Source organism: Alphaproteobacteria bacterium, assembly GCA_016699305.1.
Classification (GTDB): domain Bacteria; phylum Pseudomonadota; class Alphaproteobacteria.
Window position 1 is genome coordinate 459,807 of sequence record CP064970.1, and the last position, 57,671, is coordinate 517,477.

Below are 57,671 nucleotides of genomic sequence, written 5' to 3' on the forward strand. Positions count from 1 at the left end.
TATCAGCATAATTATTTGTAATATAAGTTCTATTAGAAGAAATTGGCGTCCCCTACGGGATTCGAACCCGTGTTGCCGCCGTGAGAGGGCGGCGTCCTAGGCCTCTAGACGAAGGGGACAGACACGTGTTCGTCTAGCTTAGGATGACGGTGAAAGCAAGAAAAAGCTGTGTGCGGCACTTCTCCCCTGAATTCCCCCCCAAACTGTCCAGTTTTTGGAGGCCAGATGACTTGATCTTGGACATCCGGTTGTCAAGGCCGTACAAAAAGACCATGACCGATATTCGCTTCTATCACCTAACCCGCACGCCGCTTGAACATGCCCTGCCCGATTTACTTACCAAGACATTGGACAAGGGCTGGCGTGCCGTGGTGAGAACATCCTCGCCCGAACGGTGCGAGGCTCTGACCCAGGCTCTATGGACCGCCAGGCCCGATAGCTTCCTGCCTCATGGCAATCGCCAGGACGGCGAGGCGGCGCGTCAGCCCATATGGCTGACCGATCAAGACGACAATCCCAACGGAGCCACCGTGCTGTTCCTGACCGATGGCGCGTCTTTGGCGGATGCAACGGGATATAACCTGATCTGCGATTTATTCGATGGCCGCGACCCCGAGGCCGTTCAAGCCGCGCGGGCAAGGTGGAAGGAAAGACAAACTGCGGGACATAGCCTGACCTATTGGCGGCAGGAAGAACGCGGCTGGCAAGAGGTCAAGAGCGAGCAAGGAAAAGACACCGCATGATCGCCATTCCCATCATCCAATCGACGCTGATCGCTTCGGCCACCGCAAGCTTAGGTGCGCTGGCGGCTATGGCCCTCAGTGGACGTGACCTGACCGCCGATACATCGCCAAACACGGCCCGCAGGCTCGGCCTGACCCTGCCCCCCGTCGCGGCGGCTTTGGGCGCTGTATGGGGCTGGCGTTGCGGACTTCAGGCCGAGCCTTGGGACGTGTTATTGTTGGCCGCCGCCGCCATGGGCGTGCTGGTGACGCTGGCCACCATCGACGCGCGTTGCGGCCTGTTGCCCAACCGGCTGAACTTGACATTGGCTCTCCTGGGCTTGGCGTGGGCCTTCTTGGGTCATGGGCATCTATGGAACCTGGCCAGCGCCTTGTTTCTGGGCGGAACGGGCAGCCTGGTGCTGCTGATCGGGCGAAGATGGCGCGGCGTGGACATGATCGGCATGGGCGATATCAAATTCCTGGCCATGGCTGGGCTGTGGCTGCCGCCTTGGACGGTGGGCTGGTATATGGCCGGGGCGGGGGTCATGGGCGTTTTAACCCATGTCGTTTTGGGGCGACTGGAACGCAACCAGGCAGCACCCTTTGGCCCTGCTCTATGCACCGCTCTAATCCTTGCCCTGCTGGCCCTGCACTGGTAGTCTGGCCGCAAGAACTGTTTCGGGAGCGGATATGGGTATCGAGAGTCACGTCACTTCTTTTGCGCCTGAGGTGGTAGACGCCACGGGGCGGCGCGATCTGGTAGGATTGTCGCGCGAAGAACTGGTGGCGGCAATCGCCGAGCTGGGCATGGAGTCCTTCCGCGCCCGTCAGCTGTGGCATTGGATCTATCAGCGCGGCGTGACGGATTTTGAGTCCATGTCCACTTTGGCCAAGGCCGCGCGGCCCCAGATGGCCGAGCATTTCGTGGTTGGCCGTCCTCAGATCGCCCAAGACATGAAATCGCAGGACGGCACCCGCAAATGGCTGGTGCGCCTGGAGGACAAGCACGAGATCGAGACCGTGCATATCCCACAAGAAGACCGGGGCACCTTATGCATCTCGTCGCAAGTCGGCTGCACCCTGGCTTGCCGATTCTGCCATACCGGCACGCAAAAACTGGTGCGTAACCTGAATGCCAATGAGATTCTGGGCCAGTTCATGCGCGCCCGCGATGTGCTGGATGATTGGTCGGTCAAGCCGGGTGATCGGAAGATCACCAACATCGTCCTGATGGGCATGGGCGAGCCATTGTACAATTACGAGAACGTCGCCAAGGCCATGAAGATCGTCATGGACTGCGACGGGATCGCCTTTTCGCGGCGGCGCATCACTTTGTCTACCTCGGGCGTCGTGCCGATGATGAACCGCGCGGCGTTAGAGCTTGGGGTCAATCTTGCCGTCAGTTTGCATGCCGTGACCGATGAATTGCGCGACCAGCTGGTGCCGCTGAACCGCAAATATCCGATCAAGGAATTGCTGGACGCCTGCCGCAACTACCCTGGCACCCACAACGCGCGACGCATCACGTTCGAATATGTGATGCTCAAAGGCGTGAACGACTCGCCCGCCGAGGCCCGCGCCTTGGTCAAGCTGTTGCGCGGCATTCCTGCCAAGGTCAATCTGATCCCCTTCAACCCCTGGCCCGGCGCGCCTTACGAGCGATCGACCAACAAAGCGATCCAGGCATTCGGCGACATCGTGAACCAGGCCGGTTACGCCAGCCCCGTGCGTACGCCGCGCGGCACGGATATCCTGGCCGCTTGCGGCCAGCTGCGTTCGGAAAGCGTAAGGCAGCGCAAATCGGAGATATCGGGCGCGCCAGGTGCTTGAAATTAAACCTCGAACTTCCTTATAAAATACAATCACCGACACGGGTTAGGTCGATGTTCGATGCAGCCATAACCTGACATAACCCCATCTGGAGATGAATGGCCATGTCCACACAGCCATGTTGGAAAGACAGTTTGATGAAAGTGGTTCTATTGCGTGAGGGCATTCACGATCATTCCGTCCCTTTCGTCTCATGGCATAGATACAATACTGACTGCAGCTCATATGTATTTACCCCCTATGGATTTGTACAGGAGAATTTCCACACAAAGCTCTATTACGCTCGACGAAAACTGCTGAGACAGGGAATGGATATGGTCGTCTGGCTTGCCAGTCTCACTGAGAAACAAAAATTTTGTTTAGCCACAGAATACAATGACCGCGATCCCAACCAGCAGGTGATGTCTCTGGGCAATTTCTATACAGGCCATTTCGCATGTCATGCAGCAGACATCCACTATATGAAACCCGACAACGTGCCTCGTTTCATTCAACTCGTCAGAGACGGAAAGCCAGAACAGTTGGCCCAGTTTATTGAGTTGAATCCGGATGTGTGTCCTCGTGCATTGCCCGATTCATTGAGCCTGCCGCCCGATATATTCTCGCAAGAAGCGCAAAAGATTTGTGACGTTATGACCGCCCATGGGATCAGGATGCACCCCAATTTTCCCTGGCATCATGATCATATTGGCGGCGTTGATCCTCGTTCTCTGATGATCATGACAAGTCTGCCAACTCCTGCCCAGGTCGTGGAAAAGCCTAGCGGAGCGACATATATACTCCGTTCCATATCCTTTCCATCGCCATAAAAACGCCAGGCGGCCTATAAGCCGGGTTCTGTCCGCCCCTCGCCTTGCGACGCGAGGCGGGATGACCATTCCTCTTGGCGGGGCATCGCTGCCTCGCTCACGCGGCCGACCCGGGCGAGAGACGGGGAAGAACCGCCCGGCCATGGTTGCCCATGACCGCCTCGCCCCTATTTGGCCTTGCTTCCGGTGGGGTTTGCCCTGCCGCTGCCGTTGCCGACCGCGCGGTGCGCTCTTACCGCACCCTTGCACCCTTACCCCTGCTGTCCGAAGACCGCAGAGGCGGTATCGTTTCTGTGGCACTTTCCCTGGGGTCGCCCCCGTCGGCCGTTAGCCGACACCGCTCTTCCCTGAAGCCCGGACTTTCCTCCCCCGCGCACCGGCTGCGCCCGCAAGGAGCGCACGGTCTGACACGGCAGCGGTCATCCGGCCGCCTGGCGGTTTTGATGATGTCATGTTTCGCCTGTGAATGAAACATCTTGCATTCGGCCCCCGGCTAGGGGAAGAAATGGAGTTCAGCTTGGAGAGTCCGCAACCGTTGTTAAGCCATCACGTCGATCCCCCGTTAAAGGAACCACCCGCCACAGGCGCGACGGATGGAACGCTGCGCGGCCGCCTATTGCGCTGTCTGCGCGCGGCGTTCGAGGGGATGGGCAAACCGGTTTCGGAAAGCGATCTTCAAATCTCCGGCCCCTCTTTATCCGAGACGCCCGGTTTGGCCGAGATGGCCTTGATCTCGCGCCGTCTGGGCTATCGTGCGCGGGTGACGCCATTCGACCCCGGCCATTTGGACCGCCTGCCCTGTCCCTTTGTGCTGCTGACGCGCGATGGGAAAACATGCCTGACCGTGCTGCGCGCCGATAACGACCGAGTCCTGGTTCATGATCCCGCCACGTCGCGCACGGAAGACACATCGGCGCGTGATCTGCCGCAGGGTAAGGCCGATATTCTACTGCTGAAGACCGGTGGCGAGGAGGTCAGCTGGCGCGAGATGCTCTGGCGACAAATCCGGGGCGTGATGAGGCCGATCATCGCCTCGTCCGTGGCGATCAACATCTTCGCCCTGCTTCTGCCTTTGGTTTCCATCATCGTCTTCAACAAAGTGATCGGCAATCGGGCGCTTTCAACCTTAGACGTCTTAGCCATCGGTGCCAGCGTTGCCTATATCTTCGACACCGCCTTGCGCGCGTTGCGCGGATATCTTTCCGTCCATACCGGGGCGCGTCTGGACGCCCAGATTGGCAGCCAGGCGGTGGCGCATCTGCTGCGCCTGCCATTGACCTATTTCGAGAACACGCCCACCGGTTTGCAGTCCGAGCGTTTGCGTCAACTGGATTTCATTCGCACCTTCCTAACCGGCCAAATGCCCATGGTGGTGGTGGATTTGGTGTTCGGCATTGTGTTGTTCGCCGCGCTGCTGGCCATCGATGTGCGGCTGGGTGCGGTGGTGCTGGGCAGCGTTCCCATATTCCTGTTGCTGTCGGTGTGGGCCGACCGTTCGCAGCGTGCGCTGAGCAACAAGACCTTTGCCGCGCAAGCCGCGCGTGGCAGCTCGCTGAACGAAATCTTGCACAACGCGCATACCGTCAAGGCCTTGGCGTTGGAAAGCGACATGGAGACGCGCCACGGAGAACGTCTGGCCCGCTCGGCGCAAGCCGGGTTCGAGGCCAGCCACCACAGCAATATGGTGCTGGCGCTCAGCAACGGCCTGATGATGTTCATCAGTCTGCTGGTGCTGTATTTGGGGGCGCGTTTCGCCAGCGACAACACCCTGACCCTGGGCGAATTGGTGGCCTTTAACATGCTGACGGTGCGCGCTTTGACGCCCATTCGTCAGGTCGTGACCACTTGGCACAGTCTGCGCGAAACGCAAATGGCGTTCCGCCGTATCGACGAGCTGATGAACGAGGAGCAGGAACCCGGCATCGCTCAAATGGGTTCCTACCCACGCCTGCGCGGCACCTTACGCGCCGATAATCTGGGCTATACCTATCCCGGCACGACGCGGCCGGCCTTACGCGGAGTGAATTTCGCACTGCCCACGGGCACCATGACGGGGATCATCGGGCCATCGGGATGCGGTAAAAGCACCTTGGCCAAGATCATTTTGGGGCTGTATCCCCCCGGCGAAGGGCGTGTGTTGGTGGATGCGTTCGATTTGCGTCAGATATCGCCCTTTACCTTGCGCCGCGAGATTGGTTATGTGCCGCAGGACAATCATCTGTTCGCGGGCAGCGTGCGCGAGAATATCGTGATGGGCGCGCCCGACACCTCGCCCGCCCGCGCCATGATGGCGGCGCAATATGTGGGCGCGCATGACTTCATTCAGCGTCTGCCCCAAGGCTATGACACCATCCTGACCGAGGGTGGCTTTGGCCTTAGCGCCGGTCAAAGACAGCTGTTATGCGTCGCGCGCGCTCTGGCGCGTGAGCCGCGCATCTTAATCTTGGACGAGGCCACATCCGCCCTAGATGTGCAAACGGAAGACCGCTTGCTGCGCGCCTTGCGTCAGGCGACCAAGCCGGTGGGGCTGACGGTTCTGTTCATCACCCATCGTCTACCTACCTTGCGCATCTGCGATCAAATCGTGATGCTGCGCGACGGCATGGTCGAACGTGCGGGACCGGCAGATCATATCTTGAACGCCTTGATGGCACCGCCGCCGTCTGCCGCCCCCACAGAATCGCCCCTGCCCGCCTCGGACAAGAACGGGGGCGCGGCGTGAACGATAAAGCCTTGCAGCCATTTGATCCCTATAAAGACGAAACGCCCGGCAAGAATCTGCCTGCGCGCATCGGCTCGGCCCTGATGGCACCTTGGAAGGCCGGCGAAGAAAGCTACGCCGAGTTTTTACCCGGGGCCTTGGCCGTCACGGAAACCCGCCCATCCCCCGCCGCCGCCATGACCATTTGGATCATCAGCGCCAGCCTGGTGATATTTCTGCTTTGGGCGGCGCTGGCCAAGGTCGACCAATCCGTCGTCGGCCAGGGCAAGGTGCGTCCCTACAGCCATGTGCAGGTTATCAACCACTCGGTAGGTGGGCGCATCAAAGACATTCATGTGCATGCTGGTGATGAAGTGAAAGCGGGTCAAAAGCTGCTGAGCCTAGACCCCGAATTGATCGACACCGAAGTGAGCAAGCTGTCTTCTCAAGTCGCCACCCGGCGAGCCGAAACCGCTCGGCTTGAAGCCGAGGCCGAGGGGAAATCCACCATGGAGGCTCCCGAGGATCTGGTGCGTGCTTACCCCGATGTCGTCGCCAATCAACGCCTGTTGCTTGAGTCGCGACGTCTGGTACGCGAACAGAAATTAGCCAGCGCGCGCAACATCGTCGAGCAACGCGCCAGCGATGTGACCCAGGCCGAATCCGCTCTGCGCAACGCCCGTAAGGGACTCTCCTTGGCGCAAGAGCAAGGCAAGGCGATCGCCGAATTGACGGAAAAAGGCTATTTCCCACGCGTACGCGCCTTACAGGTGGAGCGGGACACCGTGCAACAAAAGGGTGAGTTCGAACGCGCGCAATCAATGCTGGAATCGGCGCAGGCTGCCAAGGCTTCTGCCGATGCCGAATTGGAAAAGGCCGCCAATGACGACCGCAGCCAAGTCTTGAACAGCCTGTCCGAAACCCGCACCGAGCGCGACCGCCTGCAAAACCAGTTAACCCAGGTGATCACGCAGCAAAAGAACCTGGACTTGATCTCGCCGGTGGACGGCTTTGTGGAGAATCTGGCCGCCACCAATATCGGCCAAGTCGTACAGTCGGGCGAGGCCATCATGCGGATCGTGCCCAGCGAAGAAAGACTGGTCGTCGATGCCCGCATCGCCAACCGCGACATAGGCCGCATCAAGCCGGGTCAAGCGGTGCGCCTGAAGATCCACGCTTTCGATTACGCCCGCTATGGCAGCATCAACGGCCATGTCATCCGCGTGGCGCATGACTCGCAGGCCAATGACCGCACCGACAAATCCAGCTCTGAGGCGGGAGCGCAACTGCCGCCCGGCCTATTCTATACGGTCGAAATCGAACCCGAGCATATGTATGTGGGTTCCCACCCCGATTCCACCCACCGCCTGCGCCCCGGCATGACCCTGGACGCCGAGCTGCACACAGGCCGCCGCAGTATCCTAGGCTATCTGCTGGACGCCATGCTACGCACCACCGATGAGGCCATGCGGGAAAATTGATCCCGGTTGCTGTTTTTTACCGATCAATCTCGCCGAACACGATATCCAAGGACCCTAGGATCGCGACGGTATCGGCCAGCATATGCCCCTTGGTCATGGATTCCAGGGCTTGGAGATGCGCAAATCCGGGAGCGCGGATGTGGCAGCGATAGGGTTTGTTGCTGCCATCGGCGATCAGATACACGCCGAATTCACCCTTGGGGGCCTCGACCACCGTATAGGTCTCGCCCGCCGGGACGTGATAGCCTTCGGTGTATAGCTTGAAGTGATGGATCATGGCCTCCATCGAGGCTTTCATCTCGGTCCTTGGAGGCGGCGCGATTTTATGATCATCGACCATCACGGGGCCGCTCGGCATTTCGTTGAGGCATTGGCGGATAATGATCTGGCTTTGACGCATTTCCTCCATCCGCACCAGATAGCGCGCATAGCAATCGCCCGTGCTGGCCACGGGAACGGCGAAGTCCATGCGGCCATACACGTCATAGGGCTGTGACTTACGCAAATCCCAGGCCACGCCAGAGGCACGCAACATAGGCCCAGAAAAGCCCCAGGCCAGCGCCTGTTCGCGCGTCACCACGCCGATATCCACGGTACGCGATTTAAAGATCCGGTTATTGGTCAGCAGCCCATGAAGATCGTCAAGAAAAGCGGGGAATGAGTCGTTATAAGCCGCCATATCCTCCATCAGTCCATCGGGCAGGTCCTGATGCACGCCGCCGGGGCGGAAATAATTGGCATGCATACGCGCGCCGCTGACACGCTCGTAAAACTCCATCATCTTTTCGCGTTGTTCGAAGCCCCACAAAGCGGGAGTGATCGCCCCGACATCAAGAGCGAAAGTCGTGACGTTCAGCAGGTGATTCAGCAGACGCGACACTTCGGCAAACAGCACCCGAATATACTGTCCCCGAGGCGGCGGTTTAATGCCCAGCAGCTTTTCCACAGCCAATGCGAAGGCATGTTCCTGGCACATGGGGGCCACATAATCGAGGCGGTCGAAATAGGGCATCGCCTGAAGATAGGTCTTATGCTCGATCAGTTTTTCCGTGCCACGATGCAGCAGACCAATATGCGGATCGGCGCGGGTGATGACCTCGCCTTCCATCTCTAGAATTAGACGCAGCACACCATGCGAGGCCGGATGCTGCGGCCCCAGATTCAACACGGACGGTTCTATGACCACTTCGTGTCGTTGGTCTTCAGGCTGGTTGGGATCGCTGATGGTGTAGGACATGACGGCAGGGAGGCTCGAAACAAGGGGCATTCATCCACGCCCCTTGTCTAGCACGGACAGCCGGTCAGGGCTACTACAGCCGCTGAGCCAGGCGGAGATCGTAGAAAGGGCTCATCTCGCCGTTCTCTCCACTGACCATCCGTCGTGCCTCTTCCTCGGCCGCCGCAATGGCCGAAACAGCCGCGATAGACGAATGATTGGCTGCCATCGCAGCTGAGATGCTTTCATTGGCAGGGGATTCGCCGCGCGACGTGCCCTTGTCACGCGTTCCGCCGCCTTCATTATCCCCATGGATTCTGATTTGGCGCGCCATCAAGGTCATCAGGCTGGCGCTGATGGTAAACAGGGCCATGGCCTCCTCCGCCGATAATTCGGCCTCGGGCCGCGCCAACATCGGGTCACGATAACGTTCCTTGACATGAGCCAGCATCTGAATAACGCCGCGATCTGGCGTACGGTCATGACCGCGCGCGACGTCTTCTTTCCCAGATGGGCGCGAGGCATCTTCATGCAAGCTCATCAAACGCCGCAGCAGCAAGGCCCAGTCGCGATCCGCGCGTGGCAAGGGGGAGGATTCCAGAAACACCTCGGCATAGCGGATCAACATGGTCTCGGTCGCGCGCACTAGATAGTTCCCCGCCGCCGTGCTCAACCCAACCGCCAGACAGCGACCCGCATCTGTGACGCTCTGACGGACAAAAGACGGGATGGTATCTAACAGCGAATCCGGGAAAACCGCTTGGGCATTTCCTACCAATTCCTCGACCGCAAACAGTCCTTGGCGCTCAAGGGCGTAGCACGGCATATGCTCCAGCTCACCAGCCAGCGATTTGTCAAACGCCTCCAGCAGCCCTTGCATCAGGCCCAATTCATGTGCCTCCAGCTTCTCGTCGCCTGAAGGAAAGCGGAATTTGCGCGTGGCGGAATCAATAAAGAATTGCTGAAACAGCGCGCCGACCTTAGCCAATAGCCGATGACCATCTTGGCGCGCCTGACGAGTCAGGGTGACAGGATCACCTTTTAACAACGCATCCAGCGCCGTTTGAGCCTCCATCATCGGCATGAATAAATCCGTAGTACGGACTGGCGCGCGCAGCGCGCGCAGCGCCGAGAGCTTATTGCCCAGTTCGTAGAATTTGTATGAGTTGACGAGTTTCACGAGAGCAGTCCGATAAAGTTGAGGGAATGGATAAGGATGACAAGCACCCTACGGCGTGTGTCATCAATTTCACCGCCGTTATAAGCGCAGATAGGGAACCTAAGCAACATCGTAAATGCTTTCTTATAGTTAATGTCTCTTAGTTAACATGCGCACAGTCTGCGGGCATTTACGGATGTTCCTTGTATAACTCGGCAGCCAATCCGCACAAGATGGCCCGGCACCCACACCTATGCCGATAAGGTGTGTGCATGAAAGCACGGCCAGGGCACTATGAAACTGCTGTTGCTTCAGCACAACTCCCTAACCTCGGTCCTGCACGATGCCTTTGAGCATTTCTAGGACCACGGACAAACTCCCACACAGAACACTTGCCCGAAAGCCGAGGGCAACCTCTATGATTCGCCAAAGCTCATCACGCCGCTTCCGTGCGCGAAACCGCACCTGAGGCGTCCACAGCCGAAGCTGCCAAGATAGCCATGGTGACAATTTCTGATACGCCAGCCGTCATGGGCACGATCTGCGCCGGGCGTTCCAGTCCGTGCAAGATGGGGCCAATGACTGTGCTGCGTGCGCTGCCTTGGGTTTGGCGCAACAGCTTGGTGGCGATATGTGCGGCGTCCAAGCTTGGCATAATCAGAATATTGGCGGGCCCCGATAAGCGACAGAACGGATACAGCGTGCGCATATGATCAAAGTCCATGGCGACTTCGGCCGTCATCTCTCCATCATATTCAAAATCCGCGCCTGATTGATCCAGTAAGGCCACCGCCTCACGCGAGGTATGCGGTTTTTCAGGACGGATCGACTGGCCGAAATTGGTATGTGAGAGGAAAGCCACACGCGGAGCCGCGCCTTGATGGCGCATTTCCGCCGCCGCCACACGGGCAAATTCAGCCAACTGCTCGGATGTTGGGAAGGCATGCACCGACGTGTCCGCCACAAAAGTCATGCGGCCCCGCAGCAACAGCATGGTCAAGCCAAACGCGCCACAGGGCGAACGCACCGGCAGCACCTTACGCACATCTTGAAAGCACGACATAAAACCACGCGTCGCTCCCGTAACCATAGCATCGACATGGCCAGCCGCAGTCATCAGACCCGCAAAGATGGTTCCATTGGTATGGACCATGCGCGCGCACTCCCGTAGCAGCACTCCACGCCGATGCAATCGCTGATACAGGTGTTGCACATAGTCTTCGTGGTCATGCTCGGGGTCGGCAATCTCGAGTCCGTCAGTGCCTTTGATTCCTAAATCTGCCAATCGTTCGCGGATGATCTTTTCCCGCCCGATAACAACCGGCGTTCCAAAGCCCGACGAACGGAAAGCGATAGCCGCGCGCAAGATACGTTCTTCCTCGCCGCCCGTGAAAGCCACGCGCTTGGGAGCCGCCTTAAGGCGTTCGCAGATCAAATCCAAAGCACCCGAGCTGGGATCCAGACGAGTCCGCAGCTCGGCCTTATACCGCGCCACATTCTCCAAAGGCCGCCGCGCCACGCCCGTTAATACCGCAGATTCCGCCACCGCCATGGGGATGGCCGTGATCAAACGCGGATCAAAAGGCACCGGCAAGATATAATCGGGACCATAGGCCAGACGACGGCCCGGATAAGCCGACTCCACCTCGTGCGGCACGTCCTCGCGCGCCAATTCGGCCAAAGCGCGGGCAGCCGCGATCTTCATGGCCTCATTAATGGTACGCGCACGTACATCCAAAGCGCCGCGGAAGATATAGGGAAAGCCCAGAACATTGTTGATCTGGTTCGGGTAGTCCGAGCGGCCGGTAGCGACGATAGCATCCGGGCGCACCGCGTGGACCTCTTCAGGCAAAATTTCAGGATTGGGATTGGCCAAGGCGAAGATGATCGGACGCGCCGCCATGGTCTTGACCATCTCGGGAGTAAGCGCTCCTTTAACTGACAAACCCAGGAATACATCGGCACCTTTGATCGCATCGGCCAAGGTGCGCGCCTCGGTATCCACGGCATGCGCGGATTTCCACTGATTCATGCCCTTGGCGCGGCCCTGATAGATCACGCCCGTCTGATCGCACACGATAGCATGGTCGGAAGGCAAACCGCTGGCCTTGATCAAGTCGATACAGGCCAAGGCCGCCGCCCCTGCCCCGCTGACCACCACGCGTACATCTTGCAAACGTCGCCCTGTCAGTTCCAGGGCGTTCATCAGCCCGGCCAAGGCCACAATCGCCGTGCCATGTTGATCGTCGTGAAAGACGGGAATGTCCATCAGTTCGCGCAAACGCTGTTCAATGATGAAGCAGTCTGGAGCGCGGATATCCTCAAGGTTAATGCCGCCAAAGGACGGTCCCAGGTAACGCACGCTGTTGATGAATTCCTCGATATCCTCGGTGCCGACTTCAAGATCGATGGCATCGATATCTGCAAAGCGCTTGAACAGAACGGCCTTACCTTCCATCACCGGCTTGCCAGCCAAAGCTCCCAGATTCCCCAGGCCCAGCACCGCCGTGCCATTCGAGATCACCGCGACCATATTGCCGCGCGCGGTGTAGTCATAGGCGCTATCGGGGTTGTCGCGGATACGCAAGCACGGCACGGCCACGCCGGGCGAATATGCCAAAGACAAATCGCGTTGCGTCGCCAACGGCTTGGTCGCCACAACCTCTAACTTACCGGGACGCCCACTGGAATGCAGATCCAAGGCTTCTTCATCGGTAATCCGCTTGTCCTCATGGCTGTCTTGACGTGTCAACGGAACACTCCATATACATGAATGTGAATCGGATGGGAAAGCATAGACCGATGTGGCCTATGACGCAAAGCAACGCTTTAGATGGGCCGCTTGATAGGCCATATTCTCTTGGGTGGATTTCCATTGGCATCTGGAACCAAATCGCACCATTGATCTTGTGGTCCCAGAACCGGCGGCAGTCCTATTGGTAAGAAAGGTCCCCCGCGCGGCAGACATAGCATCATGATCGAGATGATATTTCTGCCCCAAATATTTGTTGGATTCTGACGAATATTGTTAGGGTTGAACAAAGGTGCCAGATGCCAATAGGCGTCATAGCCCAGCTCGGAAATTGTCTCGATCAACTCGGCGGAATTCTCCAGAACATCGTTTTCCACATATAAAACAGGCCGACAGCGCGTGATGGTGTCCTTGCCCGACAGCAGAACCTGGCGGTCCGCACCATCTGTATCCACCTTGATAAAGCGACAATTGGGCAGGCCCATCTCGTCGATGGCAAATCGGCGCAAACGCCCCAGACCATTCAAGGGTACGGAATCCGCCGTCCGAGCCTGGGCCTGAATGGCCTCTACATTTTCAATTTCGTTCAAGGCCATGTTGGCGCATAAGATCCGAAAGTGAAGTGGATCCGGTTCGAAGGCGAAAACCTTGCCCGTCCGTCCAACAATCTGCGCCATTGGCAGTGTCAAGTCACCGATGAAGGCACCGACATCCACGACCGTATCCCCCGGACGCAGATACACGCGCAGCACACTTACTTCGTTTTCGCTATATTCGCCATAAGCAAGAAACGACCCCCCGATGAAGGTATCCGTCAAATGCATCATGGTACCGTAGCGTGCCTTGGTGATCATGCATCGGCGAGGACCCTCGGACATTTCTACACCGTCTTAGAAGCTTCCATAACCGAGTAAGACAGTCTGATGCCCTAAGAATTCGTAAAACTACGAAACGGTCACAACTCAATATCCATGGGTCTACCCGACTCTTGGAAAAAAGCTTTGGATATGCTGATTGTTGCGATGAGAAACATGCGTTTTTGCAACATTGGGGGGGGCAGAGATGTTGCTGTCTGAAGTGGGTAGGACTATCTTCGGCTGTATGAATGGGCCGTGAGCATCTTAACCAAGACTTAGGATGTAACGACTACTCGATGGAAGATGAGAGAGGCCCACGCGGATCGAAAGAACATCCCATTAGCTATGAAGTATGGAGCGAAACTCAGCGTCATGGACGCTCACGCAACAGCGTTCCGCCAATCCGCTTCCCATCCCTTGGGACGACGATCCTACTTGTCTTGGGTCATCATGTTTATTGGGATGCTGTTCGCACTATTACTGTTTTCTCTGCTTCTCAATCAGACCAGCATCTTTCTGACTGAGCGTGTCATCGGCATGCCCGAGCGCTTGGTAAAAGACGCGCAACAGAGCATCGATACCAACGATAATCTGCTGGATGTGCTGGGCAGCATCAACGATATAACGGATGAGGAAATTGCTAATATTCAGCAGCGCATGCGCTTTGTGCCGGGATTGTTGGCATGGGTCTGGTTTAACAACAAAACGGCCTCGAATCAGGATAAGAACGCCGCTTGGCTTCGTCCGCCATCCACGACAGACACCAAAGAAAAAGAATTCCTTGAACAGATGGCACGTCAGCAGTTGGAATTGGCGGATCAACAATACCCCCTGACCGACACGCTAAGGAATTTCCGAAATCGTGCGGTCGTGCGACATCAATACAGTGATGGCCGCGACGAAACGTATTTTATAACCGTCATCCGCACCAAGCACAGCTTTTCGGCGCATCAACCGCAAGACGGAGAAACGCGCACAGGCATCGTCAGTATCTTGCCCTTTTCATCATTGTTTTCCCAAGCCGGAATGCTAATTGCTCAGGGGCGTTTGAAAACCTTCGAAATCCATGACGATGTAGAGGCAGACCGCTCCAGCATGAATCCCCCTATTTGGGGCTTGTCTGCGCCGGTCGAGGCCAGCGCCGTCGCGCGTTCGCCCTGGGCCAAGATGTTGAATGATGCTTGGAAAGGAAGCGATATTCTTTTGATTGATAATCGCATCTGGTTGGCGCGTTATATTCTTTCGATCGGCGCCGCCGATGCCCCGATCTTACTGATTCCGTTTTTGACCTTTGTCGCTTGCTCGGGACTAACCGTGGCCTTGGCCTTATATATCGTGGTGTTCCGTCGGCACGGGAGGGAGATGGCAGAACTGGCTGAGTCTTTGGCAACGGCAAATCGTGAACTGCACGAGCGCATTGTCGAAGGCGAGCATATCCGTGCGGCGCTAGGCGAAAGCGAACGCAATTACCGGAACATTTTTGAAAATGCCATGATTGGAATCTACCAGGTCACGGCCAACGGCAACTGGATCAGCGCCAATCTCTCTATTGCTTCGGTACTTGGCTATGACAGTGCCGAGGCTCTGTTGCTAGCCCAACCTGATCGCATGGGCAAGCTATATGCGGATGAGCAGGATCGCATCCAATGGTTCCGCCTGCTTGATCGCGGTGCGCATCACAACTTTGATACACGCATGATCCGCTACGATGGTCAGGAAATTTGGGTCAGCATGAGCGGTTATGCCGTGCGCGACGACGACAATCGGCTGTTGTTCTACGAGGGAACGCTGATCGATATCACCGAACGGCACAAGGCCGAGCAAGCTTTGATCGCCGCCAAGGAGCAGGCTGATTTCGCCAATCGCAGCAAATCGGAATTTCTGGCCAATATGAGCCATGAACTGCGCACGCCTTTGAACGCCATTATCGGGTTTTCCGAAATTATCAAGGACGAGCTGTTCGGCAAGGTTGGGCAAGCCCAATATGTGGAGTATGCGCGCGATATCTATGACAGCGGCGAATTGCTGCTGTCATTGATCAACGACATTTTGGATATGTCCAAGATCGAAGCGGGTAAGCGCGAATTGGCCGAAGCCCCCGTGGATATAGGCCGTGTGGCCCAGGCCACCATCCGCCTTGTCGCCGCGCGCGCGAAATCGGCACGTTTGCATCTGGTGGCGCGTGTGCCCGAAGGCTTGCCGATGGTCATCGGCGAGGAACGGGCTTTAAAACAAGTGATGACCAATCTTCTGACCAACGCCATCAAATTCACGCCCGAAGGCGGCACGGTCACATTGTCGGTGGACCGCCTGGACGACGGCAGTATCAGCGTATCGATCTCGGACACGGGAATTGGGATCGCGCCCGAGGACATTTCCAAGGCGCTGGCACCTTTCGGCCAAATCGAAAGCGCCCTCAGTCGCAAGCATAAAGGCACGGGGCTTGGCTTGCCCCTGACCAAAGCCTTAATTGAATTACATGGCGGCGAAATGCGTCTGGAAAGCACGATGGGCGTGGGCACGACGGTCCATGTCATTTTGCCTCCAACCCGAATATCGCCCAAGGCGACCTAGACATCAATTACTAAGTCCGATCAGACCCCATTTACCCTAACGGACTGACCCCTTGAGCCTATTTCAATCTCTCTCCCCTGAGACCCAAAACGGTCTCATTTAGCCTCGCCGCACACATGCCGTATAAAGGCTTTGTTTTAGGACAACTATGTGCTACGTTCCGTCACCGAATCTCGCCTAGGGCTTTATGCCTTGGGCTCGTTTCTGCTTGTTCGTTCAACCTTGAGAAAAGAGGGAAGACTGTGCAGGTCCTCGTACGCGATAACAATGTTGACCACGCTTTGCGCGCCCTGAAAAAGAAGCTGCAGCGTGAGGGTGTGTTCCGCGAAATGAAGCTGCGTCGCAGCTATGAGAAGCCATCAGAGCGTCGTGCCCGTGAAAAGGCCGAAGCCGTCAGGCGTCTGCGCAAGATTGAGCGCAAGCGCCGTGAACGCGAAGGCTATTAAGCGCCTCTGCGCTGATAAGCTAAGCTTTCCTGGTGACACCCAACAACAAAGGCGCTACCCCTAGTCGTAGTGCCTTTAGTTGTGTGTTGTTTATTTAATGGACGCTCAGCGGTTCCATCTCGTACTGACGAACAGTGGCAAAAGCCACTTCGCGGTCGTCGAGAACCGTCAAAGGAGTGCCGTCGGCAGCGTGTACCGCATGCACCTTACGGCCGTCCAGCACGATTGATTTTACATAGGCCAAGTTATCCAGTCCGTAGGAACCGAAGTCCGTTGGCAATGGTGCTTGCTGGTGAGTTTCATGCCTGATCATTGAGCCAACTCCCCTTCATTTCTCCGCTTGCATATATCGTAACGCTAATGGCATAAATATCCGTTAATATGACGGGGTGAGCGTTAATTTGTAAGCGTCCACCATCCTAAATCGATTAGAAATCTCTCCGCAACAATGCCCAGCGTGAAGGCTTCAGTGCGTTGTTGAATCACATTAACTCGCGGAAGGCATAGTCAAACACTCATGCCCCTTACGTGAAAGGACTCGGCAAGCGGCGCGGGCCGAAGAGGCGTCCAAACCGAGCCATTGAGCGCGCCAAATGGCACCACGATGTGTGGAAACTTTCTCGATCCTAGGTTCCGCATCCGCCAACAATTTAGGTAACTTGCTACGCGCAACTTTCAGCGCTCGCTGGCCATCTGCACGTTTTCGAAAAGATCCGACCTGGATGCCCCATTCGTTATCCCCGCTGGAAGCTTGCTGGACTTCGCCTTTGTCGCCTTCGCCCCGCTGTTCAGATTGGGCCAGCGCATAATCTTTGGTATTACCCTGCCAAGAAGCTGTTCGCTGTGGCGATTGCGTTTCTTTCTGGCGTGAAGGGGCTTGGATACTCGCAACACGCGACTGAGAAAAATCCCCTGCAAAGCCACGATCCAACAAGGCCGCCACCTGTGCATTGCGACTTTGTGTCGATTTACCACCAAGCACAACGGCGATCAAACGTGTCTGCCCTCTCACTGCCGATGCAACCAAGTTAAAGCCCGAGGCCCGGATGTAGCCCGTTTTCAGACCATCCATCCCCTCGTAACTGTTCATCAAGCGGTTATGATTATGGAAACTGCGACCATTCCAATTGAACCGACTGTAGCTGAAATAGGGATAATAGCGGGGAAAGTGCATCATCAAGGCGCGCGCCAGAATGGCCATATCGCGGGCGCATGTCACCTGACGTGGGTCGGGCAAGCCCGATGCATTGTAAAAGCGCGTACGAGTCATACCCAAAGCTGCGGCCTGCTGAGTCATTCTTTGGGCAAAGGCGGATTCGCTGCCGCCCATAGCCTCCCCCAAAGTGGCCGCCACGTCATTGGCCGATTCGGTGACCAGGCCCAAAATAGCATCTTCAACCATGATGCCCTGTCCCGGACGCAATCCCAATTTCGAAGGTGGTTGCGAAGCAGAGTGAGCCGAAGCCGTGATGCGCTGATCAAGACGCAGACGTCCATCATCCAACGCCTTGAATGTCATATATAATGTCATCATCTTGGTCAGCGATGCCGGGTGCCGCAAATCGGTCGCGTTCATCTCGCGCAGCACCCGTCCTGTGGCTGCATCAACCACAATATCCGCATAGGGGGCGGCATAACCGGCCGCAGGCGTCATCAAAAAGATGACCGCACCCAGTGCCCATGCCCATCGTCGAATTCGAATCTGCATTCGTCCCAGTATCCACATAAGCTCGCAAATTGCCATATCTCACCGTCCAGGCCAAGTATGATGCACATGATGCGTTGTAGGAGATACAAGCCGTTACCTATTCATTGTTATATCGCAGACCATAGCACCGAACATTACATCCAGAATATAATTAAAGATCAATTATTTGCGCCGCATTCTGAAGTCAAGACATGGCTTTAGAAATATTTTTTACATGCTCACTTTCGATAGCGGCGAAGCATCCGTCTCGTTCTGTCTTATCCAACTGTATTCGATACCTCAATGCCGAGGAAGACCCATTTTTCAATGATCTATCCACTTGACGTAACGGGAAGGCTACATTACAGAATCACGCGCAAGCGACGCAAATCAAGGAGAATCGGATGCCTAAGGCTTTGGTCACAGGGATAGGTGGTCAAGATGGCGCTTATCTGGCCAAACTTTTGCTGGATAAGGGTTATACCGTTTATGGCGGGTTACGTCGTTCGTCTCAGGGTGACCCGTGGCGTCTGCAGGAATTGGGCATCGAGCAAAAGGTCAAATTGGTACCTTTCGAGCTGTTGGAAATGTCCAACCTTCTCAGCCTGATCCGTGAGATTCAGCCCGACGAGATTTTTAACCTGGCAGCCCAAAGCTTTGTAGCCACTTCATTCAAGCAACCTCTGTTTACCGCTGATTCCGATGCCATGGGGGTCTTGCGCCTGTTAGAGGCCGTGCGTATGGCCAAACCGGACGCTCGCGTTTATCAGGCTTCGACATCGGAGATGTTCGGCAAGGTTCAAGCCATGCCGCAATGTGAGACCACGCCTTTCTACCCGCGCAGCCCCTATGGCGTGGCCAAGCTGTTCGGGCATTGGATGGTTGTGAATTACCGCGAGTCCTATGACATGCATGCCAGCTCGGGCATCTTGTTCAATCATGAATCGCCTTTGCGCGGCGAGGAATTCGTGACGCGCAAGATCACCGTGATCTTAGCTCAACTGGCCCATGGCCTGCGTCAGGATCCGTTGGAGCTGGGCAATCTGGCCGCCAAGCGCGACTGGGGCCATGCCCGCGATTATGTGCAAGGAATGTGGCTGATGCTGCAACAGGACAAGGCCGATGATTATGTCTTGGCCACAGGCCAAATGCACAGCGTGGAAGAATTCGTCAACGCCGCCGCCCCGGTAGCCGGGTTTGATCTGGTCTGGGAAGGCGAAGGCGTGAACCGTTTGGCACGCGACCGCAGCAACGGCAAGGTGATCGTGCGTGTGAACCCCGAATTCTTCCGCCCGGCCGAGGTGGACGTTTTGTGCGGCGATCCCAGCAAGGCACAAAAGGCATTGGGCTGGAAGCCTGCCACCAGTTTTGAGAAACTGGTGCAAGACATGGCCATGCGCGATATGGAGCGCGCCGAGTGCCGCAAAACGGAATCCGCCAAACTGTCTGCGCGCGTCGCCGCTTGATCGTTTCTTGGTAAATATGGCTGCCCATATTCCACGCGGACGCGATCCTAGCGTTTGCGTGGATATGGCTTTCGTTTTGATCTTGGCACCCATCCTGATAGAGCGTTAATGTCTCACTGAGATCGACCCGCCTGGGAGTCCCGTTATGACCTACGATTCCAGCAATGTGTTTGCCCGCATCCTCAAGGGCGAGATTCCTTGCAAAAAGCTGCATGAGGATGCCCATAGCCTGGCCTTTCCTGATATTTCGCCCAAGGCAGATCTGCATGTGCTGGTTCTACCCAAAGGCAGTTATGTGGATTTCAGCGATTTCACGCAAAACGCCTCCGATGAGGAAATTGTCGCCTGGGTACGCGCCATAAACGTCGTTGCTCAGCAACACGGTATGGACAAAACCGGATTTCGCCTGATCGTCAATCAGGGCGCAAATGGCGGTCAGGAAGTCCCACATCTGCATGCCCATGTCCTGGGCGGACAAAAACTGGGGAGCATGTTACCCGAATAATGATTCTCATGCGAAACTATAATTGATTTTTTATGCCCGTCATTTCCGGAAAGATGGGGGCTGAATAAAAAAACGGGCCAATTTTTTGCTTTTCTTAATTATTACATAGGTATGTAGAGGGAGACCAACTTCCGTCCTTAGGGCAGGAAATGACCGATACTGAAACTCCACCGTCCACTCATACACAACCGAAGCCCCAGACCCTATCCGTCTTGGAGCCTTATGGTGGGGATCCCTATGAGAATGCATGCGAATGGGCCAAGGAAGCCCTTAAAAGACTGGTATCTCAACACATCCCCCCCAGTCCCGATCACTTCACACTGTTCTATCACTATGTCTGCGGCCGTTCGCCGGAGATAAAGCAGAGCATCGACCATTTCAACGAGCACCATATCACTCTGACGGTCGAGCAGTGTTCCGTGCTGTATCAGCGGTATTTCGGATCTGACCCCGAGCACCGCGCTTTCAACGAGGCCAATCAGAGCATCAACACCGAATTGCGGAAGTTGATGGAAGCCTTGGAGCGTGCGAGTGAACGCAGCGAATTGTTCGGTGAAAGTCTGGACTCGAGTTTTAAACGCCTGGGCCTTCCCATCAGCGCCGACGAGCTGCGCGATATGGTCAGCCAATTAGCCCGCGATTCGCGTGATATGGCGCAAGAAAACAATCAGCTTAAAGAACAGCTGAGCGACTCGCTGACCGAGGTCAATGACCTTAAGCAGAATCTGGAGAAGGTGCAAAAGGAGACCATGATTGACCCGCTCACACAGGTCGGCAATCGCAAGTATTTTGCACACGAGATTGAACGCACCATGCACGAGGCAAAAGAGCTGCACACATCGTTAATTCTATTGATGATCGATATCGATTTTTTCAAGAAGTTCAACGACAACCATGGTCACCAGGCTGGAGATCAAGTGTTACGCCTGGTAGGACGCACATTGCGAGACAATGTGAAGGGCCGAGACATTGTCGCCCGTTATGGTGGCGAGGAATTTGCCATACTTCTTGTCGAAACCCGCCTGCAAGACGCTATAAAAGTTGCAGATAATCTTAGAATATCAGTTGGTTCCAAACAAATTATCAAGCGCCCAAGCAATATCTCTCTCGGCAGTATCACTTTGTCGGTAGGTATAACGGAATACGCTCTAGGAGAAGATATCAGCGAGTTCATCGAACGCGCCGACAGAGCGCTTTATGCCGCGAAATCCAATGGCCGCAACCGATCAGAGGTCGAGACAACCAACACGCCAATGGCACTTACAAAGCCATAAAGGGACCGGGATTCTGGCGGATGCGAGGGAAAAGAAGTCCCGGCGCATGGTTTGGTGCTCGCGCGTTGATGGCCGAGTTCAAAACCGCATGTGCTAACTGATACTGCCTTTCATTGTCCCGCCCCCAGCCAAGCCCACACGCAACACCTACAGCCCTTTTTTGCCCTCGATGGACTTACAACTTGGTCCTATCTTTACTCCCTCTCCGCTGAGAGAAAAACTGTCTCATTTAGCCTCGCCACACACAGCGAATAAAGCTCCGCTTGATTTCATGTGCAAAAATGCGCTAAACAAGCGGCGCGGCAATCAGCCGTATCCTTGCCTACGGCGCAGATCGTGGGCTTTGGTCTGATGGGGAGACCTGTTCAGGCCGCAACCCGTAAGGAGGTCGTTGAAATCTATGGCATACTACGAGTCTATCTTTATTGTCCGTCAGGACGTTCCCGCTACTCAGGTTGAAACCCTTAGCGCCACTCTGGCCGAGGTTGTTCGCGGCCTGGGAGGGACGGTCACCAAGACCGAGCAATGGGGCCTACGCAGCCTGGCTTATCGCATCAAGAAAAACCGCAAGGGTCATTATGTGATGATGAACCTGGACGCCCCCTGGGCCGCCGTCGAGGAATTGTCGCGTCAGATCAAGGTGAATGAGGATATCTTGCGTCACCTGGTGGTCCGTGTGGACGCACTGGAAGAAGGCCCCTCGGCCATGCTGGTCAGCCGTAATGAGCGTTCACCGCGTCGCTATGACGATAGTGACGGCCCGGTCGCCGCTGCGTTCTAATCACTCCTCAAAAATCAAGGATTCCAGACATGAGCATGCCTCAAACCGACGAAATGTCCTCTGCCTCAGCTGGTGCCGGTGGCGCCCGCCGTCCCTTTTTCCGCCGCCGTAAATCGTGCCCGTTCAGCAGCCCTGAAGCGCCGGTGATCGACTATAAGGATGTCCGCCTGTTGTCCCGCTTCCTGTCCGAGCGCGGCAAGATCGTGCCCAGCCGGATTTCCGCCGTCTCTGCCAAGAAGCAGCGCGAACTGGCTACGGCGATCAAGCGCGCGCGCTTTCTGGCCCTGCTGCCTTACGCCTTGCAAGGCCGTGCAGGCGGCGCCTGAAGACATCTCGAACAATCTTCCTGACTAAGGAACAAAGATCATGATTGAACTTATCCTCCTTGAACGCATCGAACGCCTGGGTCATATGGGCGATGTGGTGCATGTAAAGCCCGGTTTCGCGCGCAATTTTCTGCTACCGCAGCAAAAAGCCTTGCGCGCCACGGCCTCAAACAAATCCTTGTTTGAGGCCCGCCGGGCCGAGCTGGAAGCCGCCAATGCCGATCAGCGCAAGGCGGCCGAAATTCAGGCCCGCAGCCTGGATGGTACGCGTCTGACCGTGCTGCGTCAGGCTGGCGAAGCCGGCCAGCTCTATGGCTCGGTATCCGCACGCGATGTAACCGAGGCCGCTCAGGCCATCGGTGTGACCATCGATCGCCGTACCGTCGTCATTGACGTGCCGATCAAGACCATCGGCATGCACAAGGTGCGTGTACGTTTGCACCCCGAAGTCAACGTGCATGTCGAAGTGAACGTCGCCCGCAGCGAGGCTGAAGCCGAGGCCGCGCTGAAGAACATCGCCAAGGCCGCCGAACGGACCGCTGATGACTCCGCCAGCGCCGCTGCGGCTGATGCGGCAGCCGAATCCGCGCGGCTGATGTTCGAAACACCCACGACCGAGGGCAGCGAAGCCTAAAGCGGTATCTGCCGATGGCAGGACCCGTGGTCATCACGCCGTTCTTCTCCCATGGTGGAGAAGAACCGGCGGCGATGGATGAGATGGAAATTCTGCGCAATGCGGCAGGAGAATGGTTAATCATCCTGCCGCATGAAACCCTGGGTCGCCGTGAAGTCCCGGGGTTCGCGCAGATTCGTCTGGAGAGTCACCGCTTGGTGTTGGTTCCCGAAAAAGGCCGTGAGTTCCCTTGTTTCCATAGCGGCCTTTCCGAGATCATTCACACGTTGCATCAGGAAGCCCCGCTTTCCGTACTGATCGCCGAAGTAGATAGCGAGGGCGTGCAGCGCCTGTGTTATCGCCTGCCTACCACAGCGACATACATCATCTAGGACAAAGCCAAATATGCCCAAGCGCCGCGAAAGCCCACAGGCGTTTTCATCTATGGCTTTCGTTCCCCCCTCCCGTCCCGCTTTCTCTAAACGTCAGAACGATCAATTGGGCCGCCGCGCCGAAGCTTGGTGCCGCCTGTTTTTGCGTCTTAAAGGGTACCGGATTCTCACTCAGCGCCACCGAGGCGAACGGGGCGGGTCTTGGGGCGAGATCGATATCCTGGCCCATCGAGGCCATGTCCTGGCCGTGATTGAGGTCAAGGCACGTCGCAATGCCGCATCGCACGACCTGATCGCCCCGCGCCAGCAACGCCGCCTGATCCAAGCCGCGAGGGCCTGGCTGTCCGCACACCCACAACATGCCGCCGACACCATTCGCTTTGACCTGATGCACGTTATCCATCGTCCTGGCCTATGGCCCAGTATCCGACACATATCGAATGCCTGGCAGGAAGACGTATAGCGCCATGACGCAAAGCCTAAGCAAATCGAAGTGTTTCTCTGACGGCGACGATTGAACCGCTTATCCCGCGCTTTTGGCGGTCTCCGTCACGCTCAACATCACTTGTTCAAGTCTTTGCCGCACCCGATCTGCGCCCAGCACCTCGATCACCTCGGGCAAAGGCGGCGTGCGGTCGCGGCCCGTCAGGGCGACGCGCAAGGTCATGAATGCCTGCTTGTCTTTGGCCAAGCACATGTCCTTGGCAATGGCGCGCAAGGTGGCATCCAGGCTTAGATGCGGATCGGCTTTGAACGCATCGGTAAAGCGCGACAGGATCCCAGGCACATCGGTCAAGGCCGCTTGTTTGGCCAACATCTCGGGCGAGGGTGGAACATAGCCGCAATCATACAAATAGGCGTTGTCGAAAATCATATCCGCTAAGCGGTGATGTCGTCCCGGCTCGATGGATGAAATCGCCACGGTACGTGCGACATGCGTGCTGGCCTCTTGACGCAGAAGGCGCAGGAAATCGGGATCCGTCTCGGTCACCGATGCGGCGAGCGGGTCGATGGTGCTGGATGCCGACAGCCCCTCTACGATCAAATAATCCAGATAATCGATAAAGACCTTGGCCCGTTCCTCGTTGCTCATGGCGGTGATATAGCGGTTGTTGATGAATTGCAGCAAGGTCATATCGGCCACCGGCCCGGTGCTGGGCAGGGCCTTTGTGTCTAAAAGCTGCACGAATTCCTCGAACGGATAGATATCCTTATTGCCCGGATGCGCCCACATGACGCGCGTCAGGAAATTGCGGAAAGCAAGGCTTAGGAATCCCTGACGCCTGAACCAGGTGAGCGAGGTATCGCCGCTGCGCTTGGACAGTTTGCGCTTTTGCGGATCGCGCAGCAGCACCGTGTGTAGGAATTTGGGCGGTTGCCAGCCAAAGGCGCGATAGATCAACACATGCTTGGGCGTCGAGGGAATCCATTCCTCGCCGCGCACCACCGTGGTCACGCGCATGAAGTGGTCATCCACCACGGCGGCCAAATGATAGGTGGGAAAGCCGTCGGATTTCAGCAAAACGCCATCGTCCAGCGCGGAAGTGTCAAAGACGATCTCGCCGCGCACCTCGTCGGTGATGGAGATTTTTTCGCGTTCGGGTATTTTCTGGCGGACGGTGAAAGACTCGCCCGCTTTCAGCTTCGCGGCCACCTCATCGGCGCTTAGATGCAAGCAATGCCTGTCATATTTGGGAGTCTGGTGATTGGTGGTCTGGGTTCGCCGCACCATATCCAAACGTTCGGCCGAGCAAAAACAGCGATAAGCATGGCCCTGATCCAAAAGATACTGAGCGGCCAGACGATATAAGGGGAGGCGTTGGCTTTGGATATAGGGTCCATAGGCCCCGCCATTCACGCAGCCTTCGTCGGGCGCGGCCCCCAACCAATTCAAGCCTTCAATGATGGCGTCTTGCGCGCCTGCGATGGTTCGCGCTTGGTCGGTATCTTCAATGCGCAACATAAACACGCCGCCGCTGCGATCGGCCAAGGCGCGGTTTAGAATCGCCTGCATGGCGGTGCCGATATGTGGCATGCCGGTGGGGCTGGGGGCCAGGCGGGTGATCTCTGCGCCCGGGGCTAGGCCCTGCCGAGGCGGATACAACGCCTCCGCATCGTCCAAAGTCTTGCAGTTCTCCAAATCCATGCCCGCCATCGTCTATTCTCCGCTTATGAGTGCTAAGCGGTTATATAGCAGATGACAGGCATATCCTAGAGGCGGCGCATGGTATGGCAACGGAGGTTCTTGGCACTGTTCACAAAGGTCTATGAAGCGGCGTCAACCGCTGTGATGGAGATGAAGAATCTGCAATTCAGCGACAGCGTGAAAGACAGGTGATGGATGCCCGCCTGCGCGGGCATGACAGGTTGAGAGGGTCATTTTTATATGAATAGAGCATGCGTTGTTGTTAGCTTCCCTCTCCTCGTGAGTCACTCCCGCGAAGGCGGGAGTCCATCTCCTGTCTTGGCCGATAGTGCTGCGGGTTAGAATGTCCACGCATGCAGCCACCATTCATTCCAAGCTTTGTGACTAGCGCCTAGGGAACCTATTCCAACGCTAGGCGCAAAGAAATCGGCTCTTCAGGCAAAGATAGGTTTTCGGCCAAAAGTTGCTCGTCCGTCAGCTCCATCTCACCCACGATCTTGCCTGGCTCTTTTTCGGCATCCTCGCCCGGGGCTTCGGCCACGGCGCAAACGCGGATATTGGTGCTGAACAAGGCATTGCGGAACAACACCGTCGCGGACAGCATAAAGCGGTTGTCGCGCCCCAAGCTCTTATAGGTCAAGGGTTGGAGCAACTGATTCACCCGTTCCTTGTCCTCTTCCGAGGCATCGGGCAGCCAAGCGATGTCTTCGGGCTTTTCAACGATGATGAAGCGGCCATATTTGCCGCGCACCAGGTCGAAAAAGAATTTCGCATAGGCCGGCACGGTCTCACGGTTCAAAACCACCGGTGCCTTTTGATTCAGCAGATAGATCGGCACGTTGCTGCCATCAAGCGGCAGAAATTCGCCATTGCCGCGCAGGAAAAAAATCGCCGCGCCCGGCTGACCAGGTACCGGCATGCCGAATAGCTTGTAATCCGCATAAAAGGGCAGCGCAGCCACTTTGAACGCCATTTGTTCTTTGGGCGGGGCTGGTTGCAAAATCCGGGAAAGCTCGACCGCCAATTCCTCGGCCTCGTTACCTTGCACATCGGTCCAGATAAAATCGCTCACTGTGGTCTCCTATGATCGATGATGGGGAGCCTTACCCCAGGACCATTTAACCGTGCCAGATAGCATGAAAGCAAGCCTTGGGGATTACAAGCTTAAGCGATACATTCTAAAATTATACTAACATCAAGATATATAACGATATCATGCTTATTCTTTCTTAGCCGTGGCGACCGCAATACACATTCAAGAGCCCCTCATACGCCTGCGCGTGTGGAAAAGGCCGGGCATCCGCTGGGCGTGGGCGGGTTTGTTCAAAGGGAATGATACGGCTTAGCCATATAAGGCTGTGGAAATCCAGACGGTCACTGTTTAATGGACGCCCGCCCGCCGCCAGATATCCGTCAAGGCAAGCCTGGAATAAGTCCGCATCGGCGCAAAGCCAACCTTGGGCGTCCAGCCGGGTCCAGGCGCGCAACTTGGCGAAATCGCGCTCGGCACAACCAATGACCGCATTATCCCAATCGATCAGACGCGCGGGGCCATCCCGTTCCAGAATCACATTGGTGGGCTGAATGTCGTTATGCACCAGGACGGGCATGGAATCGTCGAAAAAGCCGGGGCGGGTTATCAAATCTTGCAAAGCAGGTTGGATATCTGGCCGGTGTGCGCCTTCGGCTCCGCAACGCCAACGCCGCAGGCCATCGACCATCAGATCATGAAGATGCGCGCGCATATCACAGGCTTTGGCCGGATCGGCATAAAAATCGGCATAAACGGCATCAAAGACGGGGCGATGCAGTCGCGCCAAAGCCTCACCCAACAGGTGATAGGCGGACGCATCGGGACGCCGGGTCAAATGCTCGCCTTCCACATGCCCCATCAACAGCCAAGGCATGGCGGTATGCGGCGCGCATTCATAGGCAAAGATATCGCCCCATAACGAACAGGCCATCGGTCCATCGCTTGGCATAAGCCGGTCATCCACGCGAAAATCCGACGCGCCCAGGATTCGCCCTTCGCGTTCATGGGCGACCAGCAGCGCGGCCACGATGGGTTCCTTAACCAAGCCCTGCTCATACTGAAAGACATGCGCCCGACTACGCAAACGCAGCACACAGGCAGCAGAACGGGCCGGATCGCCCAGCAAATAAACGTCATTGATGGTGCCTTGGGCCATCAGGACGGCATCCGTCACCAGGCCCAGCCGGCCCAGAATATTCCCCACCTCATGGGGTAGGTCACGAATTGCCTGCAGATGCGCCGGTGCCGATATCATGCCCGGATTTTAAAGCACAAGAACCCCGCTTGGCCAAATATTACATTCCGGCTAAAATGACGCGCTTTTGACTCTATGATCGGACGAATGATGAAGACCTTGACCGATATCCGCGCCGCGTTCCTGGGCTTTTACGGCAAAAACGGCCATACCGTGGTGCCGTCCAGCCCGCTGGTGCCGCGCAACGACCCTAGTATGATGTTTACCAATTCGGGCATGGTACAGTTCAAAAACGTTTTTACCGGAGCCGAACAGCGCCCATATACCCGCGCGACCTCGGCGCAGAAATGCGTTCGCGCGGGCGGCAAGCATAACGACTTGGACAATGTGGGCTATACCGCGCGGCACCACACGTTTTTCGAGATGCTGGGTAATTTTTCATTCGGCGATTATTTCAAGGAAACGGCGATTGATCTGGCATGGGGATTGGTGACCAAGGAACTGGGCCTGCCAGCCGACAAGCTATGCGTGACCGTCTATCACGACGATGACCAAGCCTTTGGCCATTGGCGCAAGATTTCGGGCCTGCCGGAAGAACGCATCATCCGCATTTCGACCGATGATAATTTCTGGCGCATGGGCGATACCGGCCCGTGTGGTCCGTGTTCGGAAATCTTCTATGACCACGGCCCCGCGATTGCGGGCGGCCCTCCGGGCAGTCCTGATGCCGATGGCGACCGCTTTATCGAGATATGGAACCTGGTGTTCATGCAGTATGAGCAGGTCACGCCCGAAAAGCGCGTATCCCTGCCCAAACCCTCTATCGACACCGGCATGGGGCTGGAACGCATGGCCGCCGTGCTGCAGGGCGTGCATTCGAATTACGAGACCGATCTGCTGCAAGCCCTGATCCACGCCTGCGCCGATCTGACGGGCGTCGCGCCCGAAGGGCCGCATTCGGCTTCGCATCGGGTCATCGCCGATCATCTACGCGCCATCTCGTTCCTGATCGCCGATGGCGTTCTACCCTCGAACGACGGGCGCGGCTATGTGCTGCGGCGCATCCTGCGCCGCGCCGCGCGTCACGCGCATCTGCTGGGGGCGCGTGAGCCGGTGCTGCATCGCCTAGTGCCTGAACTGTCGCGGCAGATGGGCGCGGCCTATCCGGAACTGATTCGCGCCGAGGCTTTGATCACCGAAACCTTAAAGCTGGAAGAAGCCCGTTTCCGCCAGACTTTGGAACGCGGACTGAAATTGCTGGAGGAAGAAACCGGTCGCCTCAAACCGGGCGGCAGCCTGCCTGGCGAGGTGGCCTTTAAGCTATACGACACCTATGGCTTCCCTCTGGATCTGACGCAAGACGTGCTGCGCGGCCAGGAAATGAGCGTGGACACGGCCGGATTCGATTCAGCCATGGCGCGTCAGCGCGAATTGGCGCGGCAAGCCTGGTCCGGATCGGGCGAGACCAAGACGGATCGCATTTGGTTCGACCTGAAGGAAGAATTGGGCGCCAGCGAATTCTTGGGCTATAGCACGCAGCGCGCCGAAGGCATCGTCCAAGCCATGTTACAAAATGGTCAGCGCGTCCAAGAGGCGAAGGCGGGTGATGAAGTCAGCATCATCGTGAATCAAACGCCTTTCTACGGCGAATCCGGTGGCCAGGTCGGTGATAGCGGCATCATCCGCGTCCTGGCCGATGGCGGCGTCACCAAGGCGGAAATCAGGATCGAAGACACGCAAAAACCCTTAGGCGCTTTGATCGTCCATAAGGGCCGCATTGCCAGCGGCGCGATCAAAATCGGCGACACGGTCTTGATGATCGTGGATGACGAACGCCGCGCCAGCATTCGCGCCCATCATTCGGCCACGCATCTGCTGCACGCGGCCTTGCGCCGCCATCTGGGTGCGCATGTGACTCAAAAAGGTTCCTTGGTCGCCGCCGATCGTCTGCGCTTTGACTTTAGCCATCCCAGCGCGGTGACGCGCGAACAGATGACCGCCATCGAAGACGAGGTGAATAACCGTATCCTCGCCAACGAGGAAGCCGTCACCCGCCTAATGACTCCCGACGAGGCCATCACTCAAGGGGCCATGGCCTTGTTCGGCGAGAAATATGGCGAGGAGGTGCGCGTGGTCAGCATGGGCGGCGCGTTCGAGGATTGCGCGAATTATTCGGTGGAACTGTGCGGCGGCACGCATGTACGGCGCACCGGCGATATCGGCCTGTTCAAGATCGTGCGCGAATCCTCGGTTTCCGCAGGGATTCGCCGCATTGAGGCCGTGACGGCCCAAGCGGCGCGACGTTGGTACGAAGAGCGCAACGCCTGGCTGGAGTCCGCCGCGTCACACATCAAGACCACCCCCGCCGAATTGGGCGGCAGGCTGGAGGCTCTGACGGCAGAGATTAAGAGCCTTCAACAACAACTGGGACAAGCACGACGACAGGCTTTGTCTGGCGCAAGCAGCGGGACGGATTCCGCCGATACCCAAAGCCGAGAGATCAACGGGGTGCGTTTACTAACCCGCACGCTTCAGGATGTACCAGCCGCCAAGCTGCGCGGCCTGGCGGACGACGCCAAGGCGCAAATCGGCGCGGGAGTCGTGCTGGTCATGGGCAAGGAAGAGGGCAAGATATCTCTGGTCGTGGCCGTGACCGCCGATCTAACGGCGCGCTTTAACGCGGTCGATCTGGCGCGCCGCGCCGCCGAAGCCGTTGGCGGCAAAGGCGGCGGCGGTCGCCCCGACATGGCCCAGGCCGGCGGCCCGGGCGACGGAGACACGCAAGCGGCCATTCGGGCCGTGGAAGAGGCACTGAAGGCGTAACTTTTCTGCAATACCCGATTGGCTATGATATAACCTCGCATCATTGCGTGGGCCTGTAGTTCAGCGGTTAGAACGCACCGCTCATAACGGTGTTGTCGCAGGTTCGAATCCTGCCGGGCCCACCAAACTTCTCTTACCAAGAATCCACCGACATCAAACCCCGCCTATCTCGATGGATGGTTCCAACAATTCCTTCAGCGCCAAGCCATGAGAATGGATGAAACTTAACGAAGGCAGATGCGCCATCGGCACCCATTGCAGACGGTTCCCCTCGGGGCCTGTCCAGGTGACGGTGACGGGATCGGGAAGCGGGCCGGGATAGTCCATGACCCAGTATATGCGCGTGCAGGCATAATAGCGGTGAGGGTCCTCGTCCTCGTGGTAAAAGCCAAGGACATGGCTGTAGGTCTTGGTCGGCTCGCCCCTGGGCAGTGTTAGCTCCGTCTCTTCCCTCAGCTCACGGGCAAGGGCAGCGCGCAGCTCCTCGCCTGGATCGATCCCACCGCCAGGAAATTCGGCCATACCCGGCGCGTAATCCTGCCATGACAGCAGCACATGGCCACGACAACGCAACAGCGCATAGATCGCCGTGCGCTCATAGATCATATCCTGCGGCCCAGGGAAGCACCGCTTGCCGCGTATGTCGTGGAATTCGGTGATGGTCGTCGTCATGGCAGATACTCCGGCGCGATCACGTGCAAAGCCCGTGCATGCGGATAGGTGATGCGGACTGAGCCTAGGCTTTCTAAAGAAACCCATTGCAACCGATTGCCTTCGGGTCCCGTGAACGCTGTGCCTATCGGATTCGGCAATGTCCCTTCATAGTCCATGACCCAATAGGTTTGATGGTGAATGGAGTAGCTCGGCGGGGTGCCTTGGATGTGATAGACGCCGTTTTTTTGATGGTATTCGTTCTGGGGCGACGCATCCGGCAACACCAGCCCCGACTCTTCAAGGACTTCACGGTGCAAGGCGTCGCCGATGGATTCGCCCTCATCGATCTTGCCGCCGAGCAGTTCGGCTAAATCCGGCGCGTAATTCTGCCAGGACAGCAGAGTGTGCCCTTTGGCAATCAGGAATACATAAACGCCGTGCCTGTCATGAATTTCCTCGCCCGGTGCGGGATGGTATTCCCGGCCCCAACGATCATAAAAAGACATAGGCTCATTCATCGTCATGCCCTTTCATCAAAAATTCCGCCGCTTTCTGATGGATAAAATTGAACGTCACCCTAGGCAAGTCGGCGCGCGCCACCCAACGCAAGGTGCTTCCATCATTGCCGCGCCATGCTTCCTGATTAAGGGCGCAGGCCTCACCCGAAAAATCCGCCGCGCAATACACATGCCTCAAGTTCCAAAAGCGACCGGATTCATAGGCATCCGTATAATGCGACAAGGTGGTGCGCAAACAGGAAATCAACGCATCGGGCGGCAGATCCATACCCGTGGCCGCGCGGAATGCAGGGCGAAGGGCATGTTCCTCGCTCTCGCCTATTTTGATACTGCCACCAGGGAATTCTGCCAAAGTCTGCGCATGAGCGGGCCACAACAGCAGCACACGACCTTGAGACACGCAGATCGCATACACACCCAGCCGGTCCCGAATGGGCGAGCCGTCCCAGCTGCGCGGCTGACCTTCGGTATCGTAAAAGACTTCGCTTGGATTCATCTTAATCTGCCTCGACGCCCGTCTCTAGCGAAGCGGTGCGCGACTTCAGCCACAACACGCCCAGCACATCGACGATCCCCACCAATCCGCGTCGCCAGTTGGTGTATTTGGTATGCCCGCGCCGCCGGGGTCGATGACGCACAGTGGTCAGCGCCACATGGTGGCCATATAGCTTGAACAGTGCCGGTTCATAGCGATGCATGCCCTCGAAGAAAGGCAGTGCCATATGATGTTCGGGACGGAATAGCTTGACGCCGCAGGCGCTGTCCGGACAGCCATCCTTCAAAAGCATTTTACGAATAGAGTTGGCGACCGCGCTGGCCACACGTTTGCTCCAGGCATCATGACGATGCACGCGCAGTCCGGCCAGCAAGATGCCGCGCCCGGCCATATGCTCCTGGTCAAGGGCGGTATCGAACAGCCGAGGTAGATCGCTGGGATCGTTCTGGCCGTCGCCGTCCATGGTCATGACCCAGGCCCCACGCGCCGCCGCAATGCCGTTACGACGCGCCCGGCTTTGCCCCAAAGGACGGGAATGACGGATCACACGCACGCGGGGATCACTGGCGCGGCAGGCCAGCGCTTCCTTGGCTGTCCCGTCACGGCTACCGTCATCCACGATGATGATTTCATAGTTTTCGCCCACCAAGGGCTGACGTTGGGTTGCCGTCTTAATCTCGGCCACCAATGGCTCGATATTGCCCTCCTCGTCACGGGCCGGAATGACAAAAGAAAGGATGGGCGCGGAAGTTTCGCTCATAGGGCGGTGTCCTGATTTTGCGTGTATCTTGCTAGGAAGTCTAACCGAAGCCACGCGAATCTGCACAATCTGTGTCGGGACGCTCAAAACTTATCCAATACTTAACCGAAACGTATCATGCTATCCCGGTCAGCCCAAGGGATAGGCCATGACCACACTGCACGCACAGATCACCCCAGCCCTGATATGGGAACTGGCCAGAAAGACCAAGCGGTTGGAAATGACCTCCGACCGCCTCAAAATATTGCGCCGCAAGGCCTTTGACCCCAGCGTGGCCAGCCCCGACAAACCCCAATCCGATAATCCCCGTCATGCCAAGTTGCTGGGCGAGATTGAAATTGCCGAAGAACAAGAGCGCCGACTATTGAATCGCATCCGCAAGATCGAAGACATACACACCCTGGCTCAAAAAAACCGCCGTCGCAAACCCGAGGTCAGCCTGTCTCCCAGCCGCTTTGAAAACCCAAAACGCAAGCCCAAGGATCCCCGACTGTTAATCCTCTTCCTGTTGCTTTTCATGCTGAATTGGTCGGCCATCGACAAGCGCCAGATGGAAGCCAAGAAAATGCAAAGAGAAAGGCAAGCCAAGACACGAATCTCCCGCCAAATGGCTTTATCCATGCCTGGAAGCGGCAGATCGGGACATCAGACGGCCTAAAAAATTCCCTCGCGATAACCGTTAGTCCTGAAAGCAAGGCTTTACCTTTACAGACGGCGAACTAATTGTTAGTTTCAGCGGAAGTTTCAATAAACCTCCGTGCAAGGGGAACTGCCGATGGCTCGCGTTACCGTTGAAGATTGTGTCGAAAAGGTGCCAAACCGCTTTGAGTTGGTGATGGCTGCCGCCCATCGCGCACGCGCGATCGGCTCGGGGGCGATGATCCATGTCGATCGTGACCGCGATAAAAATCCTGTCATAGCTCTGCGAGAAATCGCCGAAGAAAAAATCAGCCCGGATGAGCTGAAAGAGAGCCTGATTCGTGGTTATCAAAAGCGCCTAGAAACAGACCAGCCCGAGGCAGAAGAACAGCAATTGGCTGAATTGATGGCTGATGAAATGACTTGGGCAGGCCGCGACTCACGCGAGTCCGAGATATCTTCGGAAATGTCCACCATGGACGAGGAGGGCGGAGAGATCATTGACGACACGGGAGATGACGTTCAAGACGAATAGGTCTGTGACTCGGACCCTTTCACGCCTCGTTAACCTTAACGGGCAAGACTGAATCCATGACAGAATTCTCCGTTCCTGCCCCCCCCACTACGGAGATGTCGCCCGCCATCGCTTTGTCGGTTTCAAACACCGCAAAGCCCCAGACGGAGTCTACTCTTTCCCCCGTCTCATCATGGACATCGCCCGAGCCTTTGATCGCGCGCGTGCGTGCCTATGACCCCGATTGCGATGCCGATCTTTTACGGCGCGCCTTTGAGTTTTCCCTAACATCGCATGGCACGCAGCTCCGCGCATCGGGAGAGCCTTACTTCTCGCATCCGGTAGAAGTGGCCAACATTCTGGCCGATATGCGCCTGGACACCGAATCCATCGCCACCGCCCTGCTGCACGACACGCTGGAAGACACGCTGGCCACGCCCGACAAGATCGAGCAACTCTTTGGATCTCAGGTTCTGCGTCTGGTGGATGGCGTCACAAAACTTTCTCGCATCGAAATCCAAAGCGAGCAACTTAAGCAAGCCGAGAATTTCCGAAAATTCGTGCTGGCCATGTCGCGCGATATTCGTGTGCTTTTAGTCAAACTGGCCGACCGTTTACACAACATGCGCACCCTGCGTTTTCTGTCGGCTCCCGAAAAACGCCAGCGCATCGCGCGCGAAACCATGGAAATCTATGCGCCCTTGGCCGAGCGCATGGGCATCAAACAGATGCAAGAAGAGTTGGAGGATCTGGCCTTTCTTGAATTGCATAGCGACGAGCGCGCGGCCATCTTGGGACACCTGGGCCAATTGCGTCAGGAAGGCAGCGGCCTTATCAGCCGCGTGATCAACGAACTGCGACGCACCTTGCAAGATGGCGGCGTCCAGGCCGAGGTCGCCGGGCGCGAAAAAACACCCTGGTCAATCTGGCGCAAGATGCAGCGTAAGAATGTCGCTTTCGAACAGCTCTCCGACATCATGGCTTTTCGCATCATGGTCGATAGCGTGGGCGAGTGCTATCAATCCCTTGGAGCCATCCACAGTCATTATTCCGTGGTGCCGGGACGGTTCAAGGACTACATCTCGACGCCTAAGCCGAACCACTACCAAAGCCTACACACCACCGTCGTCGGCCCTGAAAAACGGCGCGTGGAGATCCAAATCCGCACCCGCGCCATGCATGAGATCGCCGAGCTGGGTATCGCGGCTCACTGGGCCTATAAGCACGGTGACGAGGCGCGTGAAGGACGGCAATATCGCTGGCTGCGTGAATTGCTGGAAATCTTGGAGCATGCCGGTAAGCCCGAAGAGTTTCTGGAACATACCAAGCTGGAACTGTTCCAAGACGAGGTGTTCTGCTTTACCCCAAAGGGCGACTTGATCGTTCTGCCGCGCGGCAGCACACTCATAGATTTCGCCTATGCCGTGCACAGCCGCATCGGGGATTCCTGCGCCGGAGCCAAGGTCAATAGCCGCATGGTGCCGTTGCGCACCGCGCTGCGCAACGGCGATATGGTCGAGATCGTCACTTCAAAGACCCAAAACCCCTCGCCCGAATGGGAGCGTTTTGTGGTCACCGGTCGCGCTCGTTCGCGCATTCGCCGCTTTGTCAGGCAAAAGCAGCGCCACGAATACATCGCTCTTGGTCGTGGATTATTGGATCGTCTGGCTAGCCAGGAACACAAGGATATCTCGGACAAAGCGCTCGAACCCCTGCTCAAGCAATTCCAGTCCGCCACGGTCGAAGACCTTTACGCCAATATCGGTGCCTCGCTGCAAAGCCCGCGCGAGGTCTTTTATACCCTCTTTCCCGATACGCGCCCGCGCCCGGTCGAAAAGCTACCCAGCGTCTCGCACAAGATCACGCATGCGAAATCCGAGCCGGCAAAGGTGCCCAACGGTAAAAAGGCCACGCCTTCGCCCCTGTTGCTGCGCGGATTGATCCCCGGCATGGCCATTCATTTCGCGCGTTGCTGCCATCCCCTGCCTGGCGATCCCATCGTCGGAATCGTGACCACCGGCAAAGGCGTGACCATCCACACATCCGATTGCGGCACCCTGGACAGTTTCTCGCAAAGCCCCGAACGTTGGATCGATGTAGCATGGGAGGATCAGAATGGGCGACCGGCCAAGATGGTGGGACGTTTGAATATGATCCTGGCCAACCAGCCGAATTCTCTGGCCGCCGTCACCGCCTCGATCGGCAAACACAACGGCAATATCATCAATTTTAAGATCACCAACCGCGCCAGCGATTTCTTTGAATTGCTGTTGGATATCGAAGTGGAGAATGTGAAACACCTGAACAACGTCACCGCCGCCTTGCGATCCCTGTCCGCCGTCTGTTCGGTGGATCGTCGGCGCGGACGCTGAAGAAACATGAGCATTCAAATGGATTCCCGTATGCGCGGAAATGACGTTGAGAGAAGCAAGAATCTAAGAAACGCCGTTTCTGGCTGTAAGCAGACGTCCCTTTCAGAGTCACCCCCGCGAAGACGGGGGTCCATCTCCTGTCCTGGAGGTTGGCACAGAGGTTCAGAAAATTCCGCGATCCCACAGGATCGTCAACGGCAGGTGATGGATTCCCGCATGCGCGGGAATGACATTTGCGAGGTAAGAGATAAACCAATAAGTGTCATCCTTCGTGTTACTCAGTATGTCTGCCCCGTTCATATGAACCAACGGGCCCTGGCGATATGATTCTTGGCATCGGCACCGATCTTGTGGATATCGACCGCATCGAGCGCATGTTGGAACGCTATGGTCCTCGCTTTGCGCAGCGTCTGTTCACCGCACATGAACGCCAGCGCGCCCAGGCCAATGCCCGCCCTGCCGCCATCTATGCCAAACGCTTTGCCGCCAAGGAAGCCGTCGTCAAGGCGCTGGGCACGGGCTTTCGCCAGGGCATCTCGTGGCAAGACATTGAGGTGGTCGAAGACGATCTGGGCAAGCCCTTGTTGCGCCTACATGGCAAAGCTGCCCAGCATTTGGATAGAATCCATTTGGAATCAAATAAATATATCCATCTCTCCCTCAGCGACGAACCACCCTATGCCCTGGCCTTTGTGGTCATTGAGATTGCGGAAAAGCTTTGATCCCATCGATCAAAGATGGCTATTCTTTCCGCTGGTCGGGTTTACTCCCTCAGCTTTCGTCCGTGGGGATGAAAGCACCACAAGAAGCCCCTGACTCTTGGATTGGAACAACGTGCGCCATACTCAACACACCAAAACCCAGACCGACCCGGCCAAGCTGCACGACTCTTCGGACAGCTTCGGTTCTTTGATCCGGCTGATTATTTATGCGGCGTTGGTGGCTTTGGTCGTGCGCGCCGTGGGGCTGGAGCCGTTCACGATCCCCTCTTCCTCGATGGTGCCGACATTGTTGGTGGGAGACTTCGTGTTCGTGTCCAAGGGCAGTTATGGATATAGCAGTATGTCCACAATGCCCCTCGTTCCTAAAATGTTTGATGGCCGTCTGATGTTCACGCCGCCCAAGCGGGGCGATGTTGCGGTCTTCAAATTACCGCGCGATGGCAAGACCGACTATATCAAGCGCCTCATCGGCATGCCCGGTGATCGCATCCAGATGCGCGAAGGCCGTTTGTATATCAATGGCGAGATGGTGGCGCGCGCCTATATGGGCACGGTGCGCATGGCCTCGCCCTATGGCGGCCCCGGAGCCTCGGCCACCGTGTATCGGGAAACCCTGCCCGGCGGACGCGAACACATCATCTTGGAAGAATCCGACCATCACCCCTTGGATAACACGCCCGAATATCTGGTGCCCGAAGGGCATTATTTCATGATGGGCGACAACCGCGACAATTCTCAAGACAGCCGCACGCAATTGGTCGGCTATGTGCCGCTTGAAAATCTGGTGGGACGTGCCGATACGCTGGTCTTCTCCATCCGCGAAGGCACGTCGGTATGGAAGCCTTGGACATGGTTCACCGCCCTGCGCGGGTCGCGGTTCTTCCTGGATATCCAAACTTCGATGGCCGCGCCCGCTCAGATGATGCCATGACTCCGTTGGAACAGACCCTTGGTTACGTCTTTCACGATCAACAGCTTCTGACACAGGCGCTGACACACCCCAGCGGCAAGCGCCAACCGGGCCAGGCCAGCCCCTATGAACGTCTGGAATTTCTGGGCGATCGAGTTTTGTCCCTGCTGATCGCCGAATGGCTGTTCGACCTGCACCCCAACGCGCATGAAGGCGATCTGGCGCGGCGTCACGCCGATCTGGTCAGCCGCGACAGCGTAGCAGAGATGGCCGAGACGCTGAATTTGTTCGAGTCCCTGATTCTGTCGCCAGGCGAACGCATATCCTTAAGCCAAGATAGCGGACGGGGCCGCCGCGGGGCCTTGGCCAATGCCGGAGAATCCCTTATCGCCGCCGTTTATCGTGACGGCGGGTTGGACGCGGCGCGCGATATGGTACGTCGTCTATGGCAAAAATTGATCGACCGCCAAACCGCCGCCGCGCCGCAAGACTCTAAAAGCCGCCTGCAGGAATGGGCGCAAGCGCGGGGATGGCCATTGCCTGTTTATGAGGCGTTGAGTCAAGAAGGGCCGCCTCATGCGCCCATTTATCGTATTCGTGTTCGCATAAATGGACACGATGCTCAAGGCGAAGGCACGTCTAAGCACATTGCCCAACAGGCCGCAGCCGCCGCTGCCCTGGAACATATCAAAGGGAGCACCAAGGCGTGAAGCCATCATCGGAACAGGATTCCTCGCCCAAGACGCGCTGCGTCTTCGTCGCCCTCATCGGCGCGCCCAATGCGGGAAAATCGACCTTACTCAACAGGCTTGTGGGCGAAAAAGTCTCGATCGTCAGCCGCAAGCCGCAAACCACACGCTGCCGCGTGGTGGGCATCGTGGCGCGCCAAGAAACCCAGATCGTTCTGGTTGACACCCCCGGCATCTTCGCCCCGCGTCGTAAATTGGACCGCGCCATGGTGGCCGCCGCCTGGGAAGGCATGACCGAAGCCGACATGACCTTGCTGCTGGTCGATGCGTCGCGCCCTCGTCCGGCCCATGCGGTCATGCCCGTTTTGGAAGAACTGGCCAAGCGTCAGCGCAAGGTGATCTTGATCCTGAACAAGATCGACCGCGTGCCGCCTCCGCATCTGCTGCCCCTGACCGAACAGCTGATGGCCACTGGCGTCGTGACCGATGTGTTTATGATCTCGGCCATGACCGGCGACGGCGTGGAGGATGTGATGACCCATATCGCGGGCAACGCCCCCGAAGGCCCATGGCATTACCCCGCCGATCAGGTGACCACCTTGCCCTTGCGCCTCTTCGCCGCCGAGATCACGCGTGAAAAGGTCTTCGAGGCGCTGCACGAAGAATTGCCCTATTCAGCCGCCGTCGAGACCGAGGCCTGGGAAGAATTCAAGAACGGCAGCGTCCGCATCGTGCAAACCATCTTCGTGCAACGCGACTCGCAGCGCGCCATCGTCCTGGGCGCGGGCGGACAACAATTGAAACGCATCGGCCAAGCCGCGCGTTTGGAGCTTGAAAAAATTCTAGAAAATCGCGTGCATCTGTCCGTCCATGTCAAGGTCAAGGCCGATTGGGCCGAACGCGCCGAGCATTTCCGAGACTGGGGCCTGGATCCATCCGCAAAAGGATAGGCGGCAAGGTAGTTTGGTTTGCTTCTCCCTAGCAGTTTCCTTACCGTTTCTATGGGCGTGTTCAAGCAAACAAAAACCTCAGCCCAATCACCACCGTCAAGATGCGGCCATATCTTCGATGGTCAACTGAACCTCCTCGCGGCCTTGCCACGAGTCGATCTTCAGCGTTCCGGCGACATGGCATGACGGATAGCGCGCGGGCGAGAATAAGGCTTGCCCCAAAGGCGTGTCGGCACAGCGAAAGGCGATGGCCTTCAGCCACGATCCCGCGCCGTCGCCGATCATGCAGCGTACATGGCCATCGCCCACGGGCGCGGCCTTGAACACACGGCATTCGGCAAAGGCAAAGCGCGGCTGAGGATGGCCATTGCCGAAGGGTGCCAGGGATTCCAAACGCCGCACCAGATCGGCCGTCGCGCCGCTGGGTGTCAAGATGGCATCCAGTCGCAAACTGGGACTTCGCAGTTCTTCGGAGTCGAGGGCGCGGATGCGTTCGTCCAGAAAATCTTGGAAATCCGCCAGGCGCGACCGATGAATGGAAAAGCCCGCCGCCATGGCATGTCCGCCCGCTTTGTCCAATATTCCGGCCTGACGCGCCGCAATGACCATCTGGCCGATATCCACGCCTTTGACCGACCTAGCCGAACCCTTGCCGGCATCGCCGTCAAGCGCCACGACAAAACTGGGACGCGCCAAGCGTTCCTTCAGCCGCGCGGCGACGATGCCGATGACTCCAGGGTGCCATCCCTGCCCCGCCACAAGGACGCATGGGCCTTCGCCATCGCCCCATATCTGGTTGGCCTCTTCCAAAACGGTCAGCTCGATGGCGCGACGCTCGGCATTGAGCATGTCTAAACGCTGCGCCAGACTATGCGCCTCTTGCGCGTCTTGCGTACTCAACAGGCGAGAACCCAAGGACGACTCCCCCACCCTGCCCCCCGCATTGATGCGCGGACCCAGCACGAAGCCGGCGGCATAAGCGTCCAACGGCTTGTTCATCGCCCATCCTGCCGCTTCGGCCAAGGCGGCAACGCCCAGATTGGCGCGCTGATTCATCACGCGCAGTCCCTGAGTCACCAAGGCACGATTGAGGCCCGTTAACGGCATCACGTCGCACACCGTCCCCAACGCCACCAGGTCCAGCCATCGGCGCAAGTCGGGTTCGGGTCTATCACCTGAGAAAAAGCCGCTCTCGCGCAAATGTCGATTGGTGGCCACCAGCAGCAGGAACATCACCCCTACCGCTGCCAAATGACGATGCGGCGTCGTTTCATCCAAACGATTGGGATTGACGATGGCATAAGCGTGCGGCAAAGCCGCCTCGGCGGCGTGATGGTCCACCACGATGACGTCAAGGCCCAAAGCCTTGGCTTCGTCCAAAGCGGCGTAACTGGTGGTGCCGCAATCCACCGTGACCACCAGTTTGATCCCCTCGCTCGCCAAAGCCTGCATGGCTTGAACGCTGGGGCCGTAGCCTTCGACCATGCGATCGGGGACGTATAAACGCGGGGCCACGCCCAACGCCCCAGCATAGCGCAAGAACAGCGCGGACGAAGTGGCCCCGTCCACATCGTAATCCGCCAGAATGGCCACGGCTTGTCCGCGACGTAGCGCATCGGCCAGACGCTGCACAGCAGGCGTCATATCGATCAAGCTGGACGGGTCCGGCAGCAAAGCGCGCAAAGTGGGATTAAGATAATCGGCGGCATTGTCGATATCCACGCCGCGCGCCGCCGCCACGCGCCCGACGATATCGGGCAAACCATGACGCTGCGTCAGGGCCAGCACCATGCGTTCATCGGTCTGGGCCAGACGCCAGCGCCTCCCGGTGAAGGATTTATCAACGCCCAATAAGGACTGGGTCACGCGCACATCCTTCATCTGATCCGAAAGGCCGCTCACGAAGCTTCGCGCTGCGGGCCTTCATCTTCGCCTTCATCGGCGGCCATGGTCAAGGCGCGGGGCATTACGGCCAAGGCATCAGGCGCTTCGGGGCTTTCCTCGCCATGCATCTGAGCCAAACGCCGCGCGCCGGGCAGCAAGCGCCGCTCTAACCAACCGACCAAGCTGTTGTGGTCCTCGACGACTTTGCCCAGATGCTGGCCGTTCTTTCCCAAAGACTGATACAGCTTGGTCAGCAAGGCATGCAGGTCACGCCCCAAACGCGCGATTTCCATCGCCTCTGTAGCCAGGCTCTCTTGACGCCAGCCATAGGCGGCGGCGCGCAACAAAGCCAACAGCACCAAAGGCGTTGCGATCAAGACGCTGCGGGCAAAGGCGTGTTCGACAAGATCGGGATCCTCCTCCAGCGCGGCGGACAGAAAATGATCGCCGGGCATGAACATCACCACAAAATCCGGAGAAGGGCTGAACTGCGTCCAATAGGATTTGGCGGAAAGGCTTTGAATATGATTCTTGACCTGCCTGGCATGACGGGTCAGGGCCTCGCGCTTGGCGCTGTCCTGCTCGGCGGCCAGGCTTTCCACATAAGCGTCCAGAGGAGTCTTGGCGTCGATCACGATCATCCGGCCACCGGGCAGATGAACCACCACATCGGGGCGCAAACGCCCGTCCCCTTCCCCGCCCTGTACATGGACTTGGGTTTCAAAATCATTCGCGTGGCGGCTCATCCCCGACATTTCCAGGATGCGCTGCAACTGCATCTCTCCCCAGCGTCCGCGCATCTGCGGCATGCGCAGCGCATTGCCCAACTGGCCGGTTTCGCGCAACAGGCTTTGAACCGTCTGATGCAGTCCTTGATAAGCCCCCGCGCGGGCTTTTTCCATGTCCTGAATCTGGCTTTCTAGTTTGTTCAAAGATTGCGCCAAAGGCTCCGTCACGCGCAAACGGGCCATCTCGGCCACCTGTTCGCTGTTGGCGCGCAAGGCCTCGCCCGCCAAAGCCTTAAACGTGTCGGGCAGCGTTTGTTGCAGCCTTTCGGTCCATAATTGGCGTTCCTGGGCGGCGGCGCGCAGTTCCTTTTGCGTGGCCTCAAGCTCGGCCACGCGCAAGGCCGAGGCCTGGGCCGTTTGCTGTATCTGTGCGCATTGCGCCTCAAGCGGTACGACGCGCCCCGCCTGCTGTTCGGCCACGGCCAGACGCGCGCGCAACCACAGGCCGACGGCCAGCCCGCCCAAGGCCATGCCGCCGCCCACCGCCATCAGGAGCCATAAAAGATTCATAACCCGCTATCGCACCCAAAGGACGGACTCGTCAACATATCCGAACGCCGCACGATGCCTTGCTCACACAATGCCGGTTCGATCTGCGCCACCGCCTCGCGCCAGACGGCCCAGGCCTTTTGTTCCCTGCGTCGCTGAGGTTGTGGCGGACTGCGACGGCGGCCATAAAACGCCAAAACGCGCAAATGGTCGCTGAATAGGCGTCGCTGCCGATACAAACGATCTACGATGCGCATAATATCTTGAGGCTGAGGCGCGGGCGGTGGCGGCGGCAAAGCCAAACCGCTTAAACACGTCGCCGCCCATAACCAAGCCTGCCCCGCATCCTGGAAACAAGGAGCAGGTGCCGTTCTTTGATGGATACTGAGAGCATTGATCATTGTCGGTCCTCCATGTTCGCTTATTAAACACTTTGTGTTCTTGTTATGTTCTTATTTATGACCTGAGTCAAGAGGGCAGATTGTCATGAGTTATCCACCGCCTCCTCAGATAAACGCAATCGTAACGACACAATGATATAAATGAGTCGGTGAGGAATCGATGCCGAGGATCGGGGCATGAGCAGCGATACAGTCTCGGCTTCTGCCCACCTAACGGTGGCAGGAGCCAGTGTTTGGCGCGCAGTCTTGAAGAACGAGCCGGAAAACGGGCGTTCCTCCGGCTCGTCGCGCGCCTCCACGGTGGATGGCAGCGTTCTGCGCGAAGAAACAAGCCGCGTGGCGCGGATGGAGGCGCTGGCGGACGCCAAACGCTTGGCGCAACTGACCCAGGCTGCCGCCGAGGCTCACAAAGAAGCCGCACTCAAGGCGCGTGAATCGGTCGGCCGTCTCTTGCGTGAGCGTGTCACCGCCTCTGAAAAGAATGACGAGCTGATCCGCATGCGCCAAGCCATTCAAGAGGCCCAGGACGCCACCAAAATGGCGCGCATGAATGATGTCAACCTGACGGACGGCACGCGCCCAAGCGGCTTTTCCGTGGATTTACGGGATGGGTCGGTCAGCACCGGCTCGGACGCCCTGGATACGGAAAGCGGACATAGCGTGCGCCTACGCGGCCAGGATCTGCGTCAGGCGGCCCAAGACTTGCGCTCCGCCTTGGAGAACCTGGACGTCAATCAATCGGATGCCGTGAATACGGCCATCGACGCCATCTTAAAATATGAACAGGCCGCCGAATCGACGCGCAACTCCATGGTTGATGCTCAAAAACGATTAGATCGGGAAAGCCAAAGCGTGGCGCAAGACGGCGATCATTTGGCCCAAGCCAATGGCAGCGTTCCCGAAACGGCCAACCAAGCATTGACTCTTGCCGAGACTTTGCGCAAAGGCGTGGCCTCGACCGTCGCCAGCCTGGCCCCCACCAGTGCGCAAGACTTGCTCTTCAACATGTCCTCTGGCAAGTAATTATAGGTTAATTCTCATAGCGTGTTGATCCAAGGATTGAGTTTTAATTCAAAGAATTCAGGCGGTATTGAGAAGACAGGGCAATGAAGTAGGCCGGATTTTTTGATTTAGCGGAGCGACAAAAGAAGCTATTGGTGATGCGGGATTTCTGAGTTGATCAACCGGATCGTGGATTGGGAACCCTTGCCAAGCCAAGCTAAGCCCTTCTATCCTCTCACCGACCGATGATGGGAGGATACCCTGGCCGACAGCCCCTATACTTGTTGGATCCTGACCGATGGCGCGGCAGGGTCTTTGAACCAATGCTTGGGACTGGCCCAGCATCTGGGCGTGACGCCTATCATCAAACGCATCCAGCTGCGCAGTCCCTGGCGGCAATTGGCTCCGCATATCCTGCGCGGCGCATCGCGCGCGGCGCTGGCGGCTACGAGCGATCCTCTGGACCCGCCCTGGCCGGATTTGGTCATCGCCAGCGGACGGCGCACCATTCCCGCCGCCTTGTATCTGCGCAAAGCCAGCCGCAAGGGCGGGGCTAAAGGATGCCTGACGGTTCAGATTCAAGCGCCACCCCTGGGCGCACGCGGCTTTGACTTGATCGTCGCGCCCAAGCATGACCGATTGCGCGGACCGCAGGTCATCAACACGCTGGGCGCTTTGAACGGCGTCACCCCCGAAGGGCTTGCACAAGCGCGGCGCATATGGTCACCGCGATTTGCGCATCTGCCGCGCCCATTGGTGGCGGTGCTGATCGGCGGCAACAGCCGTTCCCATCAATTGCCGCCCCAGGCCGCCGCCGCCTTAGGCATTCGTCTGGCCGCCATGAGCAAGACCAGCGGCGCGGGGCTTTTGGTTACCACGTCGCGGCGTACCGGCACGGAAAGCGCGGCGATCTTGCGCGAAACGCTTCAAGACTGTCCGGCCTGGTTCTGGGATGGCCAGGGCGAGAATCCCTATATGGGATTCCTGGCCGTGGCGGATACGGTGATCGTGACCGCCGATAGCACCTCGATGATCTCGGAGGCCTGCACGGCGGGTAAGCCGGTTCTGGTGGCTGAAATTCCCGGCGGCAGCAGCAAGTTCCGCCGCTTCCACGAGAACCTTCAAGCATCGGGATTCACGCGGCCATTCCAGGGCAAGTACGAGACTTGGTCCCGCCATGCCTTGAATGAAACCGCCGCCGTGGCCGCCCATCTGCGCGGCCTGCTGGCTCGACACATCAACCCGCGAGAGACCCCATGAATCTGAAAGAGCGTATTCGCGCCATCCCCGATTTTCCCAAGGCCGGGATCATGTTCCGCGACATCAGCCCGTTGCTGGCCGATCCCCTGGCCCTGCGTGAGACGGTGCGTCAATTGGCCGAGACGTTGCGGCCCTACCATCTCCAGCGCATCGTGGCGATCGAATCGCGCGGATTCTTGTTCGGCGCGCCGCTGGCCTTGGAGTTGAACTGCGGCTTGGCCCTGGTGCGCAAGCGCGGCAAACTGCCTGGAGAAACCATCACCTATAATTATCTTCTGGAATACGGCAGCGACACGCTGGAAATCCAAAGCGATGCTCTGGCATCTGGCGAGCGCGTGGCCATCGTGGACGATCTGTTGGCCACTGGCGGCACCTGCGCCGCCGCCGCCGCGCTGTGCCGCAAGGCCGGAGGCGAAGTGGTGGCGGCCAGTTTCGTGATCGAGCTGACAGCCCTAAAGGGACGCGAGAACCTGGGCGACCTGCCCAGCCATGCCCTGATTTCTTACGACTAACCCAAAGAGACTGCGCCGTATCTCTCTTACCAAGCGCAGCGTGACCTTGACCGAGGATTCGGCCAGCAAGCGATAGAGCCTGCCCGCCTCAGAAGAAATCGACGGCCATGCCATCCGTCCGTTCCGTCCTATAGTGCGGCGCGAATAGATGTCAGGCGCATTCGGCCAGAGTCGCAGCCGCCGCGCTGCGAGCCGCCGGGGCCACCTCGTTCCATATATCCACCGAAGACGCGGCCAGTAGGCTCCCAAGCGGTTGGTCGGAACGATAGGCACTGCCATCCAGTCGGGCAACGTGTCCGCCTGCCTCTTGGACGGCCAGAACTCCCGCCGTGTGGTCCCATGGCTTGGCCTCGCCCGCTTCCAGGCAGAATTGGATACGTCCAAGCAGCAATTGGACATAGGCATGCGCCGTGCAGGCCGTGATATCCGCGTTCAATCCCTGACGCTTGAGGTATTTGGCGAAAACGCTGCTGCTGCGCGCGCCGCGCACGGGATGCAACGCCGCCATGCCCCGCAAAGGCGGATCCGGAGGAGGTCCCGGCAAGAACGCTAAACGCCCCCCCGCGCGGGCGCGCACGCCATGCCCTACCGTCGTGCTAAGCATCAGTCCACGCATTGGAAGATATATCCACCCTGCCAAAGTGCGACCGCCTTGCACATAAGCCAATAACACGCCAAAGCGATCATCGCCGCGCACGAAATTAGCCGTGCCGTCCAAGGGATCAATCAGCCAAACGGGATTCTCGCCCCCCAAACGGCGCATCAGATCAGGGGCGGCCGACACCGATTCTTCCCCCACCACGCGCGAGGATGGAATCAATTGACGCAATTTCTGCCCCAGGACCCGTTCCATCGATTCATCAGCCAAGGTCACCACGCTGTCGTCCAAATGAATCTTACGGCGAATCTCGCCCTCGGCCAGGCTGCCGAAACGCCCAATCAACTCGGTTTCTGCAGCCTCTATTACCAGTTCTTCGACGCGCATGGTCTGTGGCAATGTGGCGGCCTCGATCATCCCGTATTCGTTCCTTTATCCCGTCTCACACCAGCATACCCTGCTTCACAAGAAGAAGGAAATCAGGCAGTCTTGTTCGAGCCAACTGTCCATGGTGAGTCGAGATAATGCGAATCGCAGTCGTCAAAGAACTTCGCGCAGGTGAGCGCCGCGTGGCCGCCAGCCCCGAGACCGTGCGCAAATTCGTCGGCCTAGGCTGGGAAGTCATGGTCGAAACCGGCGCAGGCGCATCGGCGCTGTTTACGGACAACGCCTTTGCCCAAGCGGGAGCGCGCATCGTTCCCGATCCGCGCGACGCGCTCAGCAGTGCCGATCTGGTGCTTAAAGTCCAACGCCCCCTGACCGCCGCCGAAGGCGCGAACGAGCTGGGCCATATCCGCAAGGGTGCTAAATTGGTTGGCACTCTTTCGCCTTATGCCGACCGTTTGGCCGTGTCGGCCTATGCAAGTGGCGAGATCGATGCGTTTGCTCTGGAAATGGTGCCGCGCATCACGCGCGCCCAAACCATGGATGTTTTGTCCAGTCAATCGAATTTAGCCGGCTATCGCGCCGTGATCGAGGCCGCTTATGCGTGTCCGCATCTGTTCCCGATGATGATGACCGCCGCGGGCACCATCGCGCCTGCGCGCGTCTTGATCGTCGGTGCCGGTGTCGCGGGTCTGCAGGCCATTGCCACCGCCCGCCGCATGGGGGCCATCGTCACCGCCACCGATGTTCGCGCCGCCGCGCGCGAACAGGTGGAAAGCCTGGGGGCCACCTTCTTGACGGTGGATGAGGCCGCAAGCGCCAAAGCCGAGACCGCCGGCGGCTATGCCAAGGAAATGGGCGACGACTATAAACGTCGCCAAGCCGAATTGCTGGCCGAGACTCTGAAGAAGCAAGATATCGTGATCTGCACGGCTCTAATCCCCGGTCGCCCCGCGCCGCGCATCATCCATGCCGCGATGCTGGCCGCCATGAAACCCGGGGCAATCATCATCGATCTGGCGGCAGAGCAAGGCGGCAACTGCGAGGGTGCCTTGCCTGGCCAGGTGGTTGATCATCACGGCGTCATCATCATGGGATCGGTAGGACTGCCTTCTATGATGGCTCCGGACGCATCGTCGCTTTATGCGCGCAACGTTTTTGCCTTCGTTTCGGCTCTACTGCCACTGACCGATGGCGTGTTGAAGCCGCTATGGGATGATGAAATCCTCAAGGCCGTCGCATTGACGCAAGGCGGCAAGATCGTCCATCCTGCTTTTGTAGAATCAGCAACCTGACAAACCTTCTTAAGGGAGACACCGTCATGACCGCCAAGAACTCATCGAGCAACGCCTCAGGAAAAAATGGCAACAACTCGACATTCTGGGGTTGGAATGAAACACTAATGTGGATTAAAGTAATCGTAGTCTGCATCACTCTATTGGGGCTGCATGTTGGGTTCATGCAATTTGTTGTGATCAAGCCTCTGAAAGATGAAGTCGACCTACTATCCTCGCGGATGGATAAGCTGTCCATGAGACAGATGATGCTAAGTGATCAAGTTAGGCAGTTAAACAGGCCGCGTAATGCGATGATCGTGCCTATGCCGGATACGGTTGAACCTGGACGCATGCCTAATGTGATGCCGTCTTATGTGCGTCGTGCGCCCATGCATCCTGCACCGACTCCCGTTCCCGATGAGATGGCCGCGCCTCAGTACGCCCCCCAGAAGCCTCCTGTAGCGCAGTAATCTGCCGACCATGGCGGGAACTCTGACTGTTTCAACTTTGCCGGTGAGCAACGATCATGACGCCTGATTCCTTGGCGCAAGCCTTGAACACCCTGGCCCAAGAACAGGAAAAGTTGGCCGAATTCGCGCGCGACCAGGCCGGACAGGCGGCCGAGCTGGCGCGTTCGATACCCATGGATATGGGCGGCGGCCATTCCTTTCTAATGGGCCTGACGGTGTTCATGCTGGCCTGTTTTGTCGGATACTACGTCGTCTGGCGCGTGACACCAGCCTTGCATGCGCCCCTGATGGCCGTGACCAACGCCATTTCCTCGGTCATCATTCTGGGGGCGCTGATCGCCGCAGGCCCCCAGGAGATGACGGCAGCGGGGGTGATGGGATTGGTGGCGGTGGCCTTGGCCTCGGTGAATATCTTTGGCGGGTTCATGGTCACGCAGCGCATGCTGGCCATGTATCGCAAGAAAACGCCGTCTGCTTGATTCCCTCCCGTTCTCGTCTCGTAAGAGTGGGAGATAGTGTTGTTCCTCAAGGAGCCTGACGCACCATGCACAGCATGATTCTGTTCGCCTATCTGGTCTCGTCGATCTGTTTTATCTTGGCGCTGCGTGGTCTGTCCTCGCCGGAAACGGCGCGGCAGGGCAATCGCTTGGGAATGGCGGGTATGGGCATCGCCATTGTAGCCACCCTATTGCTACCGCAAGTGGCGAACCTATGGGCTATTTTGCTGGCCGTGGCACTGGGCGGAGCCATCGGGGCGACAGTCGCCTTGAAGATCAAGATGACCGCTCTGCCGCAATTGGTGGCGGCCTTTCACAGCCTGGTCGGTCTGGCCGCGACCTTGGTCGCCGTGGCAGCCTTTCTGGCACCCGAGTCCTACAATATCGGCACAGCCGGATCCATCCATGCCTCCAGCTTGATCGAAATCGCGCTGGGCGCGGCCATCGGCGCGGTCACCTTCACCGGCTCGCTTGTGGCTTTCTCTAAGCTTCAAGGATTGGTGTCGGGCAAACCCTTGATGCTGCCGATGCGCCACATGATCAATCTGGTCCTGGGCGGCATTGTGGTGTTCAGCACCGTTTGGCTATGCCTGGGACAAAGCCCATGGGCGCTGTGGTTCCTGTTGGCCGCTTCTCTGGCCCTTGGAGTCCTGCTGGTCGTTCCCATCGGCGGCGCAGATATGCCCGTTGTGGTGTCGATGCTGAACAGCTATTCGGGCTGGGCGGCGGCGGCCACCGGCTTTACCCTCGATAACAAGCTGTTGATCATCACGGGTGCCTTGGTGGGTGCCAGCGGTGCCATCCTTAGTTATATCATGTGCAAGGGCATGAACCGCTCTTTGGTCAATGTCATCATGGGCGGCTTCGGCGGCGATGCGGCGTCCAGCGCGGCGGGCGCAGGCGCTTCGGATCGACCGATCAAGGCGGGATCCGCCGAGGATGCGGCCTATATCCTTAAGAACGCCAGCAGCGTGGTCATCGTTCCCGGCTATGGCATGGCCGTGGCCCAGGCCCAACATGCCCTGCGGGAAATGGCGGACAAGTTGAAGGAGGCGGGCGTCAAGGTGCGCTATGCCATCCACCCAGTGGCAGGGCGCATGCCAGGCCATATGAATGTGCTGTTGGCCGAAGCCAATGTCCCTTATGACGATGTCTTTGAATTAGAGACCATCAACCGCGATTTCGGCCAGACGGATGTCGCCTTTGTGATCGGCGCCAATGACATTACAAATCCCGCCGCCCGCACAGACACCGCATCGCCCATTTACGGCATGCCGATCTTGGATGTGGAAAAGGCGCGCACGGTGCTGTTCGTCAAACGCTCTTTGGCATCGGGCTATGCCGGCGTCGAGAACGAGTTGTTCTACAGGGACAACACGATGATGCTGTTCGGCGATGCCAAGCAGATGTGCGAAAGCATCGTCAAGGCGCTCTAACGGCGTCCTGAATTAAGCAGCTTCTGCGCTCAGGAACGTCATTAAGCGCGTGATATCCAGGATCACCAGTAGGGTCTTGTCCAGCCGGTAAATGCCTTGCGAAACGCCGCGCCAGCGTTCATCCATCGTGGGCGGATTTTCCTCGAAGTCGCTTTCGGGCAAGCTCAGAACCTCGCCCACGCTGTCCACCAGCAGGCTGTAGAGTTCGCCTTTGTTATCGACCACGATGCTCATGCTGGCCTTACCGTCCTCACGAGGAGGTAAACCCATGCGGCGGCGTACGTCGATGGCGGTCACGATATGGCCGCGCAAGTTCAACGACCCGGCCACTTCTGGCTGCGCCAGAGGAATGCGCGTGATGCGTTGGGGAGCCAACACATCCCGCACCTGCAACACGGGAATGCCGAACACCTGATCCATCACCGTCATGGTGACGAAATCCCGCCGTGCTATCGCCTCAACGGCTGGGCCGCTGACATGCTTTTGAATGGCACGGTTCTCGCTGTGCTCTTTCATGCTTTTCTCCCTTCGCCGGCATGGCTTTTGACGACGCGCGCCAAGCTTTCCAGCACGGCGTCACGGTCGAATTTGGCCACATAATCGTCAAAGCCCGCCTCACGTCCTTCACTGCGTGCTTCCTCACTGGCATGTGAGGACAGGGCCAACAGCGGTACCTTGTGCCATGTCTCGTCGCCGCGCACCGCGCGGGCGAAATCGAAGCCGTTCATGCCTGGCATTTCAATATCGCTGACGATCGCATCAAAGACCTCACCCGATTCGCGCAGACCGAGGGCTTCTTCCGCGCTTTCCACCGCCGTGACCTGATAACCAGACACGTTCAACAACGGGCTAAGCAGGTTGCGGAAGAACGGGCTGTCATCGACCAGAAGCACCCTTTGCCCACGTATCTTGGTGCGGCCCCTGTCGCCATCCTCGGCCGTACCGAACCAGTCATGGAAGGCTTGAGTCAGGAAATAAACCGTATCGATGATATCGGTGGCATGGCCCGCGATGATGGCGCTGCCCAGGAAGCCGGGACGGTCTCCGGAAAGCTGTGCCGCCATATGCGTTTCGACAATGTCGATGATCTCATCGACCACCAAGCCCATCGAATGCTCTTGATCCGAGAAGACCAAGACCGGCCGATGCCCTTCTCTTGGCATGTCGTAGCAAGGATCAATGGGCACCAGCGGCATAAGGTTCTCACGGTACTGCACCACAGGCTTGCCGTTGGACAGTTCCACCGTGGCCATATCGATATCCTCGAGCCTTGCGACCAAGGCCAAAGGCACGGCCTTGGGAGCGCTGTCGCCCGCACGGAACAACAGCAGCGAGGTGGCACCATCGCTGCGCGAGGCGCGCGCCTTATTCTCCATATCCGCCGTATCGTTGGATATCTGGATCTCACCCACAGCCGAGGCAATCCCATTGGGATCAAGGATCATGATGACACTGCCATCGCCCAGAATGGTGTTGCCCGAGAACAAGCCGATATGACGCAAGATCGGTGCCACTGGCTTGACCACAATTTCCTCGGTGTCAAACACGCGATCGACCATGATGCCAAAGGTCACCGTGCCGATCTGCGTGACGACGACGAAACTTTCCTTGTCGCTCCCAGTCTTACTGTCACCCAGCTTCAGCAACGAACGCAATGAAACCAGAGGAAGCAGCCTGTTGCGCAGGCGCAGAACCGGGGTATCGTGGATGCGCTCGATACGTTGATCGCTTTGGGCGCTCGCGCGCACCAGCTCAATCACGCATATCTGAGGGATGGCAAATCGTTCGGACGCGCATTCGACAATCAACGCCGAGACGATAGCCAGAGTCAGCGGGATCTTGATCATGAAGCGTGAACCACGCCCCGGTGTAGAGCTTAGATCCACCGTGCCGCCGATTTTCTCGATGTTGGTTTTAACCACATCCATGCCGACGCCGCGCCCCGAAAGATTGGTTACTTTCTCAGCCGTCGAGAATCCCGGGCGGAACACGAATTGATAAATCTGCTGCGGAGTCATCGCCGACAGATCTTGTTCACTGGCCAAGCCGTTGGTCACGATCTTGGTCTTGATCCTGTCAAGGTTCAGGCCTCGACCGTCATCGCCGACCTCAATGATGATATGTCCGCCCTCATGGTAGGCGTTCAGCTGGATATGTCCTGTATCGGACTTTCCAGCCTTCGCGCGCTCGGCCGCGCTTTCCAAACCATGATCCGCCGCATTGCGCACCATATGGGTCAACGGGTCTTTGATCATCTCCAAGACCTGACGATCCAATTCGGTCTCTGCGCCGCGCATCTGTAGATCGATCTTTTTGCCCAATTCGACCGACAGATCGCGCACCAGTCGCGGCAGCTTGGCCCATGCATTGCCAATCGGCTGCATACGGGTCTTCATCACCCCTTCTTGGATCTCAGAGGTGATTAAGTTCAGGCGCTGCAACGGCGCGGCAAAGTCGCTGTCCTTCTGATTGCGCATGATCTGCAAAAGCTGATTGCGCGTCAGCACCAATTCGCTGACCGTCGTCATCAAGGCTTCCAGCAGATTGACGCTGACACGTATGCTCTGTCCGGACACCGCAGATTCTTGCGGCAACGCCGGTTCCTTATCATTTTGCTTGGCTGCGGCATGCGGCGCGACCACGGAAGTACCGCTCATCTCGTCACCACCGTCTTCATCCTCGATCACGGACTCAGACATCGGTGCCGCAGGCTTAGCAACCGCCGCCGTCTCTTCCTTCGCCGTCTCTTCCTTGGCAGGTATGACTGCTTTTGGAGCGCTCTCGACCACAGCCGCCGGAGCTGGTTTCTTGCCTTCGGCGAGCGCATTGAGTCGGCCGATCAGGTCTGAATCACTGCCTTCCGGTTCCGATTCGGTTGCTTCCAGGAAAGCCAGAATGTTCTTGACGCAATCAAAGGACTCAAGGATCAAGGTCACCGCATCGGGCGTCACCGGAAGCAAACCGTCGCGGAACTTGCCAAGGACGTTTTCCGTCGAATGCGCCACGGCTTCAAGGCGTGTCAGCCCCACGAAACCGCATGTGCCCTTGATGGTGTGAATGATGCGAAAGATATCGCTGAGCAATGCCGGATCATTCGGCGTACGCTCCAGCTTCACCAATTCCGTGTCCAGACGCGCGAGATTCTCGTTCGTCTCCGTCAGGAATTCGCCCAACATATCATCCATATGAGTGCCCCCTAGAACGGGTAAATGATCGTACGCGCACCACCTCCGCCTACGAGGCCGAGAGCAGATAGCGCCAGACAACAGAATGGGGAGAATTACTTAAGAAGCCGTTAGCGGTCGAGCGGAACAGACGCCAAAGAACACGTAAATTGCCCTACCCCTTCGCCCAGGGTGGCCCATGCGATATCCAAACCAAAATGCCGCGCAAATGTTCCCGCAATATAAGGCTGTATCGTACGTGGCGACACTTCCATCACCGGCAGCTCGCCCAGCATGGCCGCATGGGACTGAGGCGATATGGTTATTTGCCTTCCCGAAGAAATGATTCGGCAGCTGTTCGGATCCCCTTCCGAGCCCGCCTCCACCTTCATTGATCCCCCATAAGTCAGGCATTCTTCGGCCATGAGGATCACGTTCAGCAATACCTTAAGCGCGCCACGTCTTTCGACTATCGCGTGGGAAGGCACGTCCATGGGCCAAGTCAGTTCCGTTTTGCTTCCTTCGAAATGTGCCATGGCAATCGCACGCACATCCTGCACAGACAACCCTGCCTCGCTACCCGCACGACCATAGGCCATGCGGAAGAGACGCAAACGGCGCGCCGCTTGCGTTGCGCTGGCCGCGATCAACTTCATCGCCTCGCCCACCGTGTCGCCGCCGACCTCTTCAATCAGCTCAACGCCGTTGTTGATGGCCCCCACAGGACTAACAAGGTCATGACAGACCTTGGAAGTCAGCAACTCCAGGATGCGCATATCCAAAATCACGGTGACCTCGTGGGGCTGGCCCGATGAACAAGATGGGGATAAAATGGCCGAACGCGCGCGCGGCGTCAATCTTATGCGATGCTATCCGGCAATTTATATCGAGAGTGAGACGACCTTATGACACTTGGGAACACAAATCCTCCTCCGCATGCAAGGCCTTTGCCTTTCGCCTACGCCACCGGCGAGGATTGGTCCTCTATCGGCAAGGAATGCCTGCTAAAGCTCGGAGAAATCGGTAACTGCAATCTGGGGCTTGTCTATGTCAGTGACCATCTGGCCGATGATCTGAGCAGCCTGGTGACTCTGCTGCGCCGAATCACCGGCGTCTCGCATTGGGTAGGTACGGTTGGCGTGGGGCTGTGCGCGTTGGACAAGGAGATTTTTGACCAGCCTGCGGCGGCCATCATGTTGTTAGATGTGCCTGCCGAGAATATCCACATGTTCTCTATTCAACGGCCCAGCGATGTGACCGAGCTGGCACAGCAAGCGCAAAAATGGTTCAAGGACGATCTGCCACCTTTTGCCATCGTCCACGCCGATCCGCGCCAAGATGATCTGCTTTCTCTGCTGGATTCCATCTCCTTGGAAACGGGATGCTTCATGGTGGGCGGCATTGTCGCCTGTCGCGGCACGGCCATTCAGCTAGCGGACAGCTTTACTGCAGGTGGGATTTCTGGGGTCCTGTTGCGCGGGGGTAGCTTGCCTGTCAGCGTGGGACTAACCCAGGCCTGCATCCCAAGAGGTTCGTTTTACGTCATTACCGGGACCGAGGACAATCTGATCACCGAGCTGGATGGCCGTCTTGCGTTGGATGTGCTGCGCGAAGACATGAGCCAGCGCGGTGAGAGCGAGACGACAGCCACAAGCATCGAAGACGGCCTATATGTAGCCCTTTCCGTTCCTGGCAGCGATACGGGGGATTATATCGTGCGCCCTGTCGTGGGGATAAATCGCACGGCTGGCTGGCTGGCCTTGATGGAGCCGGTCGAGCGTGGACGTCGCCTGTCTTTCACCAAGCGTGACGCCACAGCCGCGCGCGAAGACCTGCGACAGATGGTACAATCTCTGAAACGCCGTCTATGTGCGCCCGCGCGCGGGGCATTGTATATCTCTTGCCTAGGGCGCGGCACCCACTTATTCGGCCCTGGCAGCCAAGAGCTCAAGTTGATCCAATACGAATTGGGCGGCATTCCGCTGGTGGGCATGTTCGCAGGCGGAGAAATATTCCACGGTCGCCTACATGGGCAAAGCGGCGTTCTGTGCGTTTTTTCATAGAAAAGTATAATATATATCATTCAGTTATCAAGATAACAGCGGCGGCAAGATAAATTTCTCAAGGCACCCCGTTTGTTAAACTTTTCTTCATCATTTATCCCTTAGTTTCCTGTCGCGGGGTCATCCAGACAGTGATCTGGGTACCTCGCCCGAATTCACTTTCCTGCCGATGGGAGCCGATCATGAAAATAACCACCACAGTGTTCGCCGCCATACTCGCCTTGCCGCTCATGATGACTATCCCAGCTTCGGCAGAGGAAGCCATGCATGGCGCGCAGGGCAATCCCGAAGTGCAGCAATTGCATCAAGAAATGCAGCAGCTGCACACCAAGATGAAGGCCGAGCGGGAACAGCTGCAAGCCGATCACAAGCGTATGGAAGAATTGCATCAGCGCATGAAGACTATCCGTGAGGCGCGCCGGGAAGAACGCAAAGAAAAAATGGAAGAGCGTCAGCAAAAGAGACAAGAACACCGTGCTGAGCATGGCGGCAAATCTGGCTCTACATCGGAATAAATCGTTAGGGCGCGCATGCGCACAAACACGCCGTATTTCGGTTTTAACAATGCCCGCCTTTCCTACGAGAGGCGGGCATTTTAAAAGGGCATGGCCTGTAGATAGCAGATAAAGGCTATGTAACCCCGATGGTCAGGCAGGATAACTGTTTTTGAAGTGTCACCGTGCGAGAATAACAAAATAGAGGGCTATATAATCTCCGCCCCCGAACGTAGCACAGTAAGAATGTTTCCCCAATATATTAATATTCGGAGTATAGAAGCCACCTCCATCAAGATATGTTCCAACAAAATTATCTGTAGACATATGCCCATCATAGTTGACTAAATTATTTATCCCAACAAGATTATTGTATGCGTTGCATAATAAAATACCACAATAACTTAATCTCATATATATATCGGCTTTTTCTGAATCACCAATATTTTTCATGTTGTGACCTAGAGCATGATTTGTTTTGAAATTGATGTTACTACAGCTTGGATGATATTTGTTGAACAACACCCCACCGCCATTGACATCAAAGACATGGCAGGATTTATCGGATGGGGCATTTGGATTTGTATAGCCGCTAGCGATAGGGTTTTCAAAACTGATTTCCGTATCGGTGCAGCCCTTAGCAATCAATCTATCCACGGCAAATTTCACTTCATTGGCATATCCAAGAATGGCGGATGCCTGGGCCTTGGCGCTGACGGCAGAGATATCGCCATTGAACGAACCCGACCCCGCCGCAATGGCAGAGGCCAAAACAGCCAGAATCGCCACCACCCACAGAATCGGCCCGATGGCTATGCCTGATTCAGACGCCGATGACCAGCGTGCGGGGGGGGGGGGGAGAGGACGGTTTCAGCGCACACATCTGATCTCTGCGGTGATAGACATGCTTCGAATCCCATCATTTGCCGCACAAAAT

General features: G+C 57.4%; 53 protein-coding genes, 2 tRNA genes, 1 other RNA gene and 1 pseudogene. 35 read left to right on the forward strand and 22 right to left on the reverse strand.

Annotated elements, in window-relative coordinates; all coding sequences use genetic code 11:
• Positions 1 to 43: 43 nt before the first annotated feature.
• Positions 44 to 119, reverse strand: a tRNA-Glu gene (locus IPI58_02100).
• A 153-nt stretch (positions 120 to 272) separates the two neighbouring features.
• On the opposite strand from IPI58_02100, the gene IPI58_02105 reads away from it, so the two are divergent.
• The 4 genes from IPI58_02105 (at position 273) to IPI58_02120 (ending at position 3,364) form a co-directional block, all read left to right on the forward strand.
• On the forward strand, positions 273 to 743 hold the full coding sequence (locus IPI58_02105) for a DNA polymerase III subunit chi (protein QQR69490.1): 471 nt from the start codon (positions 273 to 275) through the stop codon (positions 741 to 743).
• Positions 740 to 1,384, forward strand: a complete 645-nt coding sequence (locus IPI58_02110) for a prepilin peptidase (protein QQR69491.1) — start codon at positions 740 to 742, stop codon at positions 1,382 to 1,384. Before IPI58_02105 ends, IPI58_02110 begins: the two co-directional genes overlap by 4 nt.
• Before the next feature lie 31 nt (positions 1,385 to 1,415).
• Entirely contained in the window at positions 1,416 to 2,555 is a 1,140-nt protein-coding gene (rlmN, locus tag IPI58_02115) for a 23S rRNA (adenine(2503)-C(2))-methyltransferase RlmN (protein ID QQR69492.1), read from the forward strand.
• A gap of 104 nt (positions 2,556 to 2,659) precedes the next feature.
• A complete protein-coding gene (locus IPI58_02120; protein QQR69493.1) occupies positions 2,660 to 3,364 on the forward strand; it encodes a hypothetical protein in 705 nt (234 codons plus the stop codon).
• Between the two features lies 1 nt (position 3,365).
• Here the strand turns inward: IPI58_02120 and rnpB are convergent.
• An RNA gene (rnpB, locus tag IPI58_02125) (RNase P RNA component class A) lies at positions 3,366 to 3,799 on the reverse strand.
• 82 nt (positions 3,800 to 3,881) lie between these two features.
• Between rnpB and IPI58_02130 the strand changes: the two genes are divergently transcribed.
• A complete protein-coding gene (locus IPI58_02130) occupies positions 3,882 to 6,086 on the forward strand; it encodes a peptidase domain-containing ABC transporter (GenBank protein QQR69494.1) in 2,205 nt (734 codons plus the stop codon).
• Positions 6,083 to 7,546 (forward strand): HlyD family type I secretion periplasmic adaptor subunit, encoded by a 1,464-nt coding sequence (locus IPI58_02135; protein ID QQR69495.1) that lies wholly within the window; start codon positions 6,083 to 6,085, stop codon positions 7,544 to 7,546. The genes IPI58_02130 and IPI58_02135 overlap by 4 nt, the downstream gene beginning before the upstream one ends.
• 16 nt (positions 7,547 to 7,562) lie before the next feature.
• Here the strand turns inward: IPI58_02135 and IPI58_02140 are convergent, their stop codons facing one another.
• The 4 genes from IPI58_02140 to IPI58_02155 all read right to left on the reverse strand — a co-directional run bounded on the left by IPI58_02140 (position 7,563) and on the right by IPI58_02155 (position 13,551).
• Complete coding sequence (locus IPI58_02140) at positions 7,563 to 8,783, reverse strand: NADH-quinone oxidoreductase subunit D (GenBank protein ID QQR70003.1); 1,221 nt, start codon at positions 8,781 to 8,783, stop codon at positions 7,563 to 7,565.
• 73 nt (positions 8,784 to 8,856) lie between these two features.
• Positions 8,857 to 9,942, reverse strand: coding sequence for a hypothetical protein (locus tag IPI58_02145; protein QQR69496.1), 1,086 nt, complete (start codon positions 9,940 to 9,942; stop codon positions 8,857 to 8,859).
• Between the two features lie 415 nt (positions 9,943 to 10,357).
• A complete protein-coding gene (locus IPI58_02150) occupies positions 10,358 to 12,673 on the reverse strand; it encodes an NADP-dependent malic enzyme (GenBank protein ID QQR69497.1) in 2,316 nt (771 codons plus the stop codon).
• Positions 12,674 to 12,750: 77 nt separating this feature from the next.
• Positions 12,751 to 13,551: an FkbM family methyltransferase gene (locus IPI58_02155; protein QQR69498.1), complete on the reverse strand. Its 801-nt coding sequence runs from the start codon at positions 13,549 to 13,551 to the stop codon at positions 12,751 to 12,753.
• 441 nt (positions 13,552 to 13,992) lie between these two features.
• Between IPI58_02155 and IPI58_02160 the strand changes: the two genes are divergently transcribed.
• Both IPI58_02160 and IPI58_02165 read left to right on the forward strand, forming a co-directional pair.
• The gene (locus tag IPI58_02160; protein QQR69499.1) at positions 13,993 to 16,104 is read left to right on the forward strand and encodes a PAS domain S-box protein; all 2,112 of its coding nucleotides are present in this window, start codon (positions 13,993 to 13,995) and stop codon (positions 16,102 to 16,104) included.
• Positions 16,105 to 16,346: 242 nt separating this feature from the next.
• Positions 16,347 to 16,550, forward strand: a complete 204-nt coding sequence (locus tag IPI58_02165; protein ID QQR69500.1) for a 30S ribosomal protein S21 — start codon at positions 16,347 to 16,349, stop codon at positions 16,548 to 16,550.
• A gap of 94 nt (positions 16,551 to 16,644) precedes the next feature.
• On the opposite strand, the gene IPI58_02170 is transcribed toward IPI58_02165, so the two are convergent.
• Positions 16,645 to 16,863: a DUF1150 family protein gene (locus tag IPI58_02170; GenBank protein QQR69501.1), complete on the reverse strand. Its 219-nt coding sequence runs from the start codon at positions 16,861 to 16,863 to the stop codon at positions 16,645 to 16,647.
• A gap of 174 nt (positions 16,864 to 17,037) precedes the next feature.
• Entirely contained in the window at positions 17,038 to 18,258 is a 1,221-nt protein-coding gene (locus tag IPI58_02175; GenBank protein ID QQR69502.1) for a D-alanyl-D-alanine carboxypeptidase, read from the reverse strand.
• 383 nt (positions 18,259 to 18,641) lie between these two features.
• Here IPI58_02175 and gmd point away from each other — a divergent pair, with 383 nt between their 5' ends.
• The 8 genes from gmd (at position 18,642) to IPI58_02215 (ending at position 24,057) form a co-directional block, all read left to right on the forward strand.
• Positions 18,642 to 19,703, forward strand: a complete 1,062-nt coding sequence (gene gmd / locus IPI58_02180) for a GDP-mannose 4,6-dehydratase (protein QQR69503.1) — start codon at positions 18,642 to 18,644, stop codon at positions 19,701 to 19,703.
• A 145-nt stretch (positions 19,704 to 19,848) separates the two neighbouring features.
• Positions 19,849 to 20,208: an HIT domain-containing protein gene (locus tag IPI58_02185; GenBank protein ID QQR69504.1), complete on the forward strand. Its 360-nt coding sequence runs from the start codon at positions 19,849 to 19,851 to the stop codon at positions 20,206 to 20,208.
• 149 nt (positions 20,209 to 20,357) lie between these two features.
• Entirely contained in the window at positions 20,358 to 21,482 is a 1,125-nt protein-coding gene (locus tag IPI58_02190; protein QQR69505.1) for a GGDEF domain-containing protein, read from the forward strand.
• Positions 21,483 to 21,882: 400 nt separating this feature from the next.
• Positions 21,883 to 22,263, forward strand: a complete 381-nt coding sequence (gene rpsF / locus IPI58_02195) for a 30S ribosomal protein S6 (GenBank protein QQR69506.1) — start codon at positions 21,883 to 21,885, stop codon at positions 22,261 to 22,263.
• Positions 22,264 to 22,298: 35 nt separating this feature from the next.
• Positions 22,299 to 22,589, forward strand: coding sequence for a 30S ribosomal protein S18 (locus IPI58_02200; protein ID QQR70004.1), 291 nt, complete (start codon positions 22,299 to 22,301; stop codon positions 22,587 to 22,589).
• A gap of 43 nt (positions 22,590 to 22,632) precedes the next feature.
• On the forward strand, positions 22,633 to 23,223 hold the full coding sequence (gene rplI, locus IPI58_02205; GenBank protein ID QQR70005.1) for a 50S ribosomal protein L9: 591 nt from the start codon (positions 22,633 to 22,635) through the stop codon (positions 23,221 to 23,223).
• 14 nt (positions 23,224 to 23,237) lie between these two features.
• Entirely contained in the window at positions 23,238 to 23,594 is a 357-nt protein-coding gene (locus IPI58_02210) for a hypothetical protein (GenBank protein QQR69507.1), read from the forward strand.
• Between the two features lie 52 nt (positions 23,595 to 23,646).
• Entirely contained in the window at positions 23,647 to 24,057 is a 411-nt protein-coding gene (locus tag IPI58_02215; GenBank protein ID QQR69508.1) for a YraN family protein, read from the forward strand.
• A gap of 60 nt (positions 24,058 to 24,117) precedes the next feature.
• Here IPI58_02215 and IPI58_02220 read toward each other — a convergent pair whose 3' ends face one another.
• From IPI58_02220 to IPI58_02230, 3 genes are all read right to left on the reverse strand, one after another.
• On the reverse strand, positions 24,118 to 25,749 hold the full coding sequence (locus tag IPI58_02220; protein ID QQR69509.1) for a glutamate--tRNA ligase: 1,632 nt from the start codon (positions 25,747 to 25,749) through the stop codon (positions 24,118 to 24,120).
• A 391-nt stretch (positions 25,750 to 26,140) separates the two neighbouring features.
• On the reverse strand, positions 26,141 to 26,812 hold the full coding sequence (locus IPI58_02225) for a hypothetical protein (GenBank protein QQR69510.1): 672 nt from the start codon (positions 26,810 to 26,812) through the stop codon (positions 26,141 to 26,143).
• Positions 26,813 to 26,969: 157 nt separating this feature from the next.
• Positions 26,970 to 28,028, reverse strand: a complete 1,059-nt coding sequence (locus IPI58_02230) for a phosphotransferase (protein ID QQR69511.1) — start codon at positions 28,026 to 28,028, stop codon at positions 26,970 to 26,972.
• Between the two features lie 90 nt (positions 28,029 to 28,118).
• Here IPI58_02230 and alaS point away from each other — a divergent pair, with 90 nt between their 5' ends.
• Complete coding sequence (alaS, locus tag IPI58_02235) at positions 28,119 to 30,791, forward strand: alanine--tRNA ligase (protein QQR70006.1); 2,673 nt, start codon at positions 28,119 to 28,121, stop codon at positions 30,789 to 30,791.
• A gap of 49 nt (positions 30,792 to 30,840) precedes the next feature.
• Positions 30,841 to 30,916 (forward strand) — tRNA-Ile (locus IPI58_02240).
• A gap of 28 nt (positions 30,917 to 30,944) precedes the next feature.
• On the opposite strand, the gene IPI58_02245 is transcribed toward IPI58_02240, so the two are convergent.
• The 4 genes from IPI58_02245 to IPI58_02260 are packed head-to-tail and all read right to left on the reverse strand — an operon-like array spanning position 30,945 to position 33,219.
• A complete protein-coding gene (locus IPI58_02245) occupies positions 30,945 to 31,463 on the reverse strand; it encodes an NUDIX domain-containing protein (GenBank protein QQR69512.1) in 519 nt (172 codons plus the stop codon).
• Entirely contained in the window at positions 31,460 to 31,963 is a 504-nt protein-coding gene (locus IPI58_02250; protein QQR69513.1) for an NUDIX domain-containing protein, read from the reverse strand. Before IPI58_02250 ends, IPI58_02245 begins: the two co-directional genes overlap by 4 nt.
• Complete coding sequence (locus IPI58_02255) at positions 31,956 to 32,459, reverse strand: NUDIX domain-containing protein (protein ID QQR69514.1); 504 nt, start codon at positions 32,457 to 32,459, stop codon at positions 31,956 to 31,958. Before IPI58_02255 ends, IPI58_02250 begins: the two co-directional genes overlap by 8 nt.
• A gap of 1 nt (position 32,460) precedes the next feature.
• Positions 32,461 to 33,219 carry a glycosyltransferase family 2 protein gene (locus IPI58_02260; protein ID QQR69515.1) on the reverse strand — a complete coding sequence of 253 codons (759 nt, stop codon included), beginning with the start codon at positions 33,217 to 33,219 and terminating at the stop codon, positions 32,461 to 32,463.
• Positions 33,220 to 33,367: 148 nt separating this feature from the next.
• Between IPI58_02260 and IPI58_02265 the strand changes: the two genes are divergently transcribed.
• The 7 genes from IPI58_02265 (at position 33,368) to era (ending at position 40,015) form a co-directional block, all read left to right on the forward strand.
• Entirely contained in the window at positions 33,368 to 33,877 is a 510-nt protein-coding gene (locus IPI58_02265; GenBank protein QQR69516.1) for a hypothetical protein, read from the forward strand.
• A 117-nt stretch (positions 33,878 to 33,994) separates the two neighbouring features.
• Positions 33,995 to 34,393 carry a DNA-directed RNA polymerase subunit omega gene (locus IPI58_02270; GenBank protein QQR69517.1) on the forward strand — a complete coding sequence of 133 codons (399 nt, stop codon included), beginning with the start codon at positions 33,995 to 33,997 and terminating at the stop codon, positions 34,391 to 34,393.
• A gap of 95 nt (positions 34,394 to 34,488) precedes the next feature.
• Positions 34,489 to 36,744 (forward strand): bifunctional (p)ppGpp synthetase/guanosine-3',5'-bis(diphosphate) 3'-pyrophosphohydrolase, encoded by a 2,256-nt coding sequence (locus tag IPI58_02275; protein ID QQR70007.1) that lies wholly within the window; start codon positions 34,489 to 34,491, stop codon positions 36,742 to 36,744.
• Positions 36,745 to 37,067: 323 nt separating this feature from the next.
• On the forward strand, positions 37,068 to 37,466 hold the full coding sequence (locus IPI58_02280; protein ID QQR69518.1) for a holo-ACP synthase: 399 nt from the start codon (positions 37,068 to 37,070) through the stop codon (positions 37,464 to 37,466).
• 157 nt (positions 37,467 to 37,623) lie between these two features.
• The gene (gene lepB, locus IPI58_02285) at positions 37,624 to 38,397 is read left to right on the forward strand and encodes a signal peptidase I (GenBank protein QQR70008.1); all 774 of its coding nucleotides are present in this window, start codon (positions 37,624 to 37,626) and stop codon (positions 38,395 to 38,397) included.
• A complete protein-coding gene (gene rnc, locus IPI58_02290; GenBank protein QQR69519.1) occupies positions 38,394 to 39,086 on the forward strand; it encodes a ribonuclease III in 693 nt (230 codons plus the stop codon). Before lepB ends, rnc begins: the two co-directional genes overlap by 4 nt.
• Positions 39,083 to 40,015, forward strand: a complete 933-nt coding sequence (gene era / locus IPI58_02295) for a GTPase Era (protein QQR69520.1) — start codon at positions 39,083 to 39,085, stop codon at positions 40,013 to 40,015. Before rnc ends, era begins: the two co-directional genes overlap by 4 nt.
• 96 nt (positions 40,016 to 40,111) lie before the next feature.
• Here the strand turns inward: era and recJ are convergent, their stop codons facing one another.
• Positions 40,112 to 41,896 carry a single-stranded-DNA-specific exonuclease RecJ gene (recJ, locus tag IPI58_02300; GenBank protein ID QQR70009.1) on the reverse strand — a complete coding sequence of 595 codons (1,785 nt, stop codon included), beginning with the start codon at positions 41,894 to 41,896 and terminating at the stop codon, positions 40,112 to 40,114.
• A gap of 17 nt (positions 41,897 to 41,913) precedes the next feature.
• Entirely contained in the window at positions 41,914 to 43,197 is a 1,284-nt protein-coding gene (rmuC, locus tag IPI58_02305) for a DNA recombination protein RmuC (GenBank protein QQR69521.1), read from the reverse strand.
• Positions 43,198 to 43,482: 285 nt separating this feature from the next.
• Here rmuC and IPI58_02310 point away from each other — a divergent pair.
• The 4 genes and pseudogenes from IPI58_02310 (at position 43,483) to IPI58_02325 (ending at position 46,351) form a co-directional block, all read left to right on the forward strand.
• A pseudogene (locus IPI58_02310) lies at positions 43,483 to 43,554 on the forward strand (hypothetical protein).
• A 200-nt stretch (positions 43,555 to 43,754) separates the two neighbouring features.
• Complete coding sequence (locus IPI58_02315) at positions 43,755 to 44,600, forward strand: hypothetical protein (GenBank protein QQR69522.1); 846 nt, start codon at positions 43,755 to 43,757, stop codon at positions 44,598 to 44,600.
• A 270-nt stretch (positions 44,601 to 44,870) separates the two neighbouring features.
• Complete coding sequence (locus IPI58_02320) at positions 44,871 to 45,839, forward strand: mitochondrial fission ELM1 family protein (GenBank protein ID QQR70010.1); 969 nt, start codon at positions 44,871 to 44,873, stop codon at positions 45,837 to 45,839.
• Positions 45,836 to 46,351 (forward strand): adenine phosphoribosyltransferase, encoded by a 516-nt coding sequence (locus IPI58_02325; GenBank protein QQR69523.1) that lies wholly within the window; start codon positions 45,836 to 45,838, stop codon positions 46,349 to 46,351. Before IPI58_02320 ends, IPI58_02325 begins: the two co-directional genes overlap by 4 nt.
• 151 nt (positions 46,352 to 46,502) lie before the next feature.
• Here IPI58_02325 and IPI58_02330 read toward each other — a convergent pair whose 3' ends face one another.
• Positions 46,503 to 47,366, reverse strand: a complete 864-nt coding sequence (locus IPI58_02330) for an inositol monophosphatase (protein QQR69524.1) — start codon at positions 47,364 to 47,366, stop codon at positions 46,503 to 46,505.
• A 107-nt stretch (positions 47,367 to 47,473) separates the two neighbouring features.
• On the opposite strand from IPI58_02330, the gene IPI58_02335 reads away from it, so the two are divergent.
• The 4 genes from IPI58_02335 to IPI58_02350 all read left to right on the forward strand — a co-directional run bounded on the left by IPI58_02335 (position 47,474) and on the right by IPI58_02350 (position 51,013).
• Positions 47,474 to 48,628 carry a Re/Si-specific NAD(P)(+) transhydrogenase subunit alpha gene (locus tag IPI58_02335; GenBank protein ID QQR69525.1) on the forward strand — a complete coding sequence of 385 codons (1,155 nt, stop codon included), beginning with the start codon at positions 47,474 to 47,476 and terminating at the stop codon, positions 48,626 to 48,628.
• A 26-nt stretch (positions 48,629 to 48,654) separates the two neighbouring features.
• Complete coding sequence (locus IPI58_02340) at positions 48,655 to 49,080, forward strand: hypothetical protein (protein ID QQR69526.1); 426 nt, start codon at positions 48,655 to 48,657, stop codon at positions 49,078 to 49,080.
• A gap of 56 nt (positions 49,081 to 49,136) precedes the next feature.
• Positions 49,137 to 49,559: an NAD(P) transhydrogenase subunit alpha gene (locus tag IPI58_02345; GenBank protein ID QQR69527.1), complete on the forward strand. Its 423-nt coding sequence runs from the start codon at positions 49,137 to 49,139 to the stop codon at positions 49,557 to 49,559.
• Positions 49,560 to 49,624: 65 nt separating this feature from the next.
• Positions 49,625 to 51,013, forward strand: a complete 1,389-nt coding sequence (locus tag IPI58_02350) for an NAD(P)(+) transhydrogenase (Re/Si-specific) subunit beta (protein QQR69528.1) — start codon at positions 49,625 to 49,627, stop codon at positions 51,011 to 51,013.
• 12 nt (positions 51,014 to 51,025) lie between these two features.
• Here IPI58_02350 and IPI58_02355 read toward each other — a convergent pair whose 3' ends face one another.
• From IPI58_02355 to IPI58_02365, 3 genes are all read right to left on the reverse strand, one after another.
• Positions 51,026 to 51,529, reverse strand: coding sequence for a chemotaxis protein CheW (locus IPI58_02355; GenBank protein ID QQR69529.1), 504 nt, complete (start codon positions 51,527 to 51,529; stop codon positions 51,026 to 51,028).
• Positions 51,526 to 54,198 (reverse strand): chemotaxis protein CheW, encoded by a 2,673-nt coding sequence (locus IPI58_02360; protein ID QQR69530.1) that lies wholly within the window; start codon positions 54,196 to 54,198, stop codon positions 51,526 to 51,528. Before IPI58_02360 ends, IPI58_02355 begins: the two co-directional genes overlap by 4 nt.
• A 110-nt stretch (positions 54,199 to 54,308) precedes the next feature.
• The gene (locus IPI58_02365) at positions 54,309 to 54,965 is read right to left on the reverse strand and encodes a hypothetical protein (protein QQR69531.1); all 657 of its coding nucleotides are present in this window, start codon (positions 54,963 to 54,965) and stop codon (positions 54,309 to 54,311) included.
• A gap of 117 nt (positions 54,966 to 55,082) precedes the next feature.
• Here IPI58_02365 and IPI58_02370 point away from each other — a divergent pair, with 117 nt between their 5' ends.
• Together IPI58_02370 and IPI58_02375 are read left to right on the forward strand one after the other, a co-directional pair.
• Positions 55,083 to 56,240, forward strand: a complete 1,158-nt coding sequence (locus tag IPI58_02370) for an FIST C-terminal domain-containing protein (protein ID QQR69532.1) — start codon at positions 55,083 to 55,085, stop codon at positions 56,238 to 56,240.
• Positions 56,241 to 56,422: 182 nt separating this feature from the next.
• Positions 56,423 to 56,755, forward strand: a complete 333-nt coding sequence (locus IPI58_02375) for a hypothetical protein (protein QQR69533.1) — start codon at positions 56,423 to 56,425, stop codon at positions 56,753 to 56,755.
• A 159-nt stretch (positions 56,756 to 56,914) separates the two neighbouring features.
• Here the strand turns inward: IPI58_02375 and IPI58_02380 are convergent, their stop codons facing one another.
• On the reverse strand, positions 56,915 to 57,523 hold the full coding sequence (locus IPI58_02380; GenBank protein ID QQR69534.1) for a hypothetical protein: 609 nt from the start codon (positions 57,521 to 57,523) through the stop codon (positions 56,915 to 56,917).
• Positions 57,524 to 57,671 lie beyond the last annotated feature (148 nt).

Excerpts from the sequence above, each read along its gene's own strand:
- IPI58_02105 (QQR69490.1), top strand. The coding sequence starts at position 273 with ATGACCGATATTCGCTTCTATCACCTAACCCGCACGCCGCTTGAACAT.
- IPI58_02110 (QQR69491.1), top strand. The coding sequence starts at position 740 with ATGATCGCCATTCCCATCATCCAATCGACGCTGATCGCTTCGGCCACC.
- rlmN (QQR69492.1), top strand. The coding sequence starts at position 1,416 with ATGGGTATCGAGAGTCACGTCACTTCTTTTGCGCCTGAGGTGGTAGAC.
- IPI58_02120 (QQR69493.1), top strand. The coding sequence starts at position 2,660 with ATGTCCACACAGCCATGTTGGAAAGACAGTTTGATGAAAGTGGTTCTA.
- IPI58_02140 (QQR70003.1), bottom strand. The coding sequence starts at position 8,783 with ATGTCCTACACCATCAGCGATCCCAACCAGCCTGAAGACCAACGACAC.
- IPI58_02155 (QQR69498.1), bottom strand. The coding sequence starts at position 13,551 with ATGTCCGAGGGTCCTCGCCGATGCATGATCACCAAGGCACGCTACGGT.
- IPI58_02160 (QQR69499.1), top strand. The coding sequence starts at position 13,993 with ATGCTGTTCGCACTATTACTGTTTTCTCTGCTTCTCAATCAGACCAGC.
- IPI58_02170 (QQR69501.1), bottom strand. The coding sequence starts at position 16,863 with ATGATCAGGCATGAAACTCACCAGCAAGCACCATTGCCAACGGACTTC.
- IPI58_02175 (QQR69502.1), bottom strand. The coding sequence starts at position 18,258 with ATGCAGATTCGAATTCGACGATGGGCATGGGCACTGGGTGCGGTCATC.
- gmd (QQR69503.1), top strand. The coding sequence starts at position 18,642 with ATGCCTAAGGCTTTGGTCACAGGGATAGGTGGTCAAGATGGCGCTTAT.
- IPI58_02185 (QQR69504.1), top strand. The coding sequence starts at position 19,849 with ATGACCTACGATTCCAGCAATGTGTTTGCCCGCATCCTCAAGGGCGAG.
- IPI58_02190 (QQR69505.1), top strand. The coding sequence starts at position 20,358 with ATGACCGATACTGAAACTCCACCGTCCACTCATACACAACCGAAGCCC.
- rpsF (QQR69506.1), top strand. The coding sequence starts at position 21,883 with ATGGCATACTACGAGTCTATCTTTATTGTCCGTCAGGACGTTCCCGCT.
- IPI58_02200 (QQR70004.1), top strand. The coding sequence starts at position 22,299 with ATGCCTCAAACCGACGAAATGTCCTCTGCCTCAGCTGGTGCCGGTGGC.
- IPI58_02210 (QQR69507.1), top strand. The coding sequence starts at position 23,238 with ATGGCAGGACCCGTGGTCATCACGCCGTTCTTCTCCCATGGTGGAGAA.
- IPI58_02215 (QQR69508.1), top strand. The coding sequence starts at position 23,647 with ATGGCTTTCGTTCCCCCCTCCCGTCCCGCTTTCTCTAAACGTCAGAAC.
- IPI58_02220 (QQR69509.1), bottom strand. The coding sequence starts at position 25,749 with ATGGCGGGCATGGATTTGGAGAACTGCAAGACTTTGGACGATGCGGAG.
- IPI58_02230 (QQR69511.1), bottom strand. The coding sequence starts at position 28,028 with ATGATATCGGCACCGGCGCATCTGCAGGCAATTCGTGACCTACCCCAT.
- alaS (QQR70006.1), top strand. The coding sequence starts at position 28,119 with ATGAAGACCTTGACCGATATCCGCGCCGCGTTCCTGGGCTTTTACGGC.
- IPI58_02245 (QQR69512.1), bottom strand. The coding sequence starts at position 31,463 with ATGACGACGACCATCACCGAATTCCACGACATACGCGGCAAGCGGTGC.
- IPI58_02250 (QQR69513.1), bottom strand. The coding sequence starts at position 31,963 with ATGAATGAGCCTATGTCTTTTTATGATCGTTGGGGCCGGGAATACCAT.
- IPI58_02255 (QQR69514.1), bottom strand. The coding sequence starts at position 32,459 with ATGAATCCAAGCGAAGTCTTTTACGATACCGAAGGTCAGCCGCGCAGC.
- IPI58_02260 (QQR69515.1), bottom strand. The coding sequence starts at position 33,219 with ATGAGCGAAACTTCCGCGCCCATCCTTTCTTTTGTCATTCCGGCCCGT.
- IPI58_02265 (QQR69516.1), top strand. The coding sequence starts at position 33,368 with ATGACCACACTGCACGCACAGATCACCCCAGCCCTGATATGGGAACTG.
- IPI58_02270 (QQR69517.1), top strand. The coding sequence starts at position 33,995 with ATGGCTCGCGTTACCGTTGAAGATTGTGTCGAAAAGGTGCCAAACCGC.
- IPI58_02275 (QQR70007.1), top strand. The coding sequence starts at position 34,489 with ATGTCGCCCGCCATCGCTTTGTCGGTTTCAAACACCGCAAAGCCCCAG.
- IPI58_02280 (QQR69518.1), top strand. The coding sequence starts at position 37,068 with ATGATTCTTGGCATCGGCACCGATCTTGTGGATATCGACCGCATCGAG.
- rnc (QQR69519.1), top strand. The coding sequence starts at position 38,394 with ATGACTCCGTTGGAACAGACCCTTGGTTACGTCTTTCACGATCAACAG.
- recJ (QQR70009.1), bottom strand. The coding sequence starts at position 41,896 with ATGAAGGATGTGCGCGTGACCCAGTCCTTATTGGGCGTTGATAAATCC.
- rmuC (QQR69521.1), bottom strand. The coding sequence starts at position 43,197 with ATGAATCTTTTATGGCTCCTGATGGCGGTGGGCGGCGGCATGGCCTTG.
- IPI58_02315 (QQR69522.1), top strand. The coding sequence starts at position 43,755 with ATGAGCAGCGATACAGTCTCGGCTTCTGCCCACCTAACGGTGGCAGGA.
- IPI58_02325 (QQR69523.1), top strand. The coding sequence starts at position 45,836 with ATGAATCTGAAAGAGCGTATTCGCGCCATCCCCGATTTTCCCAAGGCC.
- IPI58_02330 (QQR69524.1), bottom strand. The coding sequence starts at position 47,366 with ATGATCGAGGCCGCCACATTGCCACAGACCATGCGCGTCGAAGAACTG.
- IPI58_02335 (QQR69525.1), top strand. The coding sequence starts at position 47,474 with ATGCGAATCGCAGTCGTCAAAGAACTTCGCGCAGGTGAGCGCCGCGTG.
- IPI58_02340 (QQR69526.1), top strand. The coding sequence starts at position 48,655 with ATGACCGCCAAGAACTCATCGAGCAACGCCTCAGGAAAAAATGGCAAC.
- IPI58_02345 (QQR69527.1), top strand. The coding sequence starts at position 49,137 with ATGACGCCTGATTCCTTGGCGCAAGCCTTGAACACCCTGGCCCAAGAA.
- IPI58_02350 (QQR69528.1), top strand. The coding sequence starts at position 49,625 with ATGCACAGCATGATTCTGTTCGCCTATCTGGTCTCGTCGATCTGTTTT.
- IPI58_02355 (QQR69529.1), bottom strand. The coding sequence starts at position 51,529 with ATGAAAGAGCACAGCGAGAACCGTGCCATTCAAAAGCATGTCAGCGGC.
- IPI58_02360 (QQR69530.1), bottom strand. The coding sequence starts at position 54,198 with ATGGATGATATGTTGGGCGAATTCCTGACGGAGACGAACGAGAATCTC.
- IPI58_02370 (QQR69532.1), top strand. The coding sequence starts at position 55,083 with ATGACACTTGGGAACACAAATCCTCCTCCGCATGCAAGGCCTTTGCCT.
- IPI58_02375 (QQR69533.1), top strand. The coding sequence starts at position 56,423 with ATGAAAATAACCACCACAGTGTTCGCCGCCATACTCGCCTTGCCGCTC.